Consider the following 57,671-nt stretch of genomic DNA (forward strand, 5'->3'; position numbering starts at 1 on the left):
TGCTGAAATGGCTAAATATTTGGTACATGAACATTATGACAAACATAATTTTATGTCATATGCAAAGTATGCTCCAGCGGGAGTGACTAGTTTAATTATTCCTTGGAATTTGCCATTTATGCAAATGACGTGGAAAGCATCAGCGGCACTTGCTTCTGGTAATACAGTTGTTGTTAAACCAGCCTCTTATACGCCTTTAAGTGCAGTTATGCTCGGCGAAATTGCAAATGATGCGGGATTACCTCCAGGTGTACTTAATATTATTACAGGTCCAGGGAGTACTGTTGGGACACAAATGACTACACATCCAGCTGTAAGAAGAATTTCATTTGTTGGAGAAAGTAATACAGGAAAAACAATTATGCGTAATGCAGCAGAGAATTTAATCCCTGTTTCATTAGAATTGGGAGGTAAATCAGCAAATATCGTATTTGAAGATGCGGATTTAGATGAAGCGGTACAAGGATCGATTGAAGCTATATATCGGAACCAAGGAGAAATTTGTTTAGCTGGTTCGAGATTACTTGTGCAAGAAAGTGTATATGAACAGTTTTTAGAAAAATTTGTAGCAGCTGTACAAAGAATAAAAGTTGGAAACCCTCTTTCTGAAGATACAGATATGGGAGCACTAGTATCAAAATCTCATTTAGAAACGGTTGATCGCTATGTAGAAATAGGAATTTCGGAAGGTGCAAAATTAGCCTATGGTGGAAAAAGAGTTAAGAGTTTAGTAGAAGGGAATTTTTATGAACCTACTATTCTATATGATGTTGATAATAGTATGCGTGTAGCGCAAGAAGAGATATTTGGTCCAGTTCTAGTTGTTATTCCGTTTAAAACGGAAGAGGATGCAATTCGCATTGCGAATGATTCCATTTATGGATTAGCTGGGGTTGTTTGGACCAATGACCTTAGAAGAGCGCAACGAGTGGTTTCACAAATTGATTCAGGATTACTATGGATTAATTGTTGGTATGTTCGGGATTTACGTACTCCATTTGGAGGTTCGAAGGCAAGCGGGATTGGTAGAGAAGGTGGACGTCATAGTTTTGAATTTTATACGGAAGCTAAGACAGTAACGATGAAATTATAAAGGTGATGTTTAAACTTAAAGTACAAAGAGCTCCCATCTAATATTTATGGAAATAAAGTAGATAGATGGGGGTTAGTTACAATGTGAATATTTAGGGATATATAAATTTAAAAATGAGGTGAGAGCAATTGTTAATTAAAGAATTAGCCGATGAACTAGTACAAGCTGAAAATTCACGTGTAGGGATACTTCCTTTTACTGAGAGATATGATAATTTATCTGTTGAGGATGCTTATAATATTCAACTTGAAGTTGTAGGGAGAAAGTTAGAGAGTGGACGTAGCATAATTGGCAAGAAAGTTGGCCTTACAAGTGTTGCAATGCAACAAATGCTTGGGGTAAATGAGCCGGATTATGGACATTTACTAGATGATATGAAGATAGAAAGTGGTAGTGAAGTTTCAATGAGTTCCTTTGTATCCCCAAAAATAGAGGCAGAAATAGGGTTTGTGTTAGAGCAAGATTTAAATGGGCCTAATATTACATACATTGATGTACTGATGGCAACAAAGTATGTTGTACCTACACTTGAAATCATTGATAGTCGCATTGTTGATTGGAAAATTAAACTGGCTGATACAGTAGCGGATAATGGCTCGTCAGCGAAGGTTGTAATTGGTAATACATTCTCTAGCATCGATAAAGTAGATTTACGTACAACTGGAATGACGCTTTATAAAAATAATAGTTTAATTGCAACGGGTGCTGGCGCGGCTGCATTAGGACATCCAGCACAAGCTATTGCTTGGTTAGCTAATAAGCTTTATGAATTTAATATTGGATTGAAAGCAGGGGAACTAATTTTACCTGGCGCATTATCTGGTGCTGTTTCAGTTCAAAGTGAAGACAACATTCGAGCTGATTTCGGTTTACTTGGATCGGTTTCTGTAACATTCATATAGATTAAAGCGTTGAAAAAAGGGGGGGATAAATGTGGAGAAAGTAAAGGCGGCTATAATCGGATCGGGTAATATTGGCACGGATTTAATGTATAAATTAAGAAAAAGTGAAGTCATAGAGCTAAATGCCATGATTGGAATAGATTCAAAATCGGATGGTTTAAAGCGAGCAAAAGAAGCAGGATACGAGGTTTTTGATAATGGAATACAAGCAATGATTGATAATCCAAGTTTAGCTGATATTGTATTTGATGCAACTTCAGCTAAAGCACATAGTTATCATGCAAAAGTATTAGGAGAACTTGGGAAAATAGTAATTGACTTAACTCCGGCTGCATGCGGACCGTTCGTTTGTCCTGCTATCCGAAATAATGATTTTGTAGATAAGCAAAACGTTAATATGATTACGTGCGGAGGACAAGCAACGATTCCGATTGTTCATGCGATTAATGAAGTGGCAAATGTTACATATGCAGAGATAGTTGCAACTATTTCAAGTTTAAGTGCAGGTCCAGGTACAAGGGCAAATATTGATGAATTTACAATTACGACGAAGCGTGGAATTGAAGAGATTGGCGGAGCAGATTATGGGAAAGCACTTATTATATTAAATCCTGCGGAGCCTCCTATTTTAATGAGAGATACAGTATATTGTGAAGTTAAGTATATGGATGAGGATTCTATTCGTGAAGCAATTCATAATATGGTTGAAGTAGTTAGGGCATACGTTCCAGGTTATTCTCTAAAACAAAAGCCGATGTTTGATGGGAATCGTGTGACTGTATTTTTAGAGGTTGAAGGAGCTGGAGACTACTTTCCTCCTTATGCTGGTAATTTAGATATTATGACGGCAGCGGCATTAAAAGTAGGTGAAGAATTTGCAATGCGGATCATTTCAGAGAAGAATAGAGGTGTAATGAATGAGGCGAAATAGTGAAATACCAGTGAAAATAACGGAAGTTTGTTTACGTGATGGAAGCCATGTAATGAAACATCAATTTACAGAAGAACAAGTTCGATCTGTAACTAGAGCATTAGATGAGGCCGGTATGCATTATATTGAAGTGAGTCATGGAGATGGTTTAGGAGGCTCCACATTACAATATGGAAAGTCATTAGTTAATGAAATGAAGTTGATTGAAGCAGCGGTAGATGAGTGTAAGCAAGCTAAAGTAGCTGTTTTGTTAATTCCTGGTATTGGAACAATCCATGAGTTAAAGCAAGCTGCAAATATTGGTGCGAAACTTGTTCGTGTAGCGACGCATGTAACAGAAGCAGATGTTTCAGCACAGCATATTCAATTTGCGCGTGAGTTAGGTATGGAAGCGTGTGGCTTTTTAATGATGGCACACTCTGCACCGGTTGAAAAGTTAGTAGAACAAGCAAAGCTTATGGAGGACTATGGTGCTGAGGCGATTTATGTAACGGATTCAGCGGGTGCTTTATTGCCTCACGAAGTACGTGAACGTATTCGAGCATTACGTCAATCTTTAAATGTCGAAATTGGTTTCCATGGTCATAATAATCTTTCTGTTGCAGTAGCGAATACAGTGGTGGCAATTGAAGAAGGTGCGACACGTATTGATGGAAGCGTGCGGTGCCTTGGCGCAGGAGCTGGAAATGCCCAAACAGAGGTATTACTCGCTGTTTTAGATCGTATGGGATATAAGCTAGATATAGATTTATATAAGATGATGGACTTAGCTGAGGATGTTGTTGCACCTTTATTGCCAGCACCGCAAGAAATTCAAAAAGGAAGTCTTGTAATGGGATATGCTGGTGTATATTCTAGCTTTTTATTACATGCTGAAAGAGCGGCAAAGCGTTTTGGTGTAGACGCCCGTGATATTTTAATAGAACTTGGGAAAAGAAAAGTAGTTGGTGGTCAAGAGGATATGATTTTAGATGTCGCGGCAGAATTAGCAAAGATAAAAATGGGGGTGTAAAAGATGGCTTTAGTAAAAGGAGCAGATATAGAAATTGTTGACTATTTACTTCAGGCTGAAAAAGATAGAAAAGAAGTAGTGAAAGTAACAGATAAGCATCCGGATTTAACGGTGGATGACGCATATAGATTGCAAAAATGTTTAATTGAACAAAAAATGAACGAAGGTTCTAAAAGAGTTGGGGTAAAACTTGGATTAACAAGTAAGGCAAAACAACAAATGATGGGTATTGATGAAGCGATATACGGATATTTGTTGGAAGATATGTTAGCGTTCGAATGGGAGCCATTACAATACGAAACATTGATTCACCCAAAAGTAGAACCAGAGATTGCCTTTTTAATGGATGAGGATTTACAAGGGACGAATGTGACAGCTGAGGATGTATTAAAGGCAACAAAATATGTTGCGCCAGCTTTAGAGATTATTGATAGTAGGTATTTAAATTTCAAATTTACATTACCTGACGTAATAGCAGATAATTGCTCATCTTCAAAATTTTTGTTAGGAAGTAAGTGGATTGATGTTAAAGATATAGATTTAGCTAATGTAGGGATGGTTATGTCGAAGAATGGTAAGATTGCTACAACTGGAACGGGGGCAGCTGTACTGGGACATCCAGCAGAGGCGATTGCTTGGGCGGTAAACAAACTTGGTTTACAAAATGAAGGGTTAAAGAAAGGTGATATTGTATTAAGTGGAGCATTATCAGAAGCGATTGCTTTCAAAGCAGGAGATTCTATTATTGCACAATTTGATGATTTAGGAAGTATAGCGATGTTTTGTGAATAAAAGGTAAAGCGAGAGATAAAAATGCCCATTATACAAATTCAAATAATAGAAGGTAGAAAGAAGGAGCAAATTCAAAATCTAATATTTGATGTTACAGAGGCGGTTGCGAAAAACTTAGATGTAGATGTTGAAAGAGTGCGTGTTCTGGTGAATGAAATCCCGAGTTCACATTGGGGAGTAGGAGGCAGATCTAAAGCTAGTTTAGATGGAAAATAGTTGGTGATAAAAGCAATTTTCATTCTTTTAGGAATGGGGATTGCTTTTATTATTTTGAAAATTTTTAATAATATGTTAAAATTTAGTCTTGGATTTAAGGAGATAAGGGGGAAGAAACATGCAAATACTACTAATACGACACGGAGAATCCGAAGCGGACATTTTAAATGTACATGAAGGACGAGCTGATTTCGAGTTAACTGATAAAGGGAGACAACAAGTACAAAGACTTGTGCAGAAAGTGAAAAAGGGTTTCGCACCAGATTTCATTTGGGCAAGTACATTAAAACGTGCTCGCGAAACTGGTGAAACATTAGCAGAAGGAATCGGGTGTCCAATTCAATTAGAAGAGGAATTAATGGAGTTCAATAATGGGGTACAAGCAGGTCTGTCATTTGAAGAAGCGAAGAAATACCCTGAGCCGAAGTTTCTTCATGATCGTTTTGAAAATGGTGAGTCATTTATCGAATTTAGAATGAGAATAGAAGGAATCTTTTCTAAAATTGTAACAGAGAATACATATGATCGAATTGCAATTGTTGCGCATGGAGGCGTAATTAATAGTATATTACGTGCATTTTTTAAAATGCCAATTTCAATGGACTATTATTTTAAAATGGGAGATACGGGAATAAGTTTAATTGAAATTGAGGGTGAACACAAAATAGTACATTTCATTAATGATACGAATCATTTGGACGGGATGTAAAGACTTATGTACAAAGTTGTATTTTTCGATGTTGACGGTACGCTTTTAAGCGAGATTGATAGAAGTATGCACGAAAGTACAAAAGAAGCGATACAAAGATTAATAGATAAAGGAATTCACGTAGTTGTTACAACAGGGAGACCGTATAGTTTATGTTCACAATTTAAAGAACTGGGCATAAATACGTTTATTTCTGCAAATGGTGCACATATAAAGTGTAGTGAAGAAGTTATACATAAATCGGTACTTTCTAGTGAAATTGTTCATGATATCTCGGGGTTTGCTGAATTACATGGTCATGGTATTTCTTATTTCACAGAGGATTTTGCAATGAACGGAATGGCCTCGGATAATGAACGTGTAATTCAAGCGCTTAACGAGACGTTAAATTTAGGAAAGTATCCGGAAAAAAGCAGGAGTTTTTCAGAAGAGGTCTATTGTTTATGTCTGTATGCAGATGAAATAGAAGCTCAAAAATTTTTTGAAAGATATCCAACGCTTACGTTTGAACGTTTTCATGGTTATGTTATGAATGTATTGGAAGATAATAAAGTATCAAAATTAACGGCTATTCAAAAAATATTAGAGCATTTAAAAATTTGTAAATCAGAAGCAATTGCTTTTGGCGACGGTGGAAATGATATTGAGATGTTGCAGTATGTAGGATTAGGGATTGCGATGGGGAATGGTAGAGAAGAGTTAAAGAAAAAAGCGGATTACGTTACAAAGAAATCAAGTGAAGGTGGCATATTATTTTCCTTAGAGAAGTTTAATGTCATCTAACATACCTTTATTGAAATAAAGGTATGTTAGGATCTTTAACGTGCTCACATAATAAAATATGAATTTGTCCGCGATGATGATAGACGTGGACAACAATTTCAAGCAACCATTCAAACCGAGAATAAGAAACACCCCAATAGGCGGGCATAACTTCTGCTAATTCTTCATTGGAATAGGATAAAAATGTTTTAGAGAGAAGATTGTATCCTTCAGTCATCGTTTCCTGCATTTGAGCAATTGTTTCAGGTGTATGTTCTATATAAAAGGTATGTAACTCTTTTTCCGTAATACCATTTAAAATGAGTAAATCTGCATGGCAAATAAGAGAAAGATGTGCACATATTTCATATACTGAGCGTTTTGAGTGAAGTGGTTGTATTTTTAAATCGCCTTCACTATATTGGCTAAGCGCATAAATAGAAGTATCAACAGCAACTTTAAGTTGATGCAATGCAGATTGTACAAATATTGAAATTCTCCTCATCTCCATATATAATAGTTTCTTGAGGGTATTATATAATACTTAAAATTCCGAAAATTCTAGTAGTTTGACTAGCATAATGAAAAGTATTATATTGTAAAAGGTCATATGAAACGTGAAATAGAATGGAATGCAATTATTGAGTTAGGAGTTAGACCAATGAGTTTGAAATATGGAAGAGATACAATTGTAGAAGTTGACTTAAATGCTGTAAAACATAATGTAAATGAATTTAAAAAACATGTGAATGATGAAAATATTGCGATGATGGCTGCTGTAAAAGCGAATGGGTATGGCCATGGGGCAGTTGAAGTTGCGAAATCAGCTATTGAAGCAGGAATAAATCAACTTGCAGTTGCATTTGTAGACGAAGCAATAGAATTAAGAGAGGCTGGAATTACTGTGCCGATTTTAATTTTAGGATATACACCAGTAGCGGCTGTAGAAGATGTAATTCAATATGACGTTATGATGACTGTTTATAGAGTAGAAGATTTACATGGTATAAATGAAATTGCAAACCGTCTTCAAAAGAAAGCGCAAATTCAAGTGAAAATTGATACAGGAATGAGTCGTATCGGTTTACAAGAAGAAGAGGTTAAACCATTTTTAGAAGAATTAAACCGCATGGAGTATGTAGAAGAAGTAGGGATATTTACACATTACTCTACCGCTGATGAAATAGATAAAACTTATACGAATATGCAAACAAGTTTGTTTGAGAAAGCTGTAAATACAGCGGAAGAATTGGGAATCCATTTTCCGTATATTCATAGTTCAAACAGTGCGGGATCAATGGAACTTAGTAACACATTTCAAAATATGGTTCGTGTCGGTATTGGAATTTACGGTATGTACCCTTCAAGAGAAGTGGATCATGCAGTTGCTTCCTTACAGCCAGCGTTGTCTTTGAAGTCAAAAGTAGCTCATGTTAAACATGCGAAGAAAGATCGTGGTGTTAGCTATGGGAATACGTATGTAACAACTGGTGAAGAATGGATTGCGACTGTACCGATTGGTTATGCGGATGGCTATAGCCGTCAGTTATCTAATAAAGGGTGTGCTTTAATTAATGGGATTCGGGTACCTGTTATTGGCCGCGTTTGTATGGATCAGCTTATGCTAGATGTTACAAAAGCAATGCCAGTACATGTAGGAGACGAAGTAGTATTCTACGGCAAACAAGGTGAAGAAGAAATTGCTGTAGAAGAAGTAGCAGATATGTTAGGTACAATTAATTATGAAGTTACATGTATGTTAGATAGAAGAATTCCACGTGTTTATAAAGAAAATGAAGAAACGACTGCGGTTGTAAATATATTAAGAAAAAACTGAATCGATATGATTCAGTTTTTTTTACTTTTCGTAGATGAAAAGTGGGATATTGGTGTTTTTGGACAAGTCATAATAATTATGCTTCATTATAATTTCAAAGCCACAATGTGTATATAACTTTAAAGCATTGTTATTTTTTGTTTCGACATCTAGTATAATCGTTGCAACACCTTCAGAAATGAGGCGATGAACTATATTAGTGAGGATATCTTTCCCATAACCTCTTCCTTGATGAAAAGGATGCACAGCGAATCCTGATAATGTAGTAAAGTGTTCTTGGTGAGTAATTGTAATTGTTCCGATCACGTTGTTATCGATAAGAGCGCTGTATACTTGATGAGAAGATGACTTCAACATCTTTTGTAACCATATAGCTGTATTTTCTACAGAATCGCCGAAAGCTTTACTAGAGATATCGATAAGATCAGGAAGTGATTCTGTAGATGCAAGAGTAAGCTGTATAGTATTCTCTGGTGTTTTTTGTATTTTTTTTAATTTGAACTCCATACTATACTCGCTATATTGGTAAGGTAATTTCAAGTAATCCGCAAATGATTTCCCAGAAGTGGATTCGCCATTAATAATAAGAAGGGCTGCATCTACTTCTCTTTTTTGTATTTCTTTCATTGCAGTTTGTAAAAGAGTAGTGCATATATGTTGTCTCCTATAGTCCGGATGAACAAACCCTATTAACTCCAGTTTTGTCGGTCTTTCAAAGTCATACATGCTTAGTGCGCCGATTAATTGAGTATCATCATAAAATAAAAAATCATTTATTTCTTCTTTATTACGAGTAGTTAAAAAGTTTTCATGTAAATCTGACGAGTAATCAATTTGATCGTGTTGCCCACAAATATAAGCTAAATCCTTCATTTGCTGAATTTCGTTTGCTGTTAAAGCTTTCTTTTTTTCAATATTCATTTCATACTCCCTCGCATTCGTTTTTAAAAATAGGATGGGTGACTTAACCACTTTTCTAATGCCACACTACCTTGAACGGATAATAAACGGTATAAATATCGATAAGGTTGTCTGCATTCGTCAAGATAAGGAATAGGCATAATTGTTTCATACCCTCTTTTGAAGGCATAAGCTTCTTTTTCAGTAAGTACATATTCTAATCCGACAAAGTCAAACTCCCGTGGAGCAATTGCGTAAGCCTCTGTATCTACTAATCCAGTAATAGATGTACCATCAGATAAAAATTGAGTAGGGTCCATATCAATTAAAACGAATGTAGTTTCTTTCGGCATTGGTAAGGAAGAGAGCTGTGACTCGAAAGTGTGAAATGCGTTATATATGCTTGTATTATCGGAATAAAACATATTTACAAGGTCTGTACTTACTTTTAAAATGTGAGACTTAAATTCTTCTAGTGGAACTTGGAAAGTACTTGATGGATTTCCTATAAAATTTGCTCGAAACGAATGGATTTCTGCTAGTCCTTTTCCAAGATTGAATAAAATAGAATCAGGTTGTCCAATAAAAGATTGAACGGTTTTACCTACTAGTTTTTCGGCCACAACGAATTCTCGGGCATCTAAAGTATGTTTGTCTAAAATAGTGGGGATAGGGAGGCTTGTATGTTCTTGCAGTAATGTATGTACTGTTTCTAAATGATGTACATTTCTTGGATCAATTCCAAAAAGTTTTTTACAGCCCAACCAAAAATCATTGTTGGGCTCTTCAATCATTTTTGAGGAACGAACAATAACTTCTTCAGCTTCTGTTTTAACAAGAAACACGTCGCTTGCATGGTCTTCATAGCCTGGATGCAAGGATTGAATGGATAAAATAGGTGAAGTGAATAGTTGTTGTAGCATGAAAAGGCCCCTTTTTCTGTAAATTCGATAAATTAATTATATTACATAATGTAATTAATTGGTGAAATATAGATGGGATTTCTGTACATCGTGTATTAAAGTTTGAGGTTCTATATAAGAATTACCAAAAAGGTGAAAAATGTGTGTATATAAAGCAATTTCTTTGTATTTGTGAAAAAAATTAGTTATGATAATACTAAGAAAATATATATGTTTTGGGGGTAATGAATGAAGAAAATATTTGAATACGTATTGTTAACTGTTGGGTCCATTATTGTAGCGGGTTCACTAGAGCTTATTTTAGCGCCTAATGGATTAGTGGATGGCGGAGTAACGGCCATTGCTATTATGGCAAATAAAGTTGCAGGATTACCGCTTTACGGAGTATTTCTAGGACTTAATATTCCTATTTTATTATTTACTGCAAAAGTAATGGGAAAGAAGTTCTTCATCCGTACTTCTTATGCAAATGTTGTTACAACACTCGGATTGATTTATTTAAAACCATTTCCAGCAATTACGACTTCAGAATTATTAATTGTACTTTACGGAGGAGTTCTATTTGGAGTTGGAGTTGGAATCGTTGTGAAAATGGGCGGGGCAATTGACGGATCAGAAATGTTAGCTGTTTGGATGAATAAGCATTTTAAAGTACCAATTAGTACGTTTTTACTTGCTGTAAATGCAGTTATTTTTGTATTTGTTGCTATTTTATTTTCAATTGAGCAAGCGATGTTCTCATTAGCAATTTTCTATATTGTTACGAAAATGATAGATTTCATATTAGACGGTATTAATCAAGGAAAGAGCGTCATGATTATTTCGAATAAAAATAAAGAAATTGGCGAACTGCTTATGAAAGAATTGCAACTGTCTGTTACGTATCTACATGGAGAAGGTGGTTTTTTAGGTGAGCATCAGAGAATCATTTATTGTATTACAAACCGTTTCATTTATCCAAAAATGAAAGATCTCGTTCTCTCTGTAGATCCAAGTGCTATAATTGAAGCTTCTTATTCAACAGAAACAACTGGTGTAAAGCGTCCGGGAAGGACAGCAAGGTCAGGGCAAGGGTCAGAAAAATAGTATGTAAAATAACTCCACGTCAGTATTACTTGCGTGGAGTTATTTTTAGTTAGGGAACCAGGCTTTTTTCAGTAATTTAACAACAGTTTCGATACGATCTTCTGGAATGCTGCCGAAACCGAGCAATACATATGATGACTCGGTTAAATTATGAATAGAATCGTATATTGAAAGAGGATACAATTTGATACGTTTTGTTGCAGCTGCATAAATAAGTTCTTGCTCGTTCATCCCATTATGAACATGAAGTGCGATATGAAGTCCGGACTGTTCGCCAAGTATTTGTACACGAGATTCCATTTCATTTTTGATAGATTTAACTAGTAATGTAAGCTTTCTTTTATATAACGTACGACTACGGTTTAAGTGACGCTCCCAATCACCATTGTGAATAAAGGTTGCAAAAGCGAGTTGCTGTATTGTGGAAACAGTTTGTTTAAATTTACCTGCAAGCTCTTTATAGATTTTTAATAGATGAGGTGGTAAAACGATATATCCCATTCGTAAAGAAGGTAAAAAGGATTTCGAGAATGTCCCCATATAAATAACACGTTCTTTTGAATCGAGTCCTTGTAAAGAGGGAATAGGTTTTCCTACATAACGAAACTCCCCGTCGTAATCATCTTCAATAATATATCCTTCGCAATCATTGGCCCACCTTAATAATTCGAGCCTTCTAGATAATGGCATAATCATTCCAAGAGGGAATTGGTGTGAGGGAGTGACGTATGCTACATTGGAACGTGATTCACGTAAAGCTGAAATACGAATCCCTTTATCGTCTAATGAAATAGGGTGAACAGGAAGACCAGAACTTTGAATCATGGCAGTTATACGGTGAAATCCAGGATTTTCGATTCCGTATTCTTTTTTTGAACCAAGCAGTTGAAGTAGTAACCAAAGAAGAGGTTGCGTACCGGCTCCAATAATAATTTGATCAGGTGAAGAATGTACCCCGCGGGCGTGATATAAATATTTTGAAATATGTTCTCGAAGAACAAACTCACCTTGAGAATCTTCTTTAGAAAATAATTTATCTTCGTACTGGCATAAGGTTTCGTGTAATGCTTTTTTCCAATTTGTAATTGGAAAAGCAGCTTGATCAATAAGTCCTTGGCTACAATCATAGTCATATAGTTCTTCTATCGTGTTTTTAGTTGTGTGTGACGCAATGCTTTCACTTTTTTGTATGATATCAATATCAACCTCTGCAACAAAAATACCCCGTTTTGGTTTACTTTCCACATATCCTTCAGCAATTAATTGTTGATAAGCGGATTCGACAGTAATACGGCTAATATTCAGTTGTGATGCCAAATTTCGATGAGAAGGAAGACGTGTGCCAACAGAGATTGTTCCCTGTGAGATTTCTTGCTTTATATATTTGTAAATTTGTAAGTAAATTGGTATTTTACTTTCTGGATGCAATGGAATAGTGAAATTCATTTTACACATCCTCCTTTAAATACTGGCCTTATAAAAAAGAATAAAACTGTCACTTAAGTAAGGGGCAGTTTCTTTCTACAATGATGATATAACATTTAGAAAATTTTATAAATAGTAAGGAGAGAATCATAATGAATATTAGAGAAGTAATGACAGAAGCTGATTTACATGATGTATTCCCCGTATTACAGCAATTACGAACGAAACTTTCAAGAGAAGAAGCAAGTTCTTTATTTCAAAAAATGAAAGAAGAAAAGTATAAACTACTCTCGTTACAGAATGAAGATGACGAAGTTGTTAGTCTCGCTGGTGTAGCGATTTGTACGAATTTCTATAATGAGAAACATGTTTTCGTATATGATCTTGTAACTGCAAAAGCTCATAGATCCAAAGGATATGGTAAAGCTCTGCTGTCATATGTAGAAAAATGGGGGGAAGAAAAAGGGTGCAGTTCTATCGTTCTTACATCAGCGTTTCCAAGAGTTGATGCACATCGTTTTTATGAAAGAGAAGGCTATGATAAGGTAAGCTATTCTTTTTATAAAGAGCTATAATACTAAGTAGGTTCTATGTGAGATAACATATAGAACCTACTTTTATTTAGAAGTATAAGATGAAGAGGGTTAATTGCTTATTTTGTCGAATAGTTTCTTTATAATTGAGAAGATAATATTGAATTAAAAGAAGGTTAGGGGAGTTTATATTTGGAAAAAATTCAGAAACTATTAATCCCAAAAGGTGTAAGAGTTATCGTAATATCTGATATTCATGGCGAATTAAATCTTTTAAAGGAATTATTACATAAAGTTAATTTTAAAGATGATGATTATTTAATTATAAATGGCGACCTCTGTGAGAAGGGGAACGATAGCATTGGCGTCGTAAACTATGTGATGGACCTTGTAGTTAGCAAGTCAAATGTTTATGTTGTTGAAGGGAATTGTGAAGTGGTAATTGAAGCACTTGTAAATGAAAATCCTGCGCTAATAAATTATTTATGTACGCGGAAAAATACAATTTTTAATGAATGGCTAGGGCAATTGAACGTTACTGTTAATGAAGAAAGTGATATTCGTGAAGTGAAAAACCTATTGATGAGCCATTTTTCAAAAGAAATAAAGTGGCTAACAGAGTTGCCAACTGCTATTGAAACAGAGGATTATATCTTTGTACATGCAGGGCTGGAAGATAGAGAAGATTGGAAGAACACTGACCGGAAAACTGCAATTGCAATGCCAGAGTTTTTTAATAGGTCACATAGAGCGGATAAGTATGTAGTTGTTGGACATTGGCCTGTTGTGAACTATTCAGAGGAGGCGTCGTCTAATAATCCAGTTATTGATAAGAATAAAAAAATTATCGCGATTGATGGTGGTAATGCGATTAAAGAGGCCGGGCAATTAAATGCATTTATTATTCATCGAGAGATTTTAAATGATACATTTTCCTGTGCATATGTAGATCATTTTCCGCAGTATGAGGTATTGGCCGATTATAATGCGAATTTAGTAATGAAAGGTGGAGTTACATATCCGCATTATTACATAGAGCCTGTGGAGAGAATGAAAGATTTTACTGTATGTAAACAAATAGGAACAAATGAACTACTTCATGTAAAAAACGAGTATATTAAGCAACTTGAATCAGGTGAGTATACAGTGAAAACGGATATTTCTTGTGCGCAAATTAATATTAGAAAAGGGGATACAGTTTCTTTAATAGATGGTAGCTGCACGGGGTATGATTTAATAAAAAAAGATGGTGTAGAAGGCTGGATAGAAAAAGCTATCCTTCTTGAAAAAAATGAAAAAAATTAAAAATATATAGCTGAAAATAGGAGGGGGGTTTTTCCTCCTATTTTTTATGCTGTAGGTGCTGAAAGTGTATTTTTTCTAAGTTGATATATAGTTCATCTGCGGAAATTTCGTTTTTCTTTAGTTTTTTAGTTAAATAAAAGTATGTACGAAATTCCTCTGCGACATCTGGAATTTCATGTATTAATAGTATTATTAAATGATTGAAGGTTTATGTTTTGATTTTTCTGAAAAAATATTATAATTGTATATGAAATAAAGAGGAATGTAGGAGGAAATTATGCAAAACGTTATATTAAAGGGAAACAAAGTTACAATTCGTACAATAGAAGAATCAGATATAAAACCGTTATGGAATCTCGTATTTAAAGAAGAAAATCCAGAGTGGAAAAAATGGGATGCACCGTATTTCTCGTTCTCAATGCAAGGATACTCGTCCTATAAAGAAAAGATGCAAACTCGTTTAAAAGAAGAGCCGCTGTCAAATTTAATTATAGAAAATAACGGTCAAATTATAGGGACAGTCGGATTTTATTGGGAGCATAAACCGACGCGTTGGTTAGAGATGGGAATTGTTATTTATGATCCAACTTACTGGAATGGTGGATATGGTACAGAAGCATTAACACTATATAGAGATTTGCTATTTGAAAAGATGGAGATTGGTAGAGTAGGGCTCACGACTTGGTCTGGTAATGAACGAATGATGAAAGTAGCAGAGAAAATAGGAATGAGCTTAGAAGGTAGAATGCGAAAATGCCGATATTATAACGGAACGTACTATGATTCTATTCGAATGGGAATGATTCGTGAAGAATGGGAAGCGCTATGTGTAACGAAGGGGTGAGGAAGCGTGTACGCTGTTATTGAGAAATTAAAATTAATTAAGATAAATTATGAAAATGGTTCTGCCATTTCTTCTAGTATATTAGCAGAATATAATTTAAAGAGAATGGAGACATCGAGATGACATATGTAATTAGAGAAATGAAGCAAGAAGATATTCATGCCGTACAATCCGTAGCGAAAATAGCTTGGCATGATACATACGAAGACATTATTCCGAGAGAGATTCAGGATCGTTTTTTAGACGAGGCCTATTCTGATGAAAAAATGAAATATCGTCTTGAAAATACACATTTATTCGTTGCGGAAGAAGAGGGGGAAGTGATTGGCTTTGCAAATTTCTCACCTGTTAGACTGCAAAACGAAGCGGAATTAGGTGCGATTTATTTGTTACCAGATCAGCAAGGAAAAGGAATAGGAAGTGCTTTATTACAACGAGGGCTTACGGAATTAAAAGGGATTCGGAAACTGTACATACATGTAGAAGCAGCAAATGAAAAAGGAAAGCGTTTTTATGAAGCGAAAGGTTTTGCTGAATTGGAGCAATTTGAAGAAGACTTCGAGGGGCATTTAATGCAGACGGTAAGGATGGTTTTATACATATAAGGAGGACTAGAAATGAAGATATTTGATTTTAGTGAAAAAGTAGGAAAACACATATCAGTATTTCAATCTAATTTCATAATGTCGAAAATATTAAACTATCAAGGGAATGTGCATATTGGTGCTATGCATTTACAAGAGAATGGAATTATCGGATATCATGAAGCAGTTGTATCTCAACTGCTTCTTATTGTGGACGGAGAAGGGTATGTATGCGGGACAAATAAAGAAAAAGTAAAAATAAATGCTGGACAAGCTGTGTTTTGGGAGAAGGGAGAGCTTCATGAGACAAGTACAGAACATGGATTAACGGCAATTGTTATGGAAGCGGAGAATCTTGAACAAGCGATATTAATGCCTATTATTCAAGGGGAGTTGTGAAAAATGATAATTAAGGCAAATCAAGAAGATACCAATGAAATATTAAAATATACAACTCAATCACTTTTTGAAGGGACGAGAGGGAACTGTCAGCTAAGTATAGAGAAAGCCCTTGAAATTACAAAGCCGATTATAGAAAAAGGAGCATATTATTTAGTCATTAAAGAAGAAAATAAAGTACTAGGATGGATATTAATAGGAGAAAATGTAGACTATTTTTCTCGTGAAAAACTTGGATTTATATATGAGCTGTACGTTTTTCCAGAATATCGCGGGAGAGGATTATCACGAGAGTTGATGGAAGCTGGTATTAAGGAATTGAAGGAAAAGTATTCAGAAATTCGTTTGAATGTATATGCTGGAAATTTTGCAAAAGAGATGTATAAAGATTTTGGGTTTGTTGAAAGGCAAGTGATAATGACTTTGAAGTGAGAACAATAAACAATAAACAACTATAATAACCTCCTATCAAATAATATGATAGGAGGTTTATATTAAATGTATAGAGTGTGATTAAAAAATAGATAAATCAATATTATATAATATAATGTTATTATAGTAAAAGAGAAATTTTGGAAAAATATCATTTTTTTGTTTAGAAATTTTTAAATTATTGATATAATCAATTTGTAGAATTGATGATGGGTTAATTTTACTATTTTTAAATTTTAAGGGGGATTTAATAATGGCAGGACAAATTCGCATGTCACCAGAGGAGCTTAAATCGAAAGCGACTCGATATGGACAAGGTGCAAATCAAATTGAGGACATTTTACGTCAGTTACAAAACTTACAAAATGAATTAAGAGGAGAATGGGAAGGTCGTGCTTTTGAAGGTTTTGACCAACAGTTCAATCAATTAAAGCCAAAAGTACAAAACTTTGCTCAGCTATTACAAGAAATTAATATGCAGCTTAATAAAACTGCAGAAGCTGTTGCTAGACATGACGAAGATCTTTCTCGTAATTTCGGTCTACAATAAAAACGAGTAAAAAGAAACCAGTAATTTAGCCATGCAACTTTCGTTGTATGGCTAAATTACTTTAAAACTAGAGTAAGATAAGGAGTCCTTAACTTAATAGACTCGTAGCCGCAGGAGTGATAAGTAGTGAAAAAGTTTAAGTGGAGCATCTTGTTGTTTATTATTTTAGCTCTTGTGCTATCAACAGGAGTCTCCTATTTAGCATTAAATCAAAATGTTAAGAAAGCTAATGAGAATAGCACGCCAAAAATGACAGTTGCATTAGTAAATGAAGATCAAGGAACTGTATTTGAAGGGAATAAAATAGCGTTTGGAGATCAATTTGTTAAAAATGTAAATAAAAATACGAAACAAGAATGGTACGTAGTTAGTCGCGGGGTAGCAGAGAGCGGTTTGAAAAATAATAATTACAATATGATGATTGTAATACCTAATGATTTTTCTCGGAAGGCCGTTGCGATTGATTCAGAACTTCCAGAGAAATTAACGTTAAACTACAAAGTAAACGCAACTGGGAATAAAGATTTGAAAGCTGAGGCTGAAAATACAGCTTCTATGATTTTAGAGGACTTCAATAAGCAAATCATCGACGTTTATTTTGCGAGTATTATCGGTAAATTGCAAGGTGCACAAGATAATATAGGTAAAATAATTGAAAAAGGGACCACTCAAACGACTATGTATAAAAAAGATGTACATAGCCCGTTGGCAAATTACACAAACCAATTTAAAACAGTACAAGACTATACAGGAATTTCTGTTAATAGTTTTAAAGGATTTCAGGATGTTTTAAAAGGGTTTGGACAAGCTTTAGATGAAGGGAATAAATCCAATAATACGTATTTAGAAGGATTTAATAACTTTCAAAAAATGCAAACTGATAATAATCTGTTAGCGAATAATTTTACAAATCAATTTAATCAATATATGAGCGATATAAATACAGGCGATGCTTTAAAACAGTTAAGCGCATTGGAATCTGCAAATAAAATTATCGCAAATCAATTTACGCTTTCAGAGAAAGATCCTAATATTTTAGCAGATGCTTCAGCAATTCAAAAATATTTAACAGATGTAAAAAAACAAGTATCAGAATATGATACAGAACTTGCAGGGAAGTTAGAGAGTGACATTCAAGCGACAATCCTTAAACGATTACAAAAGTCTATTTCAAATGATGGACAACACGAAGTAGTTATAAATTCGTTAATGAAACAACCAGATATTCGAATCAAGCAACAAATTGAAAATTTAATTACAAAGTTGCCTAGTTTAAACATGGAAGAAATCGTTCAAAGTGATTTGCCTGATGTAACGAAATTACAACTGAAAAACGTAATCCAATTTACAAATAAATATAATAAAGAAAATAATTTTTATTATGACCCTGTAAATAAAATATCTTTAGGAAATTCAATTAAAGAAGTAAAAGAAAGTTTGTTTAAAGATGGAATTACATTCAGTGATACAGCAAAAGTAACTGGAATGGATTCTTCGCAAACTATGAATGTAAGTATTCCTAGTGGCTTTGAGTTATATGGAAGTACAGATTCGCTATTAATTGATGGTGTGGACCGTACAAGTGAATTTTTGCAAAACGGAGCAGTTGCAATATCTGCGCGTAATGAAGGAGATTTAAATATTAGCCTTCGTTTGAAGTTAATAGATCCAAGCGTCAATATAGATGTTTTCTCTCCTGTAACGTGGGAATGGAAATTGAATGGGAATTACGAGAAAGAAACTAGTTCTGGAAACGAAGAACCTAAAAAAGAAGAACCAAATAAAGAGAATGAAGGAACACAAACAGAAAATAGTAAGGTGGAAAATGTAGTTAATAAAACGCAGTATGGAATAATGCCGCTAGTAAACACTGTTAAAAAGCCTATCATTCAAAAAACAGAACAGAGTAACAATAACACCGAAGGAAACCCAGAAGGCGGAACGGGGACAGATAACGGAACCGGAGGAAACCCAGGAGGTGGAACGGGAACAGATAACGAAACCGGAGGAAACCCAGGAGGCGGAACGGGGACAGACAACGGAACTGGAGGAAACCCGGGAGACGGAACAGATAACGGAACCGGTGGAAACCAAAATCAAGGTGGTGGCTCAACAGTAATTGAACGTACAAATAATCATATCGTACATCAAAAAACTGAGAAGCTAACAAATAATACATCTAATGTATTAATTAAAGAAGCAGTGGAGACCGTCCAAAGTTATCAAGGTTTAATGAGCCTTTACCAAATGTATTATGGAATTGATTTAAGAACGAATGATGTGAGTCCTAAGCTTGAAGAGGGAAGTTTAGATGCAATTGCGACTGATCATTCTATGTACTATATGTTAAACAAACAAAGTGTAAATGATTTAATTTCAAACCTTGTTGCAGCTAGTATTACTAGTGAAGTAAAACTAGATATGACAGGTTTAAAACAAAAAATAGACTCTTACCAACAACTCATTACTAGTGCAGATCAAAATTCAATGCTACTAGCGGAGAAATTAAATGAAACGACGCAGCAAGCAACTAGTATGAATCAAAATTTAGGAGAATATTTAAAAGGTTTAGCGAAATGGCGTGAGAGTAGCTTAAAGCTAGTTGAAGAACAGCAAGTGTTAACAACAAATAATGCTGGTGAGCAAACAGCTGTACTATCGTTAGACTCTGGTATTAAATCTTTAACGATGCAAACTCAGTCATTAGTGGAGAGTTCGAAGCATAGTTTAGCGACATCAGATGAAGTGTATAAAACATTTGACCAAATTAATGGACAAGCAAAAGAAATTCAAGAAAGTGGAACGACAATTGTTTCGAAAGCAGATTCTTTATTAAATGATTTTACGAAGAAAATGGAAGATGATAAAGCATTCTCGAAAAACTTTACGAAGATTTTGGCGAATAGTCGTATTGGAGATCGTCAAAATGAGATGTTATATGAGTTTTTATCTAGTCCAGTTCAAAAACAAAATGATGGGGTAATTGTAGCTGGTAATGCTTTTACACCATACTTAATCGTATTAACTTGTTTTATCGTTGCGTTATTTACAGCATACGCAATTGCGAATCAAGAAAAGAAAAGAACGCAAACAGATCATTTTGAAGAGAAATTCTCATTAATTGATATGAATTTACCAACTACAGTAGTAGCATTCGGAATATCGATTGTGGAAGGGATAATCATAGGGGGCATTTCAGGGCGTCTTTTAAAGTTCGGTCAGGATCAAAGTTTACTTTGGATTGCGTTTATCACAATCATTATGATGGCGTTTGTATTAGTTTCAACATACTTACTGCGACAAATAAAAATGGTAGGGATGTTTATCTTATTAGTATTTTTAAGTATGTATTTATTTTTAACTGAGGCAGTTGGAAGTAAAGTAGATCAACTTTCCACTGTCGGAAAGATACGTCAATTTTCACCGCTTCAGTATATCGAAAGTTTTCTAAATGATTTTATTAGCGGTAAAGATACTGGAAAAGTTATTTTTATTGTATTGTTTGTAATTGCCATTATTGGATTGGCTTGTAATCTATTTGTATGGCATAAGAAATGGGAGGAAAAAGAAGTAAATGATCAAACAATGGAGCATAGTGGCTAAGTTATCATTTATCTGTTTCCTTTTACTGTTTGTCGCGCTACCGATAAGGAGCGCGGCTGACAGTTATCTTGGTGATGATGGAAAGATTGAGTTTAAAGTAGACCGCTTTGAAGATAAAGACCAAGAAAAAAATAAAAAGGAACATAAGGAAACAGAATTAGATAAAGCATCGATTGAGTTATTTAATGAAGAAATAGAAAAAGAAATTCAGCAAAAGAAAAAGAAAGAACAAAAAGAGATGGAATCCTTGCGAGATTCTCTTTTTATAAAACAAAAAGAAATAAATAGTATTAAAGATACGAAAAATAGTTTGTTTAGTAATGAATACGTTGTGAGAAAAAGCGCTGATGAAGTAGCGAGTAATCAAACAATGAATGAAAAGCCAATCAGTACAACAATAATAATATTGTTAGGGGGCAGCGTTGTACTTATATGCATCGGTATTTATACGGTTCTTCGAAAAAGTTGGAGGTAAAGTAATGGCAATACAAACGCATATTAACGTTACAGTAGATTTTAGTAAATGGAATGGAAATACATATGATTTACGTATTCCAAATCATCAATCTATTAAATATTTATTGAAAAATTTAATAGATACTTTAAAGATTGATAATCATAATGGTTCACATTTTGTAATGAAAGTGAAAAATAAGTCAATTGTTTTAACAGATAATGATCGTTTAATTGATCACCAAATAACAGATGGAGATATTTTACAAGTTTTATAAAGAATATTTCTTACTTTTAGTTATTTGAAAATAAGTTATTACGGGTTATAAAGAAAAGGAGAAGAGGATAAAAATGACGGAAAAAACAATTCAAATTGATGCAATGAGCTATCAATTTCAAATAGAAAAAGAAATTTGGAAATTGGAGATGACAAAATCTCAAACACGTATAAAAGATTTCCGTCAATTCGATATAATTATGGGCGCATCATCTGAATTTGTACCATTAACAATAGAAGAAACAGATGATATGTTTACGTTTATATTTCAATTGGACAAAAAATTATATAAATGGGAAGACCTTGGCCGTTTGGGAAGAAATGAGAAATTAAGACTGCTTCGAAATGTTGCGCAGTTTCGTAAATATTTAAATAAGCGAATCACATTCTTTTTACATCCAGACAATATAGTTTTTAATGCGAATTTAATGCCAAGTATTATACATAGAGGAATTCGAGATATTGTTCCACCAACCCCGTTATTAGAAGAGCAATTTTTAACGCAATATAAGTGTCTAATTATTGCTTTATTCTCCGGAAAGCACAATTTTGATGATTTGTATGCTGGGTTACTAAAAGATGCAAAAGAGACAACATTTGAACAAACAGTTGCTCAAACGGAAAGCTTAGATGCATTACTGCAGTTTCTTGATGACAGCTTTGAGAAGGAACAAACAAAAACAGAAAAAAATATGCAGTTAGTACCTAAAAAGAGCTATAAATCGTTTAAATACTTAGCTTTTTCCTTCATAGCGGCGACAGTTATTTTAGCTGCTCCTTTAATATATTTCACTTTTATAAAATTTCCTTATCAAAATAAATTGTTAGAAGCAAATGCGAGTTTCATAGCAACTGATTATGACAAAGTAATTACGCAATTAAATGAAGAGGAATTTGAATCATTACCGATTGCATCTAAATATGAGTTAGCATTTGCATACATTACAGTTGAAAAACTAGGTGAAGATCAAAAGAAATCAATTATGAAAAATATTAGTTTGAAAAGTGATGAAAAGTATTTGCTCTATTGGATGTATAACGGAAAAGGTAATTTTGATAAATCATTAGATTTAGCTAAGACACTTGATGATCCGCAGCTTATTATGTACGGCCTTGTTAAACAAATTGAATCGCTGAAAAATAATCCGGATTTATCAGGAGAAGAGCGTGATCAAAAGTTAAAAACATATGAGCAACAATTAGATGAATATCAAAAGAAATATGGCAAATCATCAAACGATAAAGACTCGTCGAACACAGAGACAAAAGAGTAAGCAAGCACTTGATGAGACAGTTGAAAAGGAGCAGTGAACACGCATGGAGCAACTATTAGTATTGACTTATGGAGACAAAATATATAAGTGCACATTACATCCAAATGAGCAATCAATAGTGTCGATTGGAAAAGAATGGACAAATGATATTACGAATCCTAGTTTAGAACAAGAAGTAGAGTTAAAGTGGAATAATGAAGTAAACGCTTGGATGATACACAATCAATTGATCGAATTCAATAAGGAATTTGAGATTGGGAAAACAAAAGACGTGAGCTTGAGAATCTTTATATCTATTGTTGGCACAACTAAAGTGTTTGATATCGGAACGAAACATTCTCTTACATTGAGCCAAAACAGTTATGATGATATTTCTATTAGCGGGACTAGTGTAGATTTAATGCTATCTCGTGAAACGTTGTATGATTCTTTTAAAGTGAATGTATATGACGGGGATGTATTTCATAATTATACGAAGCTACAAGATAGCGTTATGTTAGAAGCAGGAGACCAATTATATTTTGATGGTGTTTTAGTGGAGATTGGTAGTGAAGATATTCAAGTACTCTCTTCAGAAGGCAACGTGAAATCTACATTACCTATTTTAGTAGAATCAGAAACGAATTATCAAAGTGGTTATCCGGATTATCATCGTTCACCACGTATTATTTACCGTGAACCAGAAGAGAAAATGACAATCGCAAAACCTTCAAGTATGCCGTCAAAACCGACGGAGCATTTGGCGAGAATCATTGCACCTTCTCTTGTCATGATTGTCGTAACCGTATTACTTGCTATTTTTATGAAATACGGAATGTTTATTATTGCTTCGATTGCGATGACGTTAGTAACAATCATTGTCTCTGTCACATCATATATAAAAAATTTAAAGCAATATAAAATCGACATTGTTGAACGTGATAAAAGTTATAGAGAGTATATAAAACAAAAAACGAAAGATTTACATGCAGAAAGTGAAAAGCAGCGTCATGCATTGCAATATCATAATCCGAATGTTGAAGTAATACGTAATATGGCTGTGCAAGTAAATCCACGTATATATGAAAAAACAATGCTACATCATGATTTCTTAACATTTAGCGTTGGGACAGGACAAGCTAATACGAGTTTTGAAATCCAATTTAATGAAGAAGAATTTAGTCAAACGAAAGATGAGTTAATTGATATAGCACGTGAACTAAGACAGCGTTATCTTACTTTGGAAGAAGTACCTGTTGTAACAGATTTGATAAATGGACCGGTTGGCTATATTGGACAACGCTCTTTAGTGTTAGAACAATTACAATTATTAGTTGTACAAACCGCTTTATTCCATAGTTATTATGACTTGCAGTTTATTACTATTTTTCCTGAAGAAGAAAAGGAGAAGTGGGACTGGATGCGCTGGTTACCTCATGGAAGTGTTCGCGATATAAATGTACGTGGATTTGTATACCATGATCGTAGTCGTGATCAAGTGTTAAATAGTTTGTATCAAATATTGAAAGAACGAAAGCTAAAACTAGATGAAAAAAGTTCAACTAATGAAAAAATGTACTTTGCACCGCACTATGTCGTTCTCATTACAGATGAAAAACTAATACTAGACCATGTTGTTATGGAATTCTTTAATGATGATCCGAGTCAATTAGGTGTATCACTTGTATTTGTACAAGATGTTATGCAAAGTTTACCGGAACACGTGAAAACGGTAATAGATATAAGAGATGCAAAGCACGGTAACATCATATTAGAACAAGGAGAGCTTGTTAACCGTCAATTTAAATTAAATCACGTACCGAAAGGTTTCAATTTAGAAGATGTTTCACGAGCGTTAGCACCGTTAAATCATTTGCAAAACTTAAAAAATAGTATTCCAGAAAGCGTAACATTTTTAGAAATGTACGGTGTTGAAAAAGTAAAAGAACTTAATATTACAAGTCGCTGGCAGAAAAATGCAGCACATAAATCTTTAGCTGTACCACTTGGATTACGTGGTAAAGAAGATATTGTAAACTTAAACTTACACGAAAAAGCTCACGGGCCACACGGATTAATAGCAGGTACAACCGGTTCAGGTAAGTCGGAAATTATACAATCGTATATTTTATCACTAGCAGTTAATTTCCACCCTTACGAAGTGGCCTTTCTACTAATTGACTATAAAGGCGGCGGTATGGCGAATTTATTCAAAAACTTACCGCATTTATTAGGAACAATTACGAACTTAGATGGAGCACAAAGTATGAGAGCGCTCGCATCAATTAAAGCTGAATTACAAAAAAGACAACGATTATTTGGTGAAAATGATGTAAACCATATTAATCAGTATCAAAAACTGTATAAAGAAGGCTTAGTAAGTGAACCGATGCCGCATTTATTTTTAATTAGTGATGAATTCGCGGAACTGAAGTCAGAACAACCAGAATTTATGAAAGAGCTAGTTTCAACAGCGCGTATCGGTCGTTCGCTTGGAATTCATTTAATATTAGCTACACAAAAACCGAGCGGTGTTGTAGATGATCAAATTTGGAGTAACTCGAAATTTAAACTAGCACTGAAAGTTCAAAATACGTCAGATAGTAATGAAATTTTAAAAACACCAGATGCAGCTGAAATTACATTACCAGGACGTGCTTACTTGCAAGTTGGGAATAATGAAATTTATGAACTATTCCAATCAGCTTGGAGCGGGGCGGACTATGTAGAAAATAAAGAGGATAAAGAACATTTAGACGCAACAATATATGCAATAAATGATCTAGGACAATATGAAATATTAAGTGAAGACTTAAGTGGACTTGGTAGTAGTAAAGAAGTAATAAGCGTACCATCTGAGCTAGATGCTGTTATTGATTACATTCACGATTACGCAGAAGTAAATGAAATTGAGGCATTAGCAAGACCGTGGTTACCACCACTTCCAGAAAGCGTATATTTACAAGAGTTACACGCTATTCAGTTCAAAGAAGCATGGACGAAAGAAAAGAAACCATTACAAGCAACAGTTGGTCTACTAGATCAGCCTGAATTACAATCACAAACACCATTAACATTAGATATTAGTAAAGACGGACACGTAGCAGTCTTCTCAAGTCCGGGTTACGGAAAATCAACATTCTTACAATCAGTCATTATGGATGTAGCTCGTCAGCATAGTCCGGAGCATTTGCATGTGTATTTATTAGACTTCGGAACAAACGGTTTAATGCCATTAAAATCTTTACCGCATGTGGCAGACATCATTACACTAGACCAAGTTGAAAAATGCGAGAAATTTCTTCGCCGCATAGAAGATCTATTAAAAGATAGAAAGCAATTGCTAAGTAAATATGGCGTTGCGAGTCTTGAAATGTATGAGAGAGCTAGTAAAGAAGTATTACCAACAGTATTAATTACGTTAGATAACTATGATTCTGTTAGAGAAGCTGGATTTGTCGAAGACTTTGAACGCATTGTTGCACAAATTGTACGTGAAGGGGCAGCGGTAGGAATTCATTTAATGCTTACGGCTACACGTCAAAATGCGTTGAGAGTACAAGTAAATACAAATATTAAACTACAAATTGCTCTATATATGATAGATGAGGCAGAATCTAGAGCTATTGTAGGAAGAACGGACTTGAAAATTGAAGAATTAGCAGGACGTGGTTTAGTCAAAATTGACGAACCAACAATCTTCCAAACAGCTTTACCGACAGATGGAGAAGATGTACTTACTCGAATTGAAAATATACAGGCTGAAGGAAAAGAGATGGATTCCTTCTGGGATGGAGAAAGACCGAAAGCAATTCCTATGGTGCCTGAAGTTCTGGAATATAAAGAATTTATTGCATGGCCAGAAACAAGAAAAATTATTGAAGCAGGCAAACTAACATTTGGTGTAGAAACAGAAAGCGTTACGCCTCTCGAATTAGATTTAACGGAAGCGGCTAATATTGTTGTAGGGGGAATCAAGAAAGATGAAGTTGAAAATGTAGTTCATCAATTCCTTCAACAATTAGCTGACAGTGGACACTTTGACCTAGGCTTAATTGATACAAGAACACGTAATTTCTCAAACTATAGAGAGAGCGCTGCTTTATATGTAGCTGAAAAAACAGGAATTGAGAAAACGATTAAACAAGTTACAAATGCTTATAAATCAAGAGAAGCGGCGTTTAAAGAGGAGCAGGAAGCATCAAGTGAAACAGTGAACCCGGCCGAATTTATTAAGAAATTTAAGCCGATTGTAATCGTAATTGCAGATGTAAATGATATTTTAAGTAATTTAGAAGATAGCGATATATATAGTTTAGCGGAATTAATAACAAATGGTGCATTTATGGGTATCCACTTCGTAATTGGCTGTGATGTTGATTCAATTGACAGTCGATACGATTTAGTTTCAAAAACAATAAAAACGCAATCTCATGTTATTTTACTTAGAAAATCATCAGGCCAAATGGTCTTTGATGTATCTAATAAAGATTTAAGTAGTACAAAATTAAATCCATTTGAAGGGTATTTTGTTGAAAATCGTTTTGCTACTAGAATTAAAGTGCCAACTATTTAAGGGGGGATTTGCATGGGGATAGAGGAATTAAATAGTCAAAAATCTGGTTTATTAAGTAGTATAAGTCATCAACAAGGGCAATTGGCTGAATTACAAATGAAACTAAGAAGGCTAATAACTGCTAAGGGGAAATTTGTAAATAATCTTGAAGCAATTAAACAAAATCAAGAGCAGTTTAAGTCTTTAGAAATAAACGAGAGTAGTTGGAAAGGGCAAAGAGCAACTACTTTTAAAGAAACTTATGAACAACAAGTCATTTCGAATTTAGGGAAGTTTATCGGAGAACTAGGGAGAGTTCAAGAAGACATCGATCAAGCCATACGGCGGCTTGAAAGAGAAATCGCTACATGTGAGTCTAGTATTCTTTCTTTAAGTAGAAGTGTTTCAATGGTTGACGCTAGTATTCAAGTAGAAGTACAGAAGGCGGGGAAATGATAAATGGGGGAAATTAAATTAAATAAAGGGGTATTTGATGCAAAAGTAAGTGAATTGAAAAGTGGTGCTAGTGATTTAGGTAAGACTAAATTTAATGGTATGCAATTACATCGTACGAATTTAAGTAAACTGAAAAAATATTGTGAAGCGATTGAAAAACTTTCACAGAAAGTTCAGCGATATGAGAAATTGTTAGAAAATGATATAAGTAGAGTGCAAGAAATTGGAGCAAAAATGGTAGAGAAAGATGCAAAACTTGGGCAAGAACTAAAAGTTGGTATACAGCAGCACTAGAAAAACATTCTACGTAAAAATGAAATAAGGGGAGAGAAACGTGGATAAAAATATTGAATTACAAGAAGTAAACGAATTACAAAAAAGATTTCAAACAAGTGCTGACGAACTAAATCAATATTTTGAAACTTTATTAGGGAAAATAGATGATTTGAACCAACTTAATTCTTTTCAAGGGAAAGCAGCAGATGAAATAAAGGGGTATTTTTCTAGAGTACATGGTACTACGATTGCTGGATTTCAAATTGCAGCGGAAGAGCTGAAAAATGAATTTCAAAAAGCAATAGAGAATTTTAATAGTACAGTTGATATTGACAGTGACACAAAGATTTATGGGAACTATTTAGATAATGTAAAGAAAAAAATTAATGGATACAGCAATGAATTTGATCAATCTAATGAAGAAGCAAAACAAACTATATCGACTATAGCAGACATTGTCCCAACTCAGTATCCATCATCTTCAGGCATATCTGAAGGAATCCAAAAAAGTCAAAAGGAAGTTAGTGATACGCTAGAAAAATTAGAAACGTATAATAGTCAGCAAAATGAACTTCAACATTTTAATGAAATGTTAAGTTCATTAGAAAAGGGAATGAAAGAAATACAAGCAGCCAATGGAGATTTTTCTAGTAAGATAGTCGAAAAAATTATGGCTGGTGGATGGAATGGAAACTTAATAAATGGTATTTCGAATCATATGACGGCGTTTGATATACAACAAAAAGGAACAAAATTTTTAATAGGTGCCTTTGCTCGTATGTATTATTCTAAAAAGAATTATGATTTTAAAGCGATTTTTGATCCTGATGGTCGAAAAGGAAAAGGGAAGTTTACACTATCAACACGTCAAAAAGAAGATTTAGTGGAAGTATTCAAATTACTGAAGATGGATAGTAGTGATGATAGTATATTTCGTTACGTGAAAAATGGGCTTAAAATGGATGGTGTAGAAAATTCGAGAATCACGAATGAACAAGTAAGAAAAGCAAGAAAAGGGATTTATAAATTACCAGAATTTCAAGATTTTCACAAATTCCATCGGGATTGGGGGCAAAAAGGATTATCTATTGCAATTAAAGAAAGGGGATGGAGTTCGTTTAAAACGGAGTATGTAAAAGGGTTAAAAGATTTACATCCTGGACAATGGAAAGAAGCCTTCAAAGAACTTGGAAAAACTGGTAAGTTTTTAAAAGGGGCTGCTATATTTGGAGCGGTTGTGTCAGTTGGAAATAATATTGCAGATGCTCAGAAAGATGGTTGGCAACGACATGATATAGTTGATATAGCAACAGATTCAGCAGTAGATATTGGAGCAACTGCCGGAGCGGCTGCAACTGGCGCTGTAGCGGGATCGTTTTTCCTTCCGCCTGTTGGTACTGTGGTAGGAGCTGGGGTGGCAGTAGTTGGTACAGCGCTGTTGAATAAAAAATGGGACAGGCTTGGAGGAGACAGTATAATTGATGTTACAAAAAAAGGAGTGAAAAAAATAACAACAAAACTTGGGGAGCTATTTTGATAATTCGGCTACAAGGAAGGTGTAAATAGTGTATGTGGAATATAAAAGAGGAAGAGTTGGATGAATTTAGAATGACATGCAGAAGGCGTTTAAGTCCTGAGGGGGCTACGGGATTTATGATGGGAACAATCATTTTTGTTTCATTATTGATGTTTTTTATTTTCGTAGCGCTAGTTACAGCTGGTTGGGATTACTATTCAACCCTTTTTGACAAAATAATTGTTGGCATTGAATTAGTTTTATATAGTTTACAAATAATTTTTTTAATACTATTTTTATTTCCGAAAGCTCGTTTTAAATTTCAAAAGTTACAAACGCTCGTTGTATTATTATATGCATTTCAACTAGGTACAATAACATTTACAGCGTTAGTTCTTCCTGGAATGACTGATTATTCAATTGATCGTATGACTTTAATTTGTGTAGGGTTATTATTTTTAGGAGCAGTTATCGTTCATATTGTGACAACAATTGATACGTTTAAGCAAGCAAGTGAAGGTGCGTTTAGTATGGATGAGAGGTCTCGGTCATTTTTTAGTGAAACAAAAGGAAAATTGATAAAATGTAGCACGGTTTATATATTAGTCCTTCTAATGACAATTTATTTTCATAATGATTATGAATTTGATACATTAATTTTGTATGTGGTAGGAACAATTATAATGTACGCAGTAGCCATAGGTGCAGCTGAATTCCAACTTTTAGTGTACTGTAGATTTAAATTTAAATCATTTAATATGACATGGGAAGAGAATGAGAGAGAACGACAGAAATTTAGAAAATATAATAAAAAAAACAAGTCGAAAAGTAGATAATAAAAGAAATGAATTTTTGCTATAGCATAAGTTGTTAATTTATGTGTATGAAATGAGAAATTGCACGTTTCTATTCGAATTAGAAAGAAATAAAGATAAGGGGAGTAGATGTTGTGAAAGTTCAATATAAAGCATTATCACTATTAAATTTAATTAGTATTACTCAAGTCGTCAAAAAAGAAGATTGGTTACTACCTGCTATTGCGCTGAGAAGTCAAGTTATTCATAATGGGATTTATGCAGTAGGACCGGTTCTCTTTAAATATAAACCACTTGAAAATGAACCAGCATATGGTGAATATACATATTGTGTTCCGGTAAATGAACGTGTGGAACTAGGGGGAGATTCTGCATATGAATACATTGATGGTTTAATAATTGAAGATGCTTTAAGTGTGCGTTTTACGGATGAAGATGGTGATATTGAAGATGTGTATAAGTTAATACACGAGGTGGCAAATCAAAACCATATTAAATTAGATAGTAGTTTTTATCATGTATGCTTAGATGTATACGGTGATACATGGTTAGATATTTATGCTCCTATTATAGAAGTAGGTGAAACCGTAAAATGATTATAGAAGGTCAAAGTATTGCATATACAAATGTTGTTTCAAAAGAATACTATATTCATTATACCTATATGAAAGATTCGATTGACGATTTTATGCTAGAAATAGAAAAAGCGAACTTAACAGTAAAAGGTCCACTATTTTATGCATTGAAAAATGTTCCTTCAGATGAAAATATGTATATTGAATTATTTATGCCGATATATGAGGATAAAGTTCCACCATTAGAAACAATGAAATTTAGAAGCTACTACTATGTAGATGACATGCTTGTGAAACGATTGACAGGAGATTATGAAACATTAACCGAGTATGCATATGCTGAGATGCTTCAGTATATGGAAGATAATGAACTTGATATGATTTCACCTATTTATCATATTTTTAGCGGTGATGAAGAGCTACAGTATGTTGAAATAAAAATTGCAGTGGATACACAATAATAATTTAGTGTACTTTTAGTTCTGGAAATATGAAAAGTAAAAACCTGATTTTAGTTTCGTTTTATAGAAGAATAATATAAAGGTATTCTTGAATTAAGAGTTCTAATTGTTGTTTTTAGTAGGAAGGGGTCTACATATGTGGCTATTTTCAAAAGAAAAAACTGTGTATTTTCAACAAGAGTGTGAGGATAAAACTGGGGAATTAATTAAGCAGCAAATATTGGAGAAAGTATCAGTAGATGATTGCATAATAGCTGCTGAAATGATTGATGTATTGTTTATATATCCTGAACTTGCAGAAGAACTTGCAAGGGTTTTATATATGAGTAATAAAGAATTATTCCGAACGGTTGCTATGTTTGTTGGCACATTTGAAATTTTTGTACAAGTCTCAAACACAACGAAAGTTATTATCCAATGTATTCCGGTAGATGAAGAAATGGAAGAAGAAGTGTTTTCGGATATGAAAGTGATTGGTTTTAAATATAAGAAAAAGTCCACTGATGAAGAGATAGAAGAAATAGCAGAGTGGATGCTGGAATATAAAAAGATGTGTAAAAAAATAGCAGAGCACTATGAAATAGCTCAAAAAGAATCGTTATTATAGTATAAAAATGTCTGAGATTAATAAAACCTTCTCTTTTCATCAAAATGAGAAGGTTTTTATTTTTAATCTACATGATTTAAATGAATGTGGTTAAAGGTGGGACACTTGGATGTGGAATATAAAAGAAGAAGATTTAGATGAATTTCGAGCAACATGTAGCAGTCGTTTAAGCCCTGAAGGTGCTATGGTTTTCTTTATTGGAGGGATAGTTTATACTTCAGTATTTATGTTTTTTATTTTTATGGGGGGCTTGGAGTATTATAATACTTTCTTTGACAAAACAATTGTTAAAATTGAAATTGTGTTATATAGCTTACAAATAATGTTTTTAATTCTATATTCATTTCCAAAAGTGTGTTTTAAATTACAAAAACTACAAACTTTTGTAATATTATTATATGCATTTCAATCAGGTACTATAACATTCACAGCGTTGATTCTTCCTGGAATTTCTAAGGATTCAATTGACAGAATTACATTAATATATGTAGGTATGTTATTCCTAGGAGCAGTCATTATTCACATTGTGACAACTATCGATACGTTTAAACAAGCGAGTGAAGGTGCGTTTAGTATGGATGAAAGATCCACCTCATTTTTTAGTAAAACAAAAGGGAATGTGATGAAGTGGGCTACACTATATGCACTAACCCTTCTTGTTTTGATTTATTTTCATACTAATTATGCGTTCGATGTTTTAGTCCTTTATGTAGTGGGTACTGTATTAATGTATACAATTGCTGTCGGTGCAGCTGAATTTCAGCTATTAATGTATTGTAGATTTAAATTCCTATCATTTAATATATCATGGGAGCAATATAAAAGAGAGACTCCAAGATACCAAAAGAAAAATAAATCGAAACGTAGGGCGTAAAGGAATTGAAGTAGGTGAAACAATAAAATGATAATTGAAGGACAAAGTATTGCATATACAAATGTTGTTTCGAAAGAATACTATTTTCATTACGAAGATATGGAAGAAGCAATTGAACATTTTGTGAAGGGGGAAATTTATTCAAAAGTTAATTTGTAAAAAGAGGAGGTTGTTAATTTGAATAAGGATCGAAATGTTTTGGAAACAGAGAAAAGTTTTTTTGAAAGGACAATAGTATCTATCTATAAAGCGTTAGAGTGTATAATGAAATATACAATGATTCTAATAATAATAATGTCCATATTTGTAATAATCGCTGCTATTTACTTTAAAATATATGAGGGTATAGGAGCGGGTATATTTCTCTTAATCTCTTCGTTATTTGCATATTTGGTGTTTTTTAAGAAAAGTAAAAATGCCTAAATTAATAGTGAAAATAAAATTTAAAAGATTAACTATAATACGTTATTTCAAGAGGGAAAGTTTTGAATATGGCATGAATGTATAACAGCAAGAAAACCTTCTCTTTTCATCAAAATGAGAAGGTTTTTATATTTAATCCACATGATTTAAGTGAATGTAGTTAAAGGTGGGACAATTGGATGTGGAATATAAAAGAAGAGGATTTAGAGAAATTTAGGATGACATGTAAATATCGTTTAAGCCCTGAAGGTGCTTTAGGATTTATGATAGGAACAATAGTGTTTGTTTCAGTAATGATGTTTTTTCTCATGGGTACTTTAGTAACCTTTGGTTGGGACTACTATACTACTTTATTTGAAAAAACAATTGTTAAAATTGAACTTGTGCTATATAGCTTGCAAATAATTTGTTTAATTCTATATTCATTTCCAAAAGCACGATTTAAATTTCAAAAGTTCCAAACGATTGTCGTATTATTATATGCCTTTCAATTAGGTACGATATTATTCACGGCTCTAATTCTTCCTGGAATGTCTGATTATACAATTGACCGAATTACATTAGTGTATGTAGGTTTCTTATTTTTAGGAGCAGTTATTGTTCATATTGTGACAACGATTGATACGTTTAAACAAGCAAGTGAAGGTGCGTTTAGTATGAATGAAAGATCAGCTTCCTTTTTTAGTAAAACAAAAGGAACTATGATAAAAGTGGCTTCAATATACGCATTAATCCTACTTAGTTTGATTTATTTTCATAATGATTATACGTTTGATACTTTTATTGGATATGTAATAGGTACTGTTTTAATGTATACAGTAGCCATAGGAGCAGCAGAATTCCAGCTCTTAGTGTACTGTAGATTCAAATTCAAGTCATTTAATATGACATGGGAAGAGAATGAGAGAATGCGTGGGAGATTTCGAAAGCGAAATACAAAATCCAAAACGAAAAATAAATAAGAGTGAAATAGAATTTAAGTGTATGAGAATTATTTAAACTGTATTGAGGGTGAAGAGTCAGGATGTGGAATATAAAAGAAGAAGATTTAGATAAGTTTCGGATGACATGTCAAGGCCGTTTAAGTCCTGAAGGTGCGACGGGGTTTATGCTTGGAACGATATTTTATATTTCGATATTTATGTTTGTTATTTTGGTAGGAGGTTTGGATTACTATAACAATCTTTTTGATAGAATTATTGTTAAAACTGAAATTGTATTATACATTGTTCAAATTATATTTTTAATTATATATCTATTTCCGAAAGCTTGTTTTAAATTTCAAAAGTTACAAACGCTAATCATATTATTATATGCATTTCAACTTGGAACAATATTATTTGCGGTTTCGGTTGTTTCTGAAATGGCTGATAATTCAATTGCTAGGATATATACAGGGCTATTATTTTTAGGGGCAGTCATAGTACATATTGTGGCGACAATTGATATATTTATACAAGCAAGTGAAGGTGCGTTTAGTAGTGATGAAAGATCCACTTCGTTTTTTAGTAAAACAAAAGGAACTATGATAAAGGGTGCTACAATATATACACTAATAATTCTTATATTAATGTATTTTCAAAATGATTATTCGATTGATTTTTTAGTTATGTATGGAGTAGGAACTGTTTTAATGTATGCGGTTGCAATTGGAGCGGCAGAATTCCAACTATTGGCGTACTGTAGATTCAAATTCAAGTCATTTAATATGACGTGGGAAGAGAATCAGAGAATGCGTGGGAGATTTCGAAAACAAAATAAGAAATTCAAAACGAAAAATAAATAATATATTAATAGAATCTTAGTGTTCGAAAAATAATTGAAACGTATAGAAGGTGAAAAACTGAATGTGGAATATAAAAGAAGAAGATTTAGATGAATTTAGGATGACATGTAAAGATCGTTTAAGTCCTGAAGGTGCTGCGGGTTTTATGTTTGGAGGAATACTTTATAGTTCAATAGCCGTTTTTTCTATTATTGTATCAGGTGGTTGGGAGTACTGTATGGTTCTCCTTAACATAGGAATTGTTAAGCTAGAGGTGTTGGCATATGCTCTGCAAGTAATTTTTTTCATGCTATATTTATTTCCAAAAGCTCAATTTAAATTTCAAAAGTTACAAACACTTGTCGTATTATTATATGCATTTCAAATGGCAACAATATTACTCGCAGCTTTGATTGTTACTAAAATAGCTAATAATTCAATTGATCAGGTTACATTACTGTATGTAGGATTGTTATTTTTAGGAGCAGTTGTTGTTCATATTGTGACAACGCTTGATACGTTTAAACAAGCGAGTGAAGGTGCGTTTAGTATGGATGAAAGGTCTGCTTCTTTCTTTAGTAAAACAAAAGGAAATATGATGAAGTGGGCTACACTATACGCAGCAACTATTTTTATTTTGATATATTTTCATAACGATTATGGGTTTGATACTTTAGGTATGTATGTAGTAGGGACCTTTTTAATGTATACGATAGCCATAGGTGCAGCAGAATTTCAGCTATTAGCGTATTGCAGGTTTAAATTTCCGTTATTTAACATTTCATGGGAGCAACATAAAAGAGAAACTCCAAGATATCAAAAGAAAAATAAAAAAAGTAAATCGAAACGTAAGGCATAAAGAAAGTACGTATTGTAAGTGATTATTGTCTAGACATTCACAAAAATACATTTCATTTTTGGTACCTAGTTGTATATTCGGAGAAGTTTCAAACCTTTCTACAATAGTTGACTTGCCAGAGAGTTTAAGCGGCTTATATGCGGAAAGAAGTGCCTCATAATCAGAGGCAACAAATTCTTCTTTACTATAGGGTATAAATGCATCATGAAAGCGGAGTAAAATCGATTTTAATGTTCCATTCTCTTTAAATACTCCCCATAATTCTTGAAAGTCTGTTTCATAACCGAAAGCTTCTATATCTCCAATAATAAACAAGTTAAGGGCGGCTTCTTCTTTTAGGTAAGCGAATACTTGTTCATGATCTTTCTTTGTTAATTTTCGTATCATAACGAACAGACCTCTTTCTTATTTTTCTAAATATTACAACTTAAGTTTTTTAAAATCAATATAAAATTTTATGTTTAGTTCACCAACTTTCGGAAAAACTAGGAAAGATATGACAAAGGAGGTTATGAACGGTGGATCATCCAATTCAAGGGTTAATGAAAGCAGCAATGGAAAATTTAAAAGAAATGGTCGATGTGAATACGATTGTTGGAGAGCCTGTTCAAACGGCTGACGGTGGTGTGGTGTTAACGGTTTCTAAGGTCGCTTTCGGTTTTGGAGCAGGAGGTTCGGATTTCCAGACGAATGACGGTCAAAGAGCGAATGGTACCCCTGCATTTGGTGGAGGGAGCGCGGGTGGTGTTTCTATTACACCAGTAGCATTTCTTGTGGTGAATAAAGATGGAGTGAATATTCTTCATTTACAAAATGCGACACATTTAGCAGAAAAAATGATTGAATTAGCTCCACAAACAATTGATAAAATTCAATCGATGTTCCAAAAAGATGAAAAGAAAGATGGAAATCATCACCCTCAAAACCCAGATGAAATCCTTTAAAAACACCTGCTTATGAGCGGGTGTTTTTTCTTGTAATCAGTATGTAATAAAACACATGAAATTGTAAATAGTTTTTGAAGTTTTTTCTATGTTTCTAAAATTTTTCATGTTAAAATATGCTATAGAATTGAAACATACAAAACGAAGGTGGCTAGGTGCTTTGTCTGGAGGATCTGACCAAGTAAAGAATATGATATATATTAATGGTAATCGTCGGGGTCATTGTTTTATTACATCAGGAATTACGTTTAAAGAGTTTGCGAGTAACATCCCTTCACCGCTTCATCAAGTGTTGCTTTTGAAGCACAACTTTGAATGGACGGATTTTCATTATCATACTTTATTTGAATATGTTGAGGAAGAAAATATACATAAGTTAATTCAAGCAGAGATTGATGAATTTGATGAATTTTGTTGGGTAGATTTTGATGATGCAAGCGATTTAGATGAATTAGAGCCAAAAGAAATTGCAGAGCTTTTATATTTGGCTCACAAAAAAGAACCACTTGCAAGAACATTCTTTCCGCTATTGAAAAATAGGTTTGTTTATTTTTCACATGATGACGGGTGGTACAACAAAGTGTATTATCGTAGAATTGCTGACTTTGTAGGAATGTTAAGTAAAGTCATTCCTTATAAACTCGGTGCTTTCGGTAAGAAACGTTTTGCTCTCTTCCAAAAATCAAAAATTTTCCCAGCAATTTCGAAAGAAGTGATTATGGGGCTTCTTCCATTGATGGAAGATGGTCTTTATATTGATCTAGCAGGGAAAATTGAGTCAAGAAGAGGTCTTGAAATTCCGGTATATGTAGTTGGTTCGTATGAAAGTACGGATGAGGTGCTAGATAATATTGATGAATTGAAAGAAGAAGCAACAGAGACAGGTTGGCTCATTTTTGACAAGAAAGAACAAGAGTGGCAATGGATTGTGGACTAAGAAAACTTGGCGCATGAAGTCAAGTTTTCTTGTCATTTGAAAGGAGAACAAATGAAGAAATATTATACAATTGTGGGTATTGTAAGTATTATTCTCGTGGCAATATTACTTATTACTTGTCCGAAAGAATCAGATTTTAAATTGTATCTAGAAGATAAGTATGCATTGAAATGTGATGAGAGTAGCTTTGAATGCATGCAAAATGTAGATGGAAAAAAAGAGAAATTACAGTTTGAAGGTATTGATACACGAAATGGTGTTTTCTTTATGACTGTAAAGCAAACATTTAAAACAGAAGCTGGTGTTACGAAAGAATATAGCGGAGTAGGAATGTTTGGTACATTTCTTTTTGTTTCAGAGAAGACTTTCTAGTAATAGAAGGTCTTTTTTTTATGCTTATGTTCATATAGATGGAGTAAGACAAGCATAGGAGGGATATAGATGAAAAAAGAATGTATTGTTTGTGGTGGAGAAGAGTTTTTCTCCTCAACGTTATATGCACGTACGAAACAAGATTGGGCATATGCACCTAACATGTATCGATTTGAAAAAGTGTTTATTGAGCATCGGGATGAAGAAAATTATCCAGTCTTTCAAGAAATTACAGCGAAGCATTGTTGTGGATGCGGTCATATTATGTTGTATCATGAATGAACACACCAAGTATAACTTGGTGTGTTTTTTTTTAAAACGCTGACAAAGCAAGCGGATAAAGTAAAGTAAATAAAACAGAAAAACTACCAAAGCCAATTGCTGTATACCCGAGTGTTCTCGCTCCGAAATTGACAGCTAATAAGCCAATTAAAATCGCAAGCGAACCGAGTGTGACAGGATAAAAAGCGATGGAGAATAACGAAAGAAATAAAGCGACATAGCCAACCATTGCACCGGTATTTGTACCTTCTATTTCATTTGCAATTTCTTTCCGCTTATGTCTAATTGGAATGCCAGCTGGTGATATTTCAGCTGCATACTCTTCGTTTTTTTCACCACTTTTAAAATGATGATTTCTCTTTCTTCGCATGTACATCCCTCTCTTTCAATTGGGTGTACCTATAGTATCTTTCATAAAGAGAAGAACATGAGTATGAGTTAAACCCAAGTAAAGAAAAAATTGGAGAATAAAGATTCCATCGTTAGCTTGTACATCTCCTTATGAAGATAAACAGGAATTTTGGAAAATGATGTAGAATGAAATGAATGATAATACGTGAAGGTAGGGGAATGTATGACGAAATTTAATTGGCACGAATCAGCAGAGAAGAAATGGGATAGTAGTGCAGAGTTTTGGAATCAAAATAGTCAAGAGATGTGGGACAGTGGTAGCAGAAGTACAATTATTCCATTTTTTGAGCAGTACGTGGAAAAAGAAGCTCAAGTGCTCGATGTTGGTTGTGGTGATGGATACGGTACATATAAATTAAGTGGCTCGGGTTATAAAGCAGTCGGAGTAGATTTATCGGAAGTAATGATTCAAAAAGGTAAAGAACGCGGAGAAGGGCCAAATTTATCTTTTGTGAAAGGGGATCTTTCTTCCTTACCTTTTGAAAATGAACAATTTGAAGCGATTATGGCAATAAATTCATTAGAATGGACCGAGAATCCATTATTAGCATTAAATGAAATAAAGCGTGTTTTAAAGAAAGATGGTCATGCATGTATTGCGATTTTAGGACCGACAGCAAAGCCTCGTGAGAACAGTTATCCCCGTTTATACGGCAAAGACGTTGTTTGTAATACGATGATGCCTTGGGAATTTGAACAGTTAGCGAAAGAACAAGGTTTTGAAGTTGTAGATGGCATCGGTGTGTATAAGCGCGGAGTAAATGAGAAGATGTTAGGTCAACTACCTACAGAGTTACAACAATCATTAACATTCTTATGGGTATTTATGTTAAAAAACGTATAAAGAAAAGAAAGAATTTTTAGGAGGTAAATAAGTGCAGAAAATACAAAAAACTGATACAATATCATCAGAACCAATTAAAGGGGGACTAGGGTATATGACAACTACTACAACAGTTAAATCTGATATTGAAATCGCACAAGAAGCAAGTATGAAAAAGATTCAAGAAATTGCAACTGATTTAAATATTTTAGAAGATGAATTAGAGCCATACGGGCATTATAAAGGTAAGTTATCTCTTGATATTTTTAAGCGTTTACAAAATGAGAAAGACGGTAAAGTTGTTTTAGTAACAGCGATTAACCCAACTCCAGCTGGAGAAGGTAAATCAACAGTAACAGTTGGTTTAGGTCAAGCTTTTAATAAAATTGGTAAGAAAACAGTAATTGCACTTCGCGAACCATCTCTTGGACCAACGATGGGACTAAAAGGCGGAGCAGCAGGTGGCGGTTTTTCACAAGTCGTACCAATGGAAGATATTAACCTTCACTTTACTGGAGATATTCATGCGATTACAACTGCCAACAACGCATTAGCGGCGTTTATTGATAATCATATCCAACAAGGAAACGTACTTGGAATTGATACGCGTAAAATCGTTTGGAAACGCTGTGTTGACTTAAATGATCGTGCCCTTCGTAACGTAGTAATTGGTCTTGGTGGACCAGTTCAAGGTGTACCACGTGAAGACGGTTTTGATATTACTGTAGCATCTGAAATTATGGCCGTATTCTGCCTTGCAACAGATATTCAAGATTTAAAAGCACGTTTATCTCGCATTGTTGTCGCTTATAATTTTGCAAATCAACCTGTGACAGTTAAAGATTTAGGCGTAGAAGGTGCGTTAACATTATTATTAAAAGACGCATTAAAACCAAACTTAGTACAAACGTTAGAAAATACACCAGCTATCATTCATGGCGGACCATTTGCGAACATCGCTCACGGTTGTAACAGTGTTATCGCTACAACAATGGCAGCAAAATTAGGTGATTATGTTATTACAGAAGCTGGATTCGGCGCAGATTTAGGTGCAGAGAAGTTTTTAGATATTAAAGCTCGTGCAGCTGGAATTAAGCCAGAAGCAGTTGTTATTGTTGCGACTATTCGTGCGCTTAAAATGCATGGCGGCGTAGCAAAAGATCAATTAAAAGAAGAAAATGTAGACGCATTAGCAAAAGGTATGGAGAACTTACAGAAGCATGTTGAAACAATTCAAAGCTTCGGTGTTCCTTTCGTAATTGCAATTAATAAATTCATTACAGATACAGATGCAGAAGTTACATACTTACAAGAATGGTGCAATGAGCGTGGCTATGCAGTATCCTTAACAGAGGTTTGGGAGAAAGGTGGCCAAGGTGGTGTAGACCTTGCTGAAAAAGTATTAAAAGAAATCGAAAAAGGTGAGAACAACTACGCACCACTTTATGAATTAGAATTACCATTAGAAGAAAAAATCCGTACAATTGCTCAAAAAGTATACGGCGCAAAAGATATTGAATTTGCTCCGAAAGCACGTAAGCAATTGGCTCAATATGAAGGAGAAGGTTGGAGTAACCTACCAGTTTGTATGGCGAAAACACAATACTCTCTTTCTGACGATGCAACAAAATTAGGTCGTCCATCTGACTTTATCGTTACAATTCGTGAGCTGAAACCATCTATCGGTGCAGGCTTTATCGTTGCGTTAACAGGAACAATGTTAACTATGCCAGGTCTTCCGAAACAACCAGCAGCACTTCAAATGGATGTAAATGAAGATGGAAAAGCAGTAGGTTTATTCTAAAAGGTTGTAATTCATCTCGTTTATCTGTAAACTATATATACATCAAGTGGCGCCTTTCCATCGAAAGGCGCCTGTTTTTTGGAGGAAATTATGTTTGATCCAACTGCTTTTGAAAATTTAAAGGTAATTGTGGAAGGAGCTGTCTATGATTTCGATTTACACGGTGATATTCTCGTAACAGATCGAAAAGATGTGATGGACCTTGCTTCATTAAGTCGTATGTATAGTATTTCATTTCAACTAACAGAAACATTTAAAACAATGGTAGAGGCGACGTTTTCACTATCTGTTGATGCAAAGAATTTATCAGGTGAAATATTAGAAGTACCTCAGTTTATACCAGGTTGTGAAATGAAGCTGGAATTCTCGTTCGAAATGGAACAACCAGAGATAGGATGCGAAGAAATTGAAACTTTATTGCATTCTATATGGGGAAAAGAGCGAATGATTACGCAGAAAATTTCATACGAATATAATAAGCAAGCGATTTCATATCATAATAAGGTAGAGGTTCTATTTCAAAAAGCGATTACAGAAGACCATGTTGATGATTTAATAGCTGTTATTTCACACATGATAGAAACGGTGCGAACAATACAACATTTTCTTCAAAAATAGAGATAAAGGAGAAAAACAAATGATAAAAGATATGCAACCATTTTTACAACAAGCTTGGGAGAAGGCTGGTTTTAAAGAATTAACTGAAATTCAAAAACAAGCGATTCCAACTATTTTAGAAGGACAAGACGTTATAGCTGAATCTCCAACTGGAACAGGAAAAACATTAGCGTACTTATTACCCCTTTTACATAAAATTAATCCTGAAGTAAAACAGCCACAAGTTGTTGTTTTAGCGCCAACACGTGAACTTGTTATGCAAATTCATGAAGAGGTTCAAAAGTTTACAGCAGGAACTGAAATTTCAGGGGCATCTTTAATTGGTGGTGCAGATATTAAGCGCCAAGTTGAAAAATTAAAGAAACACCCGAGAGTAATTGTCGGTTCACCAGGCCGTATTTTAGAATTAATTCGTATGAAAAAGCTAAAAATGCATGAAGTGAAAACAATTGTATTTGATGAGTTTGATCAAATTGTGAAACAAAAGATGATGGGTGCTGTACAGGATGTAATTAAATCAACGATGCGCGATCGTCAATTAGTATTTTTCTCGGCGACAATGACAAAAGCAGCAGAAGATGCTGCACGTGATTTGACAGTTGAACCACAATTAGTACGTGTAACTCGTGCTGAGTCAAAAAGCTTAGTTGAGCATACGTATATCATTTGTGAGCGACGCGAAAAAAATGATTACGTAAGAAGAATTATGCATATGGGCGATGTAAGAGCAGTTGCTTTCTTAAATGACCCATTCCGTTTAGATGAAATTACTCAGAAATTGAAATTCCGTAAAATGAAAGCAGCAGCTCTTCATGCAGAAGCAAGTAAGCAAGAACGTGAAGCAACGATGCGAGCTTTCCGCGGCGGTAAATTAGAAATTCTACTTGCTACTGATATTGCAGCACGTGGAATCGATATTGATGATTTAACACATGTAATTCACTTAGAATTACCAGACACAGTAGACCAATACATTCACCGTTCAGGACGTACTGGACGTATGGGTAAAGAAGGAACAGTAGTTTCTCTTGTAACAGAACAAGAAGAACGTAAATTACTGCAATTTGCGAAAAAACTAGGTATCGTGTTTACGAAGCAAGAAATGTTCAACGGATCATTTGTAGAAACGAAACCGAAAGCACCAAAGAAAAAGAAACCAGCATTTACTGGGAAGAAAAAGCCTAGATAAATAATAGGGGAGGCGTAACTATTTGTAGTTACGCCTTTTTTGTTTGAGTTAAATCATTTGTATGATTTATTATGCCCTTTTCAGGTAACTAAATATTTCCTCTTAAAAAATATCTAAAAAGATTATTCACTAACTTAAGTTTTTTCTAAGTAAATGCAGGGGGTTATTGGTATAATTAATTTTGTGTTCCATTTTATGGATTAACCTATTTGTATAGGGCCTATGTTTTGGGTTATATGAAAATAATACGTATTTCATGTTAAATATCATTAATATAAAAAACAGCCTATTATGACCCGGGAATTGACATATGAAGTTGATGGACAAAAATTATAATTCAAGATCATTCAACCGGTCATACATTCGGACAAGGTGGTATTGGAGATCAAACCCCTCATCATAATGTAAGACCTGAGTACAATACAAGAACGGGACAGGTAGAGGGGATGGAGGATCACTATTATTTTGAGAAGAGAAATAAAAATAGGAGGTATAAAAATGATTGACCAATTAAAAATTTTAAATCCGCAGGCGTTAATTAACATTTTTGGAAAAGTACCGGAATTTGAAGGAGCAGAGTTATTAGATGTGCGTCTTAAAAGGGATGGTCCTACCCTAGTTATCCAATTGATGACAAAAGAAACCGTTGAACATAAGCCTAAACGCTGGAATAAGTGGGATGTAATTTATGTAGAAATCTCTTTTTTTACTATTCGAAATTTAATAATAGAGAATTTAGGAACAGAAAATATCATTGATTATTTTGAAATAAGTACGACGTCAGAAGGAAGTTTATTAAAAATTAAATGTAAGAATCAAATGATAGTTGAGTCTTTATTCGACTGGGCAAGAATAGAAGGAGTTACCCCAGGTTTAATAGGATTACCTTAATTGAGATTAGTAACGGCTAATTGATTCAGGTATACATTTTAATATTTTGTATACTAATATTTAGAACCACAATTGAATAGAATAATGGGATCAAGAAGTGTTATTGATTTTATTAATCGTGAAGATATTTATATGGATGATTATACAGATGATAATGAACAAGTCGTAGAAGTTGGTAATCAAGATAACGTTATTTAAATTAATGTAATACTAATAATCCCCTAACTGAATAGAGGGATTACTCATCGTTTCAGTTAGGGGTTACAGCAACATTCCTAGCAAATAGTTATAATTCATCACATATAGAAATAGACATACAAAAACGTCATCCTTTCCTATGATTCTACAGAAAGGATAACGTCACTTTTACTTTATGCATCGTACAAAACCTTAATTACTTTTATATAATCATTGTTATTGGAATTCAATTAACTAATTCACGATTTACTAAATAGTTTAGATTCTTCTAGAAACAGATAATGAGTACTTTCATTGAAAATAATTAGTTTAGAATTTGGAACTAACTCTTTCATTATTAATGAATATGGCAATGGACATTGTACATCATATTTTTCACAGATTATCAATGTTTGCGATGTGATTAGCCTTTTGGGTCAGCTATAAAATCAGATATTATTTTTTCAATATCATAAGGAGTAACACCTTTATCCAAAGAGAAAATGCTTTCTGCTTCCTCGATGTCTTGAACGAGTTCACCTCTAGCTTCAAGGTGTAATCGGAACAGGTCATATAAATTCGGTTTAACCAAATTAGTTAAAGCCTTTCCAATTAGTATCATACCTTTTTGATTAGCCTCGATGGTATTATAATAGGTAAGATCTCTTGTAAGAGACAAATCAGTCCAAATTAATTTTCGCTCTTTTAAATCTAAGATAACTGGAATAGCGATTTGTGTGTTGGCAGTAATATCCACTTTATTTTGAACGGTAGAAGGTTCAAATACTTCACCTGAGCCAGGATATTGACGAATCATCCAACCAGAAAAGCATTCTGGTAAATCTTTATACGGTTGGTCTGTGAAAGAATTCAAAGACATAACTACGTAGCGTCCACCATATTTCAGCACAGACGGAATATCGAAATCAATGAATTCAGATGCCCCCTTTGGTGCAGAAGTAATATCTCCGCTATGATAGGCCTTAAATTCTTTTGAACGTAAGTTTGTGAAGGAGACATGTTCTTTGTATTGCCAATCTTTGTCATACATTACAGCGGACAAATCAATGTCTACACGCCCTGTATGTCGTCCATTCACATAGCCTTCTTTCCACCATAGGAAAAAACGAATCGTATCTCCTTCTGGCAAATCTATTTTACTTCCTCGAGATAACGTACGAAGCGATTTGCTGGCTGAACGTTGAGAGAAGGGAACCAAGTAATTTTTTAGCTGTTCATCCAAAAACACTTTTCCGAGACTTGGAAGTTCTGCGAAGCGTTTAGTTAAAGCATCTTCACATATTTTTACAATCATTAAACAAATATTCTCTGGGATAAGTGGAAGTGTATTTTCAAGACCTATAGCTTTTGCTACATTTCCCTTTGGAAAAAAGGTACGAAGTTCGTTGTTATCATTCCGATGCTTAAAATGAGCCATGACTTGAAGTAATACAGGAGTAGAAACATTCCCTATTACATTTAGAAATTCTTCGAGAATATTGAAAACATCTGTTGGCTCATCGCTACATAAACGAACTAAATGATCCAAGCGTCGGGCAAATTCTCCTGGACGAGTTTTCAAGAGGTTTTTCGCTGTCATTATATCGCGATTTAACAGAGCTGCTTCCACTTTTCCATTAAATGTTTCAAATTTAATGTTGTTGCGAAGAATTTCAAACGCTCTGTGGGCTTTTGGGAAACGAGTGTGATATTCTGCTGGATGAAGAATTTCACCTAAACGAATCCAGCGTTTTTTGTATCGAAGCATGTCTTCTGTAATGTTTTCGAAATTTTCTAACAAATCTAAAATGAAGCGTCTTTCCGCTCGGTTAAACTTCTTGAATCGAACAGAGGATGCTAAACTCACATCACCTTCAGATAATGCGACTGCAAGGCGAAGAACATCAGTTGCTGTTTTAAAATACTTTGCAGCAGCATCGGCTGTTATTTTTTTGTTTTTTAATAAGGAACCAATTATATAAGACATATTCTCCTTATGAGGAATTACATTAGGTAGAAAAAGAGAAACATCTTCAGCGTATGTAATAGCCCATTCTATATCTGTCTTATCCGTTGAGGAAATAGAGCTATTTGCACTAATCAATTGAGAGATCATTTGATTGAAATCTTCTTCACTCCCTAGGTCAATAACTTTCAAGTCCACTCTATCCAAAAGAGGAAGAAGTTCTTTTACTTTTGATTCAGGTAGGAGCAACGTCACATAATGAATAACTGCATTGATGTATAATTCAGCACAACTCAAATCCATCACTTGCTGCGGAAAGTTTGGATACATAGGAGCAAACTGAATATGTGCACCGACCATTTCTTTTAAATGTTTTATCAACTCTTTGTAAAACGATGTGAATGCATTAACAGAAAGTGTTTGCACCTCTTCTATTAACGGCTGGGAAAAAGTAAATCCTAGACTTTCCAGATTTTTCAAAACAGTGGCTAAATAAACGTTCGGCAGTTTATTTTCTTCACTTTTTATAATTACTTTCAAATTTCTTCTTATGTAAATAGAATTTTTCATGAGAACGCCAGATAGAAACCTCGTATAAAAAGAAGTTACTAGTCTGACTGTCCCCCTTTCAGTGGTAGATTTGATTTTTACATGAATGAACACACTAAATGTAGAAAACTGCACAGAGGATACATAGCTATTTTTCAGTAAAAAAATTAGGAATATAAAATTCGCAAAATTTAATAGTAAGTTTGTTAATTAGGAAAAGAAAACCTCTACATCAATGGTTGATAAACTAAAGTTTATTCAGTCTCAAAGAAGAAAGAGGTCTCATAGTCTAATTATTTTTTATAGTGAATTGACAACTCTAAGACGATTAAAATTCTCTAAAAAAGAAGGAAGAATTGTCATAGCCTATGAGTTTAGCAGGAAAGTAATATCCCTATTTCGCCAATGAAGTTAGAAGGAAGGAATATCATAGCCTGCTTTGTTAGTATATTCTCTTGAGAAGAGCAATTCAAGTATACTTTCTTTCTTTTTATATTTTTCTTTAAAGGGGAATTTCCAAGTCTATTAAGCAAATATGTCGAAGTATCCTGAAAAGAGAAATTTATATTAATACAACTGTTATTTTTGAGAATTTAGTTCGTTTTTTCGTTTTGGGGTATTTGTATTTCTTAGCTTGATGGCGATGGGATAGCACCAACAAAACGCGAATTTCATACGTTAAGAAAGTTCCATAAATGATTTTTAAAGATAACAAATTGGATATATATGTTAAGATAGAGAAGTGATTATACAGAAATATACTTAAGTTAGCTGTCAAATTAGCGAAAGAAAAAATAAAAATTAGGGGAAGAGTTATGACATATAAATTGGAGGAAATACAAGAGGAAGCAAAAAAAATTATAGGTCAAGTTGCTGATATTTATCAATATCATACAGGGGGGATTTTATTGGCTTAATCGTTCACGGTTCAGTAGTAAAAGGTGGCGTTATTCCTGGTTCAAGTGATATTGATTTTCATCTTTATTTGAAGGAAACTGCTTTTGAAAAACAAGGGGTATTACCATTGGAGCTATACTTGGAAATTCATCGTGATTTAAGCAAAATTGATACAAAACCATTTAGTTATATTCAATGTGAAGCACTAACAGATAAATTACCAGAAGGATTTGTTGGTCCAGTACCTGGTGCTTATCAAATTGTAGCTGGAAGGTTGCCGGTCAAGGAAGCAACAAATGAGCAATTGAAGCAGACGGCAATAAAAGCATTAAATAATATAATTGTTGTACCAAAGTATTTTTCAACTCTTTTAGACCACTGAAAAGAGCGATTAGATAGAGTTGTTCGTTTACTCAGTACACAAGTTTCTCCAACAATATATCATGTTTTATCCCATGTACATCATGATGCAATTGAAGTATGGCAAATTCCAAAAAATAAGGCAATACATTTTTTACCTGAGGACGAAATGAAAAATATAGCAATCCAGTTTTATGAATGCACTAAAAGATATTACTCTGATGAAAGTTCGGTAGCTGATGCTTTAGATATGGTATATAATGGGTCAAAGTTTTTTGAAAGTGTTAAAGTTTGGTTTGAAAACCAAAAGTGATTATGTAAAAACTAGTTAAAGGTAAATTGTTATTTAATAAACAAGTGCATTAGTGAAACAAGCTAATCTAAAAAAGTTGGTTCCTTTTCGTATAGGAAATCGGCTGTTTCTTTATAAAATTTTGTTTAGCGTACGAAATTCGTGTTTTGTTGGCGGGACCTCATATTAAAATAACGGGTGTTTTAGTTGAACAACATTTAAACAACTTTATTATCACTTTACATTCTGATGGATATTCTTGAAAAGGGAGTAATGTTGTATGAAATCAATAAATTTAAATGGGAATATATATCATATTGAATCTGTTCCTTTTGAAGATAAGAGTGAGCAGGATGTAGAGGGATACTACGAATATTTTTACAAAGGAGTCAATTTATCGTTTCACTCTGACGAAGAAGTAATTAAAGCCCGAATTTATGACGGGGAAGAAATAATATATTTCTCAAAAAATCCAATTCTTGCTTTTGGTAAAGATTTTGAAGCGATAAAGGTATATATAATTAAAGAATACGATGTAAATAAATTTAAGATTCCAGGTGAGGAAAAAGCTTATATAGAGTTATAGCCATAATCGACCTTTAACTTTACCATGATTTATTAAATGCAAAAGGTAGATAGTTATATGATTCGTGAAGCTAAACCGAAGGATGGTAATACAATTGAAAATCTATATAAAAAAATTGTTTGTTCTCCAAAACGACAAAAATGAGCTGAATGATTATAAATAATTGTAAAGAGATAAAAAAATTTATTTAGGGGGTACTTCATAACCGTAGCTTGATAGCGATGAGATACAACCACATTATTGCTACTAAGCAAAAGCTATTAAGTTCCCCTAAGCAAAAAGATAACTTTTTAATGACTAGCGATTTATAAGTATTCAACTGAATGAAAAAGGATTAACAATAGAACCTGTAGAAAGCTACATAGAATATAAAAACATTAGGAGGAAAATAAATGATCCATAAAGTCGGACAAATTATGCTGTATGTAAATAATCAAGATGAGGCAGTAAATTTTTGGACGGAAAAAGTAGGGTTTCATGTAGTAGCAGAGGAAGATAACAAGCAAGGGATGAGATGGATTGAAATCGCTCCGACTAACGGTGCAGAAACGAGCATTATACTACATAATAAAGAAGTTATTTCCAAAATGAGCCCAGAATTAAATTTTGGTACACCATCTTTAATGTTCTTCTCAGAAAATCTTGATCAACTATATACAGAATTAAAAAATAAAAACGTTACAGTTGGTGAGATGGTAACTATGCCTTCCGGTAAAGTGTTTAACTTTGCTGATAGTGAAGGGAATTACTTTGCAGTAATGGAAAAAAATAAATAATTATATAGTTATGTAAAAATCCCCCTTGTATATAATGAGGGGGATTAAATATTTGAAGTGAATTTTTTATTAGAGAGTTGTTCTATATAAAATGTTCCTTTTTCAATAGCAGTCTCAATATAACCAACGATTTGATCAAATGAAAACACTTGTAAGTTTTCGTGCAAGTGTCGCTCAGGATATAGCATATCTTCAAAAAGGTATTTTCGAAAAGCTAAAACGTTTTCTTTAGAAACCTCTTCAATATCCACAATGTGAGCTTCTTTATTGAGAAGAGAGAAGAGCCGTTGTTCTTTATCATAATGATGAAGCAATTTTGCGTTCAATAATTTAAAATCGTTATAGTACATAGGTGCGATAGTTTCGTCGTTTTCTATTCTATTTTTTAGCCAAGGTAGAAAAAAGCCGTTTAGCCAATTATCGTCGGCAATGAGGTGGGTGTAATAGCCTAAGAGAAAAGGGGAATCCATATGAAATTTATATTTATGAATAAATGAATCATAATCTATTCTTCTCGTATAGTTCTTCGTTGTACCGGCGTAAAAATGTGAAGTTCCTTTTTCTGCTTTTGAATGAACAGCATCAGGAGCTACACCTCCAAGTAAGAAAGAAGTTTTATCTTGAATAGATAAATTCTCAGCAATACCGTTAGCGATAATGATATGCATAATTCGTGATCCCATGAATAACACCTCTATTTCATGTATTCATTTTAGGGAGCAGTCTGAACGTGTAGTATTACTTTCCCTGTACTTTGTCTACTTTCGACCCATTCATGTGCTTTCCCTGCATCTTGAAGTGGAAAAGATTTCGTAGCTTTAATTTGCAAACTTCCATCACGCAAATAACGGAAAACTTCATTCGCAGTTTCTTGGAGTAGTTCAGGACGTTTTTTCCGTGTAGTGCCGAAACTGAATCCGAGTATAGAACGGCAACTTGCGTGTAAATCTTTCGTTGCGAAATTGCCAATTTCGCCGCTTGCATTACCGAAATGAACGAGGCGACCGTAATAAGCGAGGCAGTTTAAACTTCTTTCCGAAACAGTTCCAGAAATAGAGTCTAAAATAATATTAACTCCTTCTCCGTTTGTCAGCTCATTGACTTTCTCTACAAAATCTTCATCTTGATGACAAATAATATAATCAGCTCCAGCATCTAAAGCAATTTTTATTTTTTCTTTATTTCCGACAGTCCCGATTACTTTTTTAGCCCCTAATAATTTTGCGAGTTGAATCGCGGTAGTACCAATTCCACCAGCAGCTGCATGAATTAGAACAGATTCACCTTGTTGAAGCCTTGCAACATTTGTAAGTAAATTATAGCTTGTAAAAGATACGATAGGGCAAGCAGCTGCAGTTTGGAAATCAACTTCATCAGGTAATACGAAAGTAAGATTTTCATTTGCAACAACATATTCAGCGTAGGATCCATTTTGAGGAAAAGCGATGACACGCTGTCCAGGATGAATATTTGTAACTTGAGAACCTACACGTTCTACAATACCAGCGGCATCTATACCTGGAATAAAGGGAAATGCTTTATTTCCTTTTTTGCCATATCGTGATTTAATATCAGCGAAATTTACACTAGTGAAAACAACACGAATTAAAACTTGATTGTCTGAAATAGTCGGCATATCTACATCTGTATATTTCATCACTTCAGGACCACCGAACGACGTTACAACGATAGATTTCATCATATATCCTCCTAAATTTGACTATATAAATCATTTTAATTCTTCATTAGGAATTGGAAAATTATATAATTGTTATGCATGGTTATAAGTGAAGCTTATGAACTCATTGAATTATTATATTAATTTATATAAAAAACTTTTTTGAAAAAATCGAACGAAATATCAATTACTTGCCAATATATAGTGTAAGACAAAGGAGGGATGGTATATGAAGGATGAAACAGTGTATATGGATTTAATCCAATTAATTTTATCGGGCAATAAAGAAGCGTATAGCGAATTGTATGATAAAACGATTCAAGAAGTATATAAAACAGCACATTTCTTAATAGATGATAAAACGGATGTAGATGATGTCGTTCAAGAAATATACATACAGCTATATGAATCGCTTCGTAAGTATGATTGCGAGAAGTCATTTCGTCCTTGGTTAATTGGGCTTGCGATTAAACAAATTCATTCTTATAGAAGAAAGAGGTGGATGCGACTACGAATTATAAAAAAAGCGGAAGAGCAAAGAAAGCCAGTACAAATCGATTTTTCTAACGATGTTGTAAGTAAAATATCAAATCAAAAACTAGTCGAACTCATTCATAAATTACCGTATAAATTGAAACAAGTAATTATTTTAAGATACTTACACGACTACTCACAAGAAGAAGTAGCGCAAATATTACATATTCCAATTGGGACTGTGAAATCTAGAATTCATTCGGCATTAAAGAAACTACGTCAAAAAGAGCAAGTAGAGGAAATCTTTTTAGGAGAGGTAGGGAATGTGAAATGAGTTTAGATTGTAGAGTTAGAGAATCTATACAAGAGGAAGCGAAGGGGATTGTAGCCCCGCCGGAGTTAAAAGAAAAAGTAATCGTTCAAATAAAAATGAAGCGCGGAGGAAGTAAAAGGAAGAAACGCCTTATCGCAGGAGTGCTTGCAGTAGCATTTTTAATCCCTACGACCGGTTTTGCTTATCAATCTATTATGGCAGATGGTATATATGGATCTTTTGAGAATTTAAAAAAACATGCTGGAACGATGACATTAGAGGCGTACATGCGTTTTAGTGCAAAGTTGTCAGAAGCGAAAGATGAAATGGGTGCGAAGGAATATGAAGAGTTTACAAAAGAACTAAAGAAATTAACAAATGCAAAGCTTGAGTATGGAGATTCGAACGGTAATATTGATTATGATCAATTATCGCCAGTGAAAAGAGAAGAATTGAAAAAGGTAAGTATGGGCCTTCAACCATACTTTGATAAATTAAATGGTCATAAATCTAGTAAAGAAGTATTAACACAAGAAGAGTTTGATGGCTATGTGGAAGCTTTAATGACATATGAAATAGTACAAGTAAAAACAAAATCAACTGGTGGAATGAAAGTAGAAGAGGTACCTGATGCATACAAAGAAAGATTTATTAAAGCGGAGCAGTTTATGGAATATGTAGACGAAAAGGTACGATAAGTAGAAAAGCTCATAGCTTTAGCTGTGAGCTTTCTTTATTGATACGTAATTATATTAACCACCTATTCCTTTTGCTATCAATAGGAAATATACAACTACTAGTATTACGCCATTTAATGCAGTACCAACTATTCCGAATAACCAATGTTTTGATGCTATCGCAAAAATAATTCCGAGTAATGAAAGTATACTTAGAATCGCAATAATTAACGTCAAATTCGCATTAGGTCCTCTTAAAATAAAGAAAGAACATACACTTGCGATAAACGTTAGAAATGAGAAAGCCCCTAATTTATACATAGTAAGTCTCCCTTGGTTAAAATGCATTTTGATTTAATGTACGATTCCCTTTAGTTTAACATAAATTCCCTATTGTATATTAAATATATGGATAATAAAAAACGAGTAAAAAATCTAAGTGATTTCATACTCGTTTTTGCTATTAATTAAATTTTCTTACCGCATGTATAACGAATCTTACAAGTAATATCACACTTATAAATAAAGCGCCGTAACCAATGACATTTAAAAATTAGTCATCAATTATATTTTTTCATATTTGCAGTATCTTTTTGTATAAAACAATCTAAAAGTGAATAACCAGCTATTAAACTAATAATGGTAACGAAAGTTGTATCCACAAGAATAATATTAGTTAAATAAGGTAGGTATTCACCAACTGGTGAAAAGAGTAGAGCTGGAGAAAAGGAAATGAATAGTGTAGGCACTGTAATAGCAATAAATTTATCCGGTTGAAAGCTCCAGTTTTGTTTACTCGTTTCGCGATTAATGGATTGAAGGAATCGTAATAAACTGCCGACTACAAGAGGAAAGAGTGTATAGTAGAATAGCCTTGGATAAATGTTAAAGTTCACCTGCGCGTCTGTATCTAAATAAAATTGAATTTTTACTCCGACAAATAATAATAAGAAGATAAATAATGTAAAGCAGAGGTATAGCATCACTTTTTGCATTGTATTCCACCATCCTTTATTAAAAATATATTCAAAGAAAGAAGAGATATACAATAACTACTGTTGTATATCTCTTCTTTTACTGTTAGTTAATAGTGGAATTTATTTTTTCTTGCTTTGTGAAATAATCAATAATGCCCATTGCGCTAATTTCTATATCTAGATGTAAAATGTTATACACAGAATGATTGGATGGGACGTTTAATTTTGTAAGATGAGAAGAGATTTTATCCATTAATAAAGTTTGTAATGCCTTGGTTGCCTCATCGAAATCATTATATTTTTCAAAGACATCTTTACCAGTATGAACAAAAATAGGTAACCAATGTTCCAGTTGGTTATATACTTCTGTAACATGAGAAGATGCACCGTAATGACCGAAATAAATAGTATCTACATTCATACTTTGAATATGATTTTTAGAAGCAATCATCGCATCTGGCTGAAATTGTGAAGGTGACGTTGACGGTAGATATAACTCTACACCAAGATCTGCAAGTTCTCTATAATAAATTCCAATTGTATCGCCAGTAAAAATGCCGTTTGTTAATGAATCATGAATGCTGATATGGTGTTTCGCATGTCCTGGCGTATCATAAAACGTAAGGGTGCGGTCTTCTGCAATTTTTAACGTATCACCATTTTGTACAATATGAACACGTTCTTCTTCTATAGGAAGAATTGGATCGAAAAGTTTATCGAAATCTTCTTTGTACACAGCTTTTGCGCCTAAAATGAGTTTTGTTGGATCAATCATATGACGAGCACCGCGAGAATGCACATATAAAGTAGCATTTGGGCACTTTTCCATCATTAAACCAGCTGCCCCGGCGTGATCTAAATGAACATGTGTAACGATAATGTTTTTTACATCGTTTAAATCAATATGTAATTGTTGTAAGCCGTCTAAAATATAGGGAAGAGAAGGGGCTGCGCAAGTTTCAATTAAAGTAATATCATCACCTAATAAAACGTAAGTGCCAGTTCGTTCATTATGTTGTAAATCGAAATCATCAATAAGATATAGGTGAGAAGATAATTGCTCTACTTTTTTCATATTTACCACTCCTTATATACTGCATGTTTCTATTATACGCTAAAAAAGAAAAAAGGCAGAAAACGAAACTCGTCTTCTGCCTTTTTTCTAATGTTGTTATTTCGTTTGTTCTTTATTGATAGACATTACGAACAGTCCAACAAGCCCGCCAACTAATGGAAGCATAATCTCTCCTGCTAAATTAAAGTAGGAGCTTAAGAATAAACCATTCACATCGATTACCCAACCAGTAACATACAATAACATCATATATAGTACGAAATAAAATTCTCGATTTGAAATCGTTTCATGTTGTGCAGTTTTCATAACGAACACCATCCTTTTCTTTTATAATGGAATATCAACTGTCACATTTTGTTCACAATTTAATTGTAAAACTTTCCATCATAAAAGTCTAGTAATTTGTGTCGAATTTCCGAACAAAAATAAAGCGCTATCATTTCAACGTGTAAGTATGTAATAAGAGCCGTATATTCACGAATGTAGTATAGTATAAACATAGAATGATAGTGAAGAGAGGGGCAGGAACAATGACAATTTATGATTTTTCAGCTAAAACAATAACAGGTGAAGAAAAATCGTTAAAAGATTACGAAGGAAAAGCACTTCTTATTGTAAATGTTGCTAGTAAATGTGGATTCACACCGCAGTATAAAGGATTACAAGAATTATATGATAAGTATAAAGACCAAGGATTAGAAATACTCGGTTTCCCTTGCAATCAATTTGGAGGACAAGAACCAGGTACAGAAACGGATATTACAAGTTTTTGTGAATTAAACTACGGTGTAAACTTCCCGATGTTTGCAAAAATTGATGTGAAAGGTGACAAGGCTCATCCTCTGTATGCATACATGACAGAACAAGCACCAGGTTTACTCGGTATGAAAGCAGTAAAATGGAATTTTACGAAGTTTTTAATTGGAAGAGACGGGAAAGTAGTAGGGCGTTTTGCACCGCAGACGAAGCCGGTGGATTTAGAGGTTGAGATTGAAAAGGTACTTGGAGAATAACTAGGAGTTTCACTTTATTAAAAAACGCCTCAAAGAACAATGCAGTTCTTTGAGGCGTTTTCTTTCAACTCATATTAGCAAGATTAAATCACTGAATGGGAGTCATTTGATTTAGGCGGAGAAGCTGCTTTTTTCATAAGCACTTCCCATAGGTGTACGGATTTCTTCCATTCTGTTGCGGCCTGTCCCTTTTGATACATAGCGTTTTCATAACTGAAAGTAAGTTGTTGCATATGAGCCGAGTTGTAAAGTGTATCGATGTAGAGAGCGTATTCTCGGAATGTTTGACTTTCCCCTCGTGATATACCGATTCTCGCAAATTGTTTTAAAAGTGCATCGTAAGCTTTTCTATAAACAGCATCATCTTTTCTGTATTTGTAGAAAAGAATAATAAAAAATGTAATCCATTTCATTCTAGTGGTAAAGAGAATGTATCCTATAATACTAATTGGTATCGTAGAGAGGAATATGCGCCACCAAGAAAATCCATTTTTGGAATTTGTGATCTTTTTAGTAGGAGCTTCTTCTGTATCTTCTATTAAACTTTTGAGCTTTGCTTCATTGTTTCTTTGGTGTATTTGCGCGTTTTGAGAATTAGTTTCTTCGCTAGTTTGTAAAGTAGGAGCAGGAGTATTATTTGTAAAATTATAGGGATTGGTAAATCCTTTTGTTGGTTCGAATGGAATCCATCCGTATCCTGGAAAATATACTTCGACCCAAGAGTGTGCGTTATTGTTCGCGATTTTATAAACATTCTCACCTTCAGCACTAGCAATTGTATTCTCAAGAGTTCCTTCTGTAAATCCTTTTACCCAGCGGGCGGGAATCCCGGCAGAACGAAGTAGTACAATCATAGACGTAGAAAAATTATTACAGTAGCCGCTTTTTGTATCGAACAGGAATTGATCTACATAATCTTGGTTTTTGGCAGGAAATAAGACATTCGTTGTTTCGTATACAAAAGAGTTGTCTGTGAAGTACTTTTCAATAGCTAATACTTTATCATACCGGTTGTCTTTATCATTTGTAAGATTGACAGCCAAGTCTTTTACTCGCTGTGGTAATGATTCGGGAAGTTGTGTGTATTTTGTCATGAAATAAGAACTTGTTTCATGACCTTCATTCGTTTTTACAGCTTTCAAGTTTTCTATGGGAAACTCTGGGAGCTCATATGTTACTTTATACGAATTTAAAGTAGTAGAAGAGTCTCCGTGCATCGTATAGATTTTTTCTGAAAAGGGGTCAACGCTGTATGATACATCAGAAGAAGCCTCAACTGATACTAATCCTGCTGGATAGGTAAGGTGAGGATAACCTTTTTGCATGGTGATTGTTGCCTCAGTTGTCTCCGTTTTTGTATTTTGTTCGTACCAACTTACGACGTCGTTTTTATTTTTAAAAGAAACTTTCTTCGGATTTTCAGAAACCTCCCAGCCTTTTCCTGTATAAAAATCTTTCGTTTCTACTCTCCAATATTGTTTATTTTGCGTTTGTGCTGTAAAAACAATTGTATTATCTGCCTTAAAGGGACCGCCTAATTGCGAGTCATCTAAACCGTACCCAACTTTAGAAACTTCTTGTTCTTTA

At 33.9% G+C, this 57,671-nt stretch carries 63 protein-coding genes and 3 pseudogenes (2 of these 66 cut by a window edge); 52 read left to right on the plus strand and 14 right to left on the minus strand.

What is annotated here, in order from left to right; genetic code table 11:
* From MR065_RS07135 to MR065_RS07170, 8 genes are all read left to right on the plus strand, one after another.
* Positions 1–1,093, plus strand: the 3' portion of a protein-coding gene (locus MR065_RS07135) for an aldehyde dehydrogenase (protein WP_242213081.1). It extends 377 nt beyond the left edge of the window; 1,093 of the gene's 1,470 nt are visible here — the last part of the coding sequence; the start codon falls outside the window, past its left edge; the stop codon is at positions 1,091–1,093.
* 128 nt (positions 1,094–1,221) lie between these two features.
* Positions 1,222–1,995: a 2-keto-4-pentenoate hydratase gene (locus tag MR065_RS07140; RefSeq protein ID WP_242213082.1), complete on the plus strand. Its 774-nt coding sequence runs from the start codon at positions 1,222–1,224 to the stop codon at positions 1,993–1,995.
* Between the two features lie 31 nt (positions 1,996–2,026).
* Positions 2,027–2,926, plus strand: a complete 900-nt coding sequence (locus MR065_RS07145; protein ID WP_242213083.1) for an acetaldehyde dehydrogenase (acetylating) — start codon at positions 2,027–2,029, stop codon at positions 2,924–2,926.
* A complete protein-coding gene (dmpG, locus tag MR065_RS07150; RefSeq protein ID WP_242213084.1) occupies positions 2,913–3,938 on the plus strand; it encodes a 4-hydroxy-2-oxovalerate aldolase in 1,026 nt (341 codons plus the stop codon). The genes MR065_RS07145 and dmpG overlap by 14 nt, the downstream gene beginning before the upstream one ends.
* A gap of 3 nt (positions 3,939–3,941) precedes the next feature.
* Positions 3,942–4,730 carry a 2-keto-4-pentenoate hydratase gene (locus MR065_RS07155; RefSeq protein WP_097905840.1) on the plus strand — a complete coding sequence of 263 codons (789 nt, stop codon included), beginning with the start codon at positions 3,942–3,944 and terminating at the stop codon, positions 4,728–4,730.
* Between the two features lie 15 nt (positions 4,731–4,745).
* The gene (locus tag MR065_RS07160) at positions 4,746–4,946 is read left to right on the plus strand and encodes a 4-oxalocrotonate tautomerase (protein ID WP_313895155.1); all 201 of its coding nucleotides are present in this window, start codon (positions 4,746–4,748) and stop codon (positions 4,944–4,946) included.
* A 118-nt stretch (positions 4,947–5,064) separates the two neighbouring features.
* Positions 5,065–5,655 (plus strand): histidine phosphatase family protein, encoded by a 591-nt coding sequence (locus MR065_RS07165; RefSeq protein ID WP_242213086.1) that lies wholly within the window; start codon positions 5,065–5,067, stop codon positions 5,653–5,655.
* Between the two features lie 6 nt (positions 5,656–5,661).
* The gene (locus MR065_RS07170) at positions 5,662–6,438 is read left to right on the plus strand and encodes a Cof-type HAD-IIB family hydrolase (RefSeq protein ID WP_242213087.1); all 777 of its coding nucleotides are present in this window, start codon (positions 5,662–5,664) and stop codon (positions 6,436–6,438) included.
* Between the two features lie 7 nt (positions 6,439–6,445).
* Here the strand turns inward: MR065_RS07170 and MR065_RS07175 are convergent, their stop codons facing one another.
* On the minus strand, positions 6,446–6,907 hold the full coding sequence (locus tag MR065_RS07175) for a DinB family protein (RefSeq protein ID WP_242213224.1): 462 nt from the start codon (positions 6,905–6,907) through the stop codon (positions 6,446–6,448).
* A 171-nt stretch (positions 6,908–7,078) separates the two neighbouring features.
* On the opposite strand from MR065_RS07175, the gene alr reads away from it, so the two are divergent.
* A complete protein-coding gene (gene alr, locus MR065_RS07180) occupies positions 7,079–8,254 on the plus strand; it encodes an alanine racemase (RefSeq protein ID WP_242213088.1) in 1,176 nt (391 codons plus the stop codon).
* A 21-nt stretch (positions 8,255–8,275) separates the two neighbouring features.
* Here alr and MR065_RS07185 read toward each other — a convergent pair whose 3' ends face one another.
* Both MR065_RS07185 and MR065_RS07190 read right to left on the minus strand, forming a co-directional pair.
* Positions 8,276–9,175 carry a GNAT family N-acetyltransferase gene (locus MR065_RS07185; protein WP_242213089.1) on the minus strand — a complete coding sequence of 300 codons (900 nt, stop codon included), beginning with the start codon at positions 9,173–9,175 and terminating at the stop codon, positions 8,276–8,278.
* 23 nt (positions 9,176–9,198) lie between these two features.
* Positions 9,199–10,077, minus strand: a complete 879-nt coding sequence (locus MR065_RS07190) for an aminoglycoside phosphotransferase family protein (RefSeq protein ID WP_242213090.1) — start codon at positions 10,075–10,077, stop codon at positions 9,199–9,201.
* A 228-nt stretch (positions 10,078–10,305) separates the two neighbouring features.
* On the opposite strand from MR065_RS07190, the gene MR065_RS07195 reads away from it, so the two are divergent.
* On the plus strand, positions 10,306–11,163 hold the full coding sequence (locus tag MR065_RS07195) for a YitT family protein (protein WP_098991598.1): 858 nt from the start codon (positions 10,306–10,308) through the stop codon (positions 11,161–11,163).
* Between the two features lie 45 nt (positions 11,164–11,208).
* Here the strand turns inward: MR065_RS07195 and pdxR are convergent, their stop codons facing one another.
* On the minus strand, positions 11,209–12,609 hold the full coding sequence (gene pdxR, locus MR065_RS07200; protein WP_242213091.1) for a MocR-like pyridoxine biosynthesis transcription factor PdxR: 1,401 nt from the start codon (positions 12,607–12,609) through the stop codon (positions 11,209–11,211).
* 131 nt (positions 12,610–12,740) lie between these two features.
* Here pdxR and MR065_RS07205 point away from each other — a divergent pair, with 131 nt between their 5' ends.
* The 26 genes and pseudogenes from MR065_RS07205 (at position 12,741) to MR065_RS07330 (ending at position 36,003) form a co-directional block, all read left to right on the plus strand.
* The gene (locus tag MR065_RS07205; protein WP_242213092.1) at positions 12,741–13,163 is read left to right on the plus strand and encodes a GNAT family N-acetyltransferase; all 423 of its coding nucleotides are present in this window, start codon (positions 12,741–12,743) and stop codon (positions 13,161–13,163) included.
* A 150-nt stretch (positions 13,164–13,313) separates the two neighbouring features.
* Positions 13,314–14,426, plus strand: coding sequence for a metallophosphoesterase (locus MR065_RS07210; protein WP_242213093.1), 1,113 nt, complete (start codon positions 13,314–13,316; stop codon positions 14,424–14,426).
* 277 nt (positions 14,427–14,703) lie between these two features.
* Positions 14,704–15,270, plus strand: a complete 567-nt coding sequence (locus MR065_RS07215) for a GNAT family N-acetyltransferase (RefSeq protein WP_242213094.1) — start codon at positions 14,704–14,706, stop codon at positions 15,268–15,270.
* Positions 15,271–15,282: 12 nt separating this feature from the next.
* Positions 15,283–15,393: pseudogene (locus MR065_RS07220) on the plus strand (2'-5' RNA ligase family protein); the annotation flags it as partial.
* Positions 15,390–15,875, plus strand: coding sequence for a GNAT family N-acetyltransferase (locus MR065_RS07225; RefSeq protein ID WP_242213095.1), 486 nt, complete (start codon positions 15,390–15,392; stop codon positions 15,873–15,875). The pseudogene MR065_RS07220 and the gene MR065_RS07225, both read left to right, overlap by 4 nt.
* A 12-nt stretch (positions 15,876–15,887) precedes the next feature.
* Positions 15,888–16,253, plus strand: coding sequence for a cupin domain-containing protein (locus tag MR065_RS07230; protein WP_242213096.1), 366 nt, complete (start codon positions 15,888–15,890; stop codon positions 16,251–16,253).
* A gap of 3 nt (positions 16,254–16,256) precedes the next feature.
* On the plus strand, positions 16,257–16,685 hold the full coding sequence (locus MR065_RS07235; RefSeq protein ID WP_242213097.1) for a GNAT family N-acetyltransferase: 429 nt from the start codon (positions 16,257–16,259) through the stop codon (positions 16,683–16,685).
* Positions 16,686–16,938: 253 nt separating this feature from the next.
* Positions 16,939–17,235, plus strand: a complete 297-nt coding sequence (locus MR065_RS07240) for a WXG100 family type VII secretion target (protein ID WP_000918601.1) — start codon at positions 16,939–16,941, stop codon at positions 17,233–17,235.
* A gap of 126 nt (positions 17,236–17,361) precedes the next feature.
* Positions 17,362–20,838 (plus strand): type VII secretion protein EsaA, encoded by a 3,477-nt coding sequence (gene esaA, locus MR065_RS07245; protein WP_242213098.1) that lies wholly within the window; start codon positions 17,362–17,364, stop codon positions 20,836–20,838.
* The gene (gene essA, locus MR065_RS07250; protein ID WP_242213099.1) at positions 20,810–21,313 is read left to right on the plus strand and encodes a type VII secretion protein EssA; all 504 of its coding nucleotides are present in this window, start codon (positions 20,810–20,812) and stop codon (positions 21,311–21,313) included. Before esaA ends, essA begins: the two co-directional genes overlap by 29 nt.
* Before the next feature lie 4 nt (positions 21,314–21,317).
* On the plus strand, positions 21,318–21,569 hold the full coding sequence (locus MR065_RS07255) for an EsaB/YukD family protein (RefSeq protein ID WP_001007568.1): 252 nt from the start codon (positions 21,318–21,320) through the stop codon (positions 21,567–21,569).
* 73 nt (positions 21,570–21,642) lie between these two features.
* Entirely contained in the window at positions 21,643–22,842 is a 1,200-nt protein-coding gene (essB, locus tag MR065_RS07260) for a type VII secretion protein EssB (protein WP_242213100.1), read from the plus strand.
* Positions 22,843–22,885: 43 nt separating this feature from the next.
* Positions 22,886–27,397 (plus strand): type VII secretion protein EssC, encoded by a 4,512-nt coding sequence (gene essC / locus MR065_RS07265; protein WP_242213101.1) that lies wholly within the window; start codon positions 22,886–22,888, stop codon positions 27,395–27,397.
* 12 nt (positions 27,398–27,409) lie between these two features.
* Positions 27,410–27,832, plus strand: a complete 423-nt coding sequence (locus MR065_RS07270) for a YwqH-like family protein (protein ID WP_000510565.1) — start codon at positions 27,410–27,412, stop codon at positions 27,830–27,832.
* Positions 27,833–27,835: 3 nt separating this feature from the next.
* The gene (locus MR065_RS07275) at positions 27,836–28,126 is read left to right on the plus strand and encodes a TIGR04197 family type VII secretion effector (RefSeq protein ID WP_000503892.1); all 291 of its coding nucleotides are present in this window, start codon (positions 27,836–27,838) and stop codon (positions 28,124–28,126) included.
* Between the two features lie 40 nt (positions 28,127–28,166).
* Positions 28,167–29,645 (plus strand): T7SS effector LXG polymorphic toxin, encoded by a 1,479-nt coding sequence (locus MR065_RS07280; RefSeq protein ID WP_242213102.1) that lies wholly within the window; start codon positions 28,167–28,169, stop codon positions 29,643–29,645.
* A gap of 32 nt (positions 29,646–29,677) precedes the next feature.
* Entirely contained in the window at positions 29,678–30,460 is a 783-nt protein-coding gene (locus MR065_RS07285) for a hypothetical protein (protein WP_242213103.1), read from the plus strand.
* Positions 30,461–30,573: 113 nt separating this feature from the next.
* Positions 30,574–31,035, plus strand: a complete 462-nt coding sequence (locus MR065_RS07290; RefSeq protein ID WP_098387567.1) for a DUF5085 family protein — start codon at positions 30,574–30,576, stop codon at positions 31,033–31,035.
* The gene (locus MR065_RS07295; RefSeq protein WP_098387566.1) at positions 31,032–31,475 is read left to right on the plus strand and encodes a DUF5085 family protein; all 444 of its coding nucleotides are present in this window, start codon (positions 31,032–31,034) and stop codon (positions 31,473–31,475) included. Before MR065_RS07290 ends, MR065_RS07295 begins: the two co-directional genes overlap by 4 nt.
* 136 nt (positions 31,476–31,611) lie before the next feature.
* A complete protein-coding gene (locus tag MR065_RS07300) occupies positions 31,612–32,082 on the plus strand; it encodes a hypothetical protein (RefSeq protein ID WP_000266198.1) in 471 nt (156 codons plus the stop codon).
* Positions 32,083–32,191: 109 nt separating this feature from the next.
* The gene (locus MR065_RS07305) at positions 32,192–32,956 is read left to right on the plus strand and encodes a hypothetical protein (RefSeq protein WP_242213104.1); all 765 of its coding nucleotides are present in this window, start codon (positions 32,192–32,194) and stop codon (positions 32,954–32,956) included.
* A gap of 27 nt (positions 32,957–32,983) precedes the next feature.
* Positions 32,984–33,082: pseudogene (locus MR065_RS07310) on the plus strand (DUF5085 family protein); the annotation flags it as partial.
* A 51-nt stretch (positions 33,083–33,133) separates the two neighbouring features.
* Positions 33,134–33,379 (plus strand): hypothetical protein, encoded by a 246-nt coding sequence (locus MR065_RS07315; RefSeq protein WP_242213105.1) that lies wholly within the window; start codon positions 33,134–33,136, stop codon positions 33,377–33,379.
* 179 nt (positions 33,380–33,558) lie between these two features.
* A complete protein-coding gene (locus MR065_RS07320) occupies positions 33,559–34,341 on the plus strand; it encodes a hypothetical protein (RefSeq protein ID WP_242213106.1) in 783 nt (260 codons plus the stop codon).
* Between the two features lie 62 nt (positions 34,342–34,403).
* Complete coding sequence (locus MR065_RS07325) at positions 34,404–35,165, plus strand: hypothetical protein (protein ID WP_242213107.1); 762 nt, start codon at positions 34,404–34,406, stop codon at positions 35,163–35,165.
* Between the two features lie 61 nt (positions 35,166–35,226).
* Positions 35,227–36,003, plus strand: a complete 777-nt coding sequence (locus tag MR065_RS07330; protein ID WP_242213108.1) for a hypothetical protein — start codon at positions 35,227–35,229, stop codon at positions 36,001–36,003.
* Positions 36,004–36,018: 15 nt separating this feature from the next.
* Here MR065_RS07330 and MR065_RS07335 read toward each other — a convergent pair.
* Positions 36,019–36,390 (minus strand): annotated as a pseudogene (locus tag MR065_RS07335) (GNAT family N-acetyltransferase); the annotation flags it as partial.
* Positions 36,391–36,521: 131 nt separating this feature from the next.
* On the opposite strand from MR065_RS07335, the gene ytfJ reads away from it, so the two are divergent.
* From ytfJ to MR065_RS07355, 4 genes are all read left to right on the plus strand, one after another.
* Complete coding sequence (gene ytfJ / locus MR065_RS07340; protein ID WP_071712843.1) at positions 36,522–36,947, plus strand: GerW family sporulation protein; 426 nt, start codon at positions 36,522–36,524, stop codon at positions 36,945–36,947.
* A gap of 160 nt (positions 36,948–37,107) precedes the next feature.
* Complete coding sequence (locus tag MR065_RS07345; protein ID WP_242213109.1) at positions 37,108–37,884, plus strand: oxalate:formate antiporter; 777 nt, start codon at positions 37,108–37,110, stop codon at positions 37,882–37,884.
* 51 nt (positions 37,885–37,935) lie between these two features.
* A complete protein-coding gene (locus MR065_RS07350) occupies positions 37,936–38,256 on the plus strand; it encodes a hypothetical protein (RefSeq protein ID WP_242213110.1) in 321 nt (106 codons plus the stop codon).
* A gap of 69 nt (positions 38,257–38,325) precedes the next feature.
* A complete protein-coding gene (locus MR065_RS07355) occupies positions 38,326–38,538 on the plus strand; it encodes a hypothetical protein (protein ID WP_000711202.1) in 213 nt (70 codons plus the stop codon).
* A gap of 31 nt (positions 38,539–38,569) precedes the next feature.
* Here MR065_RS07355 and MR065_RS07360 read toward each other — a convergent pair whose 3' ends face one another.
* The gene (locus tag MR065_RS07360) at positions 38,570–38,908 is read right to left on the minus strand and encodes a permease (protein WP_097903244.1); all 339 of its coding nucleotides are present in this window, start codon (positions 38,906–38,908) and stop codon (positions 38,570–38,572) included.
* 204 nt (positions 38,909–39,112) lie between these two features.
* Between MR065_RS07360 and MR065_RS07365 the strand changes: the two genes are divergently transcribed.
* The 6 genes from MR065_RS07365 to MR065_RS07390 all read left to right on the plus strand — a co-directional run bounded on the left by MR065_RS07365 (position 39,113) and on the right by MR065_RS07390 (position 44,274).
* On the plus strand, positions 39,113–39,793 hold the full coding sequence (locus MR065_RS07365) for a class I SAM-dependent methyltransferase (RefSeq protein WP_242213111.1): 681 nt from the start codon (positions 39,113–39,115) through the stop codon (positions 39,791–39,793).
* 94 nt (positions 39,794–39,887) lie between these two features.
* The gene (locus MR065_RS07370; RefSeq protein ID WP_277927349.1) at positions 39,888–41,576 is read left to right on the plus strand and encodes a formate--tetrahydrofolate ligase; all 1,689 of its coding nucleotides are present in this window, start codon (positions 39,888–39,890) and stop codon (positions 41,574–41,576) included.
* A gap of 90 nt (positions 41,577–41,666) precedes the next feature.
* Complete coding sequence (locus MR065_RS07375; RefSeq protein WP_141536034.1) at positions 41,667–42,194, plus strand: hypothetical protein; 528 nt, start codon at positions 41,667–41,669, stop codon at positions 42,192–42,194.
* Between the two features lie 19 nt (positions 42,195–42,213).
* Complete coding sequence (locus MR065_RS07380) at positions 42,214–43,383, plus strand: DEAD/DEAH box helicase (RefSeq protein ID WP_242213113.1); 1,170 nt, start codon at positions 42,214–42,216, stop codon at positions 43,381–43,383.
* A gap of 377 nt (positions 43,384–43,760) precedes the next feature.
* Positions 43,761–43,889 carry an HNH/endonuclease VII fold putative polymorphic toxin gene (locus tag MR065_RS07385; protein ID WP_242213225.1) on the plus strand — a complete coding sequence of 43 codons (129 nt, stop codon included), beginning with the start codon at positions 43,761–43,763 and terminating at the stop codon, positions 43,887–43,889.
* Positions 43,882–44,274 (plus strand): immunity 50 family protein, encoded by a 393-nt coding sequence (locus tag MR065_RS07390; protein WP_242213114.1) that lies wholly within the window; start codon positions 43,882–43,884, stop codon positions 44,272–44,274. Before MR065_RS07385 ends, MR065_RS07390 begins: the two co-directional genes overlap by 8 nt.
* A gap of 601 nt (positions 44,275–44,875) precedes the next feature.
* On the opposite strand, the gene MR065_RS07395 is transcribed toward MR065_RS07390, so the two are convergent.
* Complete coding sequence (locus tag MR065_RS07395) at positions 44,876–46,987, minus strand: TerD family protein (RefSeq protein WP_242213115.1); 2,112 nt, start codon at positions 46,985–46,987, stop codon at positions 44,876–44,878.
* Between the two features lie 946 nt (positions 46,988–47,933).
* Here MR065_RS07395 and MR065_RS07400 point away from each other — a divergent pair.
* From MR065_RS07400 to MR065_RS07410, 3 genes are all read left to right on the plus strand, one after another.
* On the plus strand, positions 47,934–48,245 hold the full coding sequence (locus MR065_RS07400) for a hypothetical protein (protein WP_396022365.1): 312 nt from the start codon (positions 47,934–47,936) through the stop codon (positions 48,243–48,245).
* Positions 48,246–48,795: 550 nt separating this feature from the next.
* On the plus strand, positions 48,796–49,101 hold the full coding sequence (locus tag MR065_RS07405) for a hypothetical protein (RefSeq protein ID WP_242213117.1): 306 nt from the start codon (positions 48,796–48,798) through the stop codon (positions 49,099–49,101).
* A 392-nt stretch (positions 49,102–49,493) separates the two neighbouring features.
* The gene (locus tag MR065_RS07410; protein ID WP_242213118.1) at positions 49,494–49,877 is read left to right on the plus strand and encodes a VOC family protein; all 384 of its coding nucleotides are present in this window, start codon (positions 49,494–49,496) and stop codon (positions 49,875–49,877) included.
* 44 nt (positions 49,878–49,921) lie between these two features.
* Here the strand turns inward: MR065_RS07410 and MR065_RS07415 are convergent, their stop codons facing one another.
* Together MR065_RS07415 and MR065_RS07420 are read right to left on the minus strand one after the other, a co-directional pair.
* Entirely contained in the window at positions 49,922–50,560 is a 639-nt protein-coding gene (locus MR065_RS07415) for a zinc dependent phospholipase C family protein (RefSeq protein ID WP_242213119.1), read from the minus strand.
* Positions 50,561–50,589: 29 nt separating this feature from the next.
* A complete protein-coding gene (locus MR065_RS07420) occupies positions 50,590–51,576 on the minus strand; it encodes a quinone oxidoreductase family protein (RefSeq protein WP_242213120.1) in 987 nt (328 codons plus the stop codon).
* Between the two features lie 208 nt (positions 51,577–51,784).
* On the opposite strand from MR065_RS07420, the gene MR065_RS07425 reads away from it, so the two are divergent.
* Together MR065_RS07425 and MR065_RS07430 are read left to right on the plus strand one after the other, a co-directional pair.
* Positions 51,785–52,363 (plus strand): sigma-70 family RNA polymerase sigma factor, encoded by a 579-nt coding sequence (locus tag MR065_RS07425; protein ID WP_242213121.1) that lies wholly within the window; start codon positions 51,785–51,787, stop codon positions 52,361–52,363.
* Positions 52,360–53,040, plus strand: coding sequence for a DUF3600 domain-containing protein (locus MR065_RS07430; RefSeq protein ID WP_242213122.1), 681 nt, complete (start codon positions 52,360–52,362; stop codon positions 53,038–53,040). The genes MR065_RS07425 and MR065_RS07430 overlap by 4 nt, the downstream gene beginning before the upstream one ends.
* A gap of 54 nt (positions 53,041–53,094) precedes the next feature.
* Here MR065_RS07430 and MR065_RS07435 read toward each other — a convergent pair whose 3' ends face one another.
* The 4 genes from MR065_RS07435 to MR065_RS07450 form a co-directional block, all read right to left on the minus strand.
* Entirely contained in the window at positions 53,095–53,340 is a 246-nt protein-coding gene (locus MR065_RS07435) for a hypothetical protein (protein WP_242213123.1), read from the minus strand.
* A gap of 239 nt (positions 53,341–53,579) precedes the next feature.
* Positions 53,580–54,014, minus strand: coding sequence for a hypothetical protein (locus tag MR065_RS07440; protein ID WP_242213124.1), 435 nt, complete (start codon positions 54,012–54,014; stop codon positions 53,580–53,582).
* A gap of 85 nt (positions 54,015–54,099) precedes the next feature.
* On the minus strand, positions 54,100–55,071 hold the full coding sequence (locus MR065_RS07445; RefSeq protein ID WP_242213125.1) for an MBL fold metallo-hydrolase: 972 nt from the start codon (positions 55,069–55,071) through the stop codon (positions 54,100–54,102).
* A gap of 96 nt (positions 55,072–55,167) precedes the next feature.
* Complete coding sequence (locus tag MR065_RS07450; RefSeq protein ID WP_088230440.1) at positions 55,168–55,377, minus strand: DUF3925 domain-containing protein; 210 nt, start codon at positions 55,375–55,377, stop codon at positions 55,168–55,170.
* Positions 55,378–55,601: 224 nt separating this feature from the next.
* Here MR065_RS07450 and bsaA point away from each other — a divergent pair, with 224 nt between their 5' ends.
* Positions 55,602–56,084 carry a glutathione peroxidase gene (gene bsaA / locus MR065_RS07455; protein WP_242213126.1) on the plus strand — a complete coding sequence of 161 codons (483 nt, stop codon included), beginning with the start codon at positions 55,602–55,604 and terminating at the stop codon, positions 56,082–56,084.
* 83 nt (positions 56,085–56,167) lie between these two features.
* On the opposite strand, the gene MR065_RS07460 is transcribed toward bsaA, so the two are convergent.
* On the minus strand, positions 56,168–57,671 hold the 3' portion of the coding sequence (locus MR065_RS07460) for a transglutaminase TgpA family protein (protein WP_242213127.1). The gene runs 725 nt beyond the window's last position; only the last 1,504 of its 2,229 coding nucleotides appear in the window; its start codon lies beyond the right edge, outside the window; the stop codon is at positions 56,168–56,170.

This window comes from Bacillus cereus group sp. BfR-BA-01383 (assembly GCF_022663495.1).
In the GTDB taxonomy this organism is placed as follows: domain Bacteria; phylum Bacillota; class Bacilli; order Bacillales; family Bacillaceae_G; genus Bacillus_A; species Bacillus_A cereus_AU.

What these genes read in the sequence shown, in the direction of transcription:
- dmpG (WP_242213084.1), top strand. Translation starts at nt 2,913, where the DNA reads ATGAGGCGAAATAGTGAAATACCAGTGAAAATAACGGAAGTTTGTTTA.
- MR065_RS07155 (WP_097905840.1), top strand. Translation starts at nt 3,942, where the DNA reads ATGGCTTTAGTAAAAGGAGCAGATATAGAAATTGTTGACTATTTACTT.
- MR065_RS07165 (WP_242213086.1), top strand. Translation starts at nt 5,065, where the DNA reads ATGCAAATACTACTAATACGACACGGAGAATCCGAAGCGGACATTTTA.
- MR065_RS07170 (WP_242213087.1), top strand. Translation starts at nt 5,662, where the DNA reads ATGTACAAAGTTGTATTTTTCGATGTTGACGGTACGCTTTTAAGCGAG.
- alr (WP_242213088.1), top strand. Translation starts at nt 7,079, where the DNA reads ATGAGTTTGAAATATGGAAGAGATACAATTGTAGAAGTTGACTTAAAT.
- MR065_RS07185 (WP_242213089.1), bottom strand. Translation starts at nt 9,175, where the DNA reads ATGAATATTGAAAAAAAGAAAGCTTTAACAGCAAACGAAATTCAGCAA.
- MR065_RS07190 (WP_242213090.1), bottom strand. Translation starts at nt 10,077, where the DNA reads ATGCTACAACAACTATTCACTTCACCTATTTTATCCATTCAATCCTTG.
- MR065_RS07195 (WP_098991598.1), top strand. Translation starts at nt 10,306, where the DNA reads ATGAAGAAAATATTTGAATACGTATTGTTAACTGTTGGGTCCATTATT.
- pdxR (WP_242213091.1), bottom strand. Translation starts at nt 12,609, where the DNA reads ATGAATTTCACTATTCCATTGCATCCAGAAAGTAAAATACCAATTTAC.
- MR065_RS07205 (WP_242213092.1), top strand. Translation starts at nt 12,741, where the DNA reads ATGAATATTAGAGAAGTAATGACAGAAGCTGATTTACATGATGTATTC.
- MR065_RS07215 (WP_242213094.1), top strand. Translation starts at nt 14,704, where the DNA reads ATGCAAAACGTTATATTAAAGGGAAACAAAGTTACAATTCGTACAATA.
- MR065_RS07225 (WP_242213095.1), top strand. Translation starts at nt 15,390, where the DNA reads ATGACATATGTAATTAGAGAAATGAAGCAAGAAGATATTCATGCCGTA.
- MR065_RS07230 (WP_242213096.1), top strand. Translation starts at nt 15,888, where the DNA reads ATGAAGATATTTGATTTTAGTGAAAAAGTAGGAAAACACATATCAGTA.
- MR065_RS07235 (WP_242213097.1), top strand. Translation starts at nt 16,257, where the DNA reads ATGATAATTAAGGCAAATCAAGAAGATACCAATGAAATATTAAAATAT.
- MR065_RS07240 (WP_000918601.1), top strand. Translation starts at nt 16,939, where the DNA reads ATGGCAGGACAAATTCGCATGTCACCAGAGGAGCTTAAATCGAAAGCG.
- essA (WP_242213099.1), top strand. Translation starts at nt 20,810, where the DNA reads ATGATCAAACAATGGAGCATAGTGGCTAAGTTATCATTTATCTGTTTC.
- MR065_RS07255 (WP_001007568.1), top strand. Translation starts at nt 21,318, where the DNA reads ATGGCAATACAAACGCATATTAACGTTACAGTAGATTTTAGTAAATGG.
- essB (WP_242213100.1), top strand. Translation starts at nt 21,643, where the DNA reads ATGACGGAAAAAACAATTCAAATTGATGCAATGAGCTATCAATTTCAA.
- essC (WP_242213101.1), top strand. Translation starts at nt 22,886, where the DNA reads ATGGAGCAACTATTAGTATTGACTTATGGAGACAAAATATATAAGTGC.
- MR065_RS07270 (WP_000510565.1), top strand. Translation starts at nt 27,410, where the DNA reads ATGGGGATAGAGGAATTAAATAGTCAAAAATCTGGTTTATTAAGTAGT.
- MR065_RS07275 (WP_000503892.1), top strand. Translation starts at nt 27,836, where the DNA reads ATGGGGGAAATTAAATTAAATAAAGGGGTATTTGATGCAAAAGTAAGT.
- MR065_RS07285 (WP_242213103.1), top strand. Translation starts at nt 29,678, where the DNA reads ATGTGGAATATAAAAGAGGAAGAGTTGGATGAATTTAGAATGACATGC.
- MR065_RS07295 (WP_098387566.1), top strand. Translation starts at nt 31,032, where the DNA reads ATGATTATAGAAGGTCAAAGTATTGCATATACAAATGTTGTTTCAAAA.
- MR065_RS07300 (WP_000266198.1), top strand. Translation starts at nt 31,612, where the DNA reads ATGTGGCTATTTTCAAAAGAAAAAACTGTGTATTTTCAACAAGAGTGT.
- MR065_RS07305 (WP_242213104.1), top strand. Translation starts at nt 32,192, where the DNA reads ATGTGGAATATAAAAGAAGAAGATTTAGATGAATTTCGAGCAACATGT.
- MR065_RS07320 (WP_242213106.1), top strand. Translation starts at nt 33,559, where the DNA reads ATGTGGAATATAAAAGAAGAGGATTTAGAGAAATTTAGGATGACATGT.
- MR065_RS07325 (WP_242213107.1), top strand. Translation starts at nt 34,404, where the DNA reads ATGTGGAATATAAAAGAAGAAGATTTAGATAAGTTTCGGATGACATGT.
- MR065_RS07330 (WP_242213108.1), top strand. Translation starts at nt 35,227, where the DNA reads ATGTGGAATATAAAAGAAGAAGATTTAGATGAATTTAGGATGACATGT.
- MR065_RS07350 (WP_242213110.1), top strand. Translation starts at nt 37,936, where the DNA reads ATGAAGAAATATTATACAATTGTGGGTATTGTAAGTATTATTCTCGTG.
- MR065_RS07355 (WP_000711202.1), top strand. Translation starts at nt 38,326, where the DNA reads ATGAAAAAAGAATGTATTGTTTGTGGTGGAGAAGAGTTTTTCTCCTCA.
- MR065_RS07360 (WP_097903244.1), bottom strand. Translation starts at nt 38,908, where the DNA reads ATGCGAAGAAAGAGAAATCATCATTTTAAAAGTGGTGAAAAAAACGAA.
- MR065_RS07365 (WP_242213111.1), top strand. Translation starts at nt 39,113, where the DNA reads ATGACGAAATTTAATTGGCACGAATCAGCAGAGAAGAAATGGGATAGT.
- MR065_RS07370 (WP_277927349.1), top strand. Translation starts at nt 39,888, where the DNA reads ATGACAACTACTACAACAGTTAAATCTGATATTGAAATCGCACAAGAA.
- MR065_RS07375 (WP_141536034.1), top strand. Translation starts at nt 41,667, where the DNA reads ATGTTTGATCCAACTGCTTTTGAAAATTTAAAGGTAATTGTGGAAGGA.
- MR065_RS07380 (WP_242213113.1), top strand. Translation starts at nt 42,214, where the DNA reads ATGATAAAAGATATGCAACCATTTTTACAACAAGCTTGGGAGAAGGCT.
- MR065_RS07390 (WP_242213114.1), top strand. Translation starts at nt 43,882, where the DNA reads ATGATTGACCAATTAAAAATTTTAAATCCGCAGGCGTTAATTAACATT.
- MR065_RS07395 (WP_242213115.1), bottom strand. Translation starts at nt 46,987, where the DNA reads ATGAAAAATTCTATTTACATAAGAAGAAATTTGAAAGTAATTATAAAA.
- MR065_RS07405 (WP_242213117.1), top strand. Translation starts at nt 48,796, where the DNA reads ATGAAATCAATAAATTTAAATGGGAATATATATCATATTGAATCTGTT.
- MR065_RS07410 (WP_242213118.1), top strand. Translation starts at nt 49,494, where the DNA reads ATGATCCATAAAGTCGGACAAATTATGCTGTATGTAAATAATCAAGAT.
- MR065_RS07415 (WP_242213119.1), bottom strand. Translation starts at nt 50,560, where the DNA reads ATGGGATCACGAATTATGCATATCATTATCGCTAACGGTATTGCTGAG.
- MR065_RS07420 (WP_242213120.1), bottom strand. Translation starts at nt 51,576, where the DNA reads ATGAAATCTATCGTTGTAACGTCGTTCGGTGGTCCTGAAGTGATGAAA.
- MR065_RS07425 (WP_242213121.1), top strand. Translation starts at nt 51,785, where the DNA reads ATGAAGGATGAAACAGTGTATATGGATTTAATCCAATTAATTTTATCG.
- MR065_RS07430 (WP_242213122.1), top strand. Translation starts at nt 52,360, where the DNA reads ATGAGTTTAGATTGTAGAGTTAGAGAATCTATACAAGAGGAAGCGAAG.
- MR065_RS07435 (WP_242213123.1), bottom strand. Translation starts at nt 53,340, where the DNA reads ATGTATAAATTAGGGGCTTTCTCATTTCTAACGTTTATCGCAAGTGTA.
- MR065_RS07440 (WP_242213124.1), bottom strand. Translation starts at nt 54,014, where the DNA reads ATGCAAAAAGTGATGCTATACCTCTGCTTTACATTATTTATCTTCTTA.
- MR065_RS07445 (WP_242213125.1), bottom strand. Translation starts at nt 55,071, where the DNA reads ATGAAAAAAGTAGAGCAATTATCTTCTCACCTATATCTTATTGATGAT.
- MR065_RS07450 (WP_088230440.1), bottom strand. Translation starts at nt 55,377, where the DNA reads ATGAAAACTGCACAACATGAAACGATTTCAAATCGAGAATTTTATTTC.
- bsaA (WP_242213126.1), top strand. Translation starts at nt 55,602, where the DNA reads ATGACAATTTATGATTTTTCAGCTAAAACAATAACAGGTGAAGAAAAA.